We start from the raw sequence: 54,973 nt of genomic DNA on the forward strand, positions 1-54,973 counted from the left end.
CACCAGCTCGGCGATCAGGCCCGAGATCTCGTGGACGTCGAAGATCGACCGGACCTCCCCGGTCTTCGCCTCGGTGATCACCCGCTCGTCCCGCGCCAGCTCGCTGTCGGAGGACAGCCGCACCAGCTCCTGCCAGTACGTCTGCACCTCCCCGACCGAGAGCAGGTCCTCGACCACGGTGTAGCCGCGTGCCTCGTGGTTGGCCAGGGTGGCGGCGTCGATCGGGCCATCGGCTCCGGTGCCCCACACCGTCGGGTGCACGCGCGGCAGGTGCTCCGGCGTACCGGTGATCCGGGTCGGGTAACTGTCGTCGACCCGGGTGTCCATCAGCGTCACGGGCTTCGCCTCCTGTTCCTCTCCGGTTTACGAGTCCTCGGTGATCAGCGGGTACACGCCGTTCTCGTCGTGCACCTCGCGGCCGGTCACCGGCGGGTTGAACACGCACACGCACTTGATCTCGGTCTTCGGCCGGACCTGGTGCTTGTCGTGGTCGTTGAGCAGGTAGAGCGTGCCGGGCTTGAGCTCGTAGACCTTGCCGGTGGCCAGGTCCTCGATCTCGCCTTCACCGGAGGTGATGAACACCGCCTCGATGTGGTTGGCGTACCAGAAGTCGTTGACCGTCCCCGCGTACAACGTGGTCTCGTGCACCGAGAAGCCGACGCCTTCCTTGGCCAGGATGATCCTCTTGCTGCGCCAGTTCTCGGTCTTGATGTCGGCGTCGGTGTCGGTGATCTCGTCGAGTGTGCGGACGAGCACGGGCAATCTCCCTTACTTGTTCAGGACGGCCTTCACGGACTCGTCGATGATCGACAGGCCCTGCGTCAGCTCGTCGTCGGTCAGCGTCAGCGGCGGCAGCAGCTTCATGACTTCGCCGTCCGGGCCGGAGGTTTCCATCAGCAGGCCGCGCGCAAACGCTTCCGCGCAGACCCGGCCGGCCAGGTCGCCGCTGGCGAACTCGAGACCACGCGCCAGGCCGCGGCCCTTGGCGGTCAGGTTCGCCTCGGGGTAGGCCTCGATGATGCCGGAGAACGCGGTGGCGATGCGCTCGCCCTTCGCCTTCGTCGACTTCTCGAGCGCGTCGTCGCTCCAGTAGACGTCGATCGCTTCCTTGGCGGTGACGAACGCCGGGCTGATGCCGCGGAAGGTGCCGTTGTGCTCGCCCGGCTCCCAGACGTCGAGCTCCGGCTTGATCAGCGTCAGCGCCATCGGGATGCCGTAGCCGCCGATGGACTTCGACAGGCAGACGATGTCCGGCGTGATCCCGGCGTCCTCGAAGGAGAAGAACGGCCCGGTGCGGCCGCAGCCCATCTGGACGTCGTCGAGGATCAGCAGGATGTTGTGGCGCTTGCAGAGGTCGTCGAGCCCCTTCAGCCACTCCAGGCGCGCGGCGTTGATGCCGCCCTCGCCCTGCACGCCTTCGACGATCACCGCGGCCGGCTCGTTGAGCCCGCTGCCGGAGTCCTCGAGGAGCTTCTCGAAGTACAGGAAGTCCGGCATGGCGCCGTCGAAGTACTTGTCGTACGGCATCGGGGTGGCGTGCACCAGCGGGACGCCGGCGCCGCCGCGCTTCATCGAATTGCCCGTGACCGACAGCGCGCCGAGCGTCATGCCGTGGAAGGCGTTGGTGAAGTTGATGACCGACTCGCGGCCGGTCACCTTGCGCGCCAGCTTCAGCGCAGCCTCGACGGCGTTCGCGCCACCCGGACCGGGGAACACGACCTTGTAGTTCAGGCCGCGCGGGTCGAGGATCTTGTCGCGGAAGGTCTGCAGGAAGTCGCGCTTGGCCACGGTGAACATGTCCAGGGCGTGGGTGACGCCGTCGCGCTGGATGTAGTCGATCAGGGCCTGCTTCAGCTGCGGGTTGTTGTGCCCGTAGTTCAGCGCGCCGGCCCCGGCGAAGAAGTCCAGATAGGGCTTCCCGCTTTCGTCGTAGAGGTGGCTGCCCTGCGCGCGGTCGAAGACGACCGGCCAGCCTCGGCTGTAGCTGCGTACTTCGGATTCGAGCTCTTCGAAGATGCTCATGTGTTTCTTTCGCTCCTAATCGCCCGGATTCGTCGGTGTCGTCAGCGGACCGATGCGGTAAAGCTCTTCCGGCAGGTGCCCGGCTTCGGGGAAATCCTCGCCGCTGAACAGCACACTGGTTTCCACACTGGCGTTCCACCGCTTCGCGAAGGAAGTGAACAGCCGGATGGACGCCTCGTTGTCCGGGGTGATGGTGGTCTCGAGGTAACGCACCCCGTCGCCGACCAGACGCGTGTACAGCGCGTCGAGCAGGGCCCCGGCCAGGCCCTTTCCGCGCTGGGACGAGTCGACCGCGACCTGCCAGACGAGCGCCGCCTCCGGCTCGTCCGGCCTGCGGTAGGCGATGACGAAACCGACCGCCCTGCCATCCTCACGCGCGACGACCGAAGACTCGGCGAAATCGCGGCACCACAGCATGTATGCGTACGGCGAGTTGAGATCGAGCTTGGCGGAATCACGCGCGATTCGCCACAGCTCCGCGCCGTCCGCCTTGGTCGGGGTTTCGATCAAGTGCGTTACGGACATACTCAGGAAACGTAACAGAGAATTTTCGACCTGCCAGCGACCCAGCTCACGGCCCCCGCGATGACCTGCGGGGACGCGATGTACCCGGTGAGCAGTCACACAAACATGTTTGAAGTGGACGAAGCCGGGGCACACGCGCGCCTGGGACGCGGACTCGCGGTCCGTGCCCTCACCGCACGATGACCCCAAACCGGCGTGATCGCAAGGCGACGGGCCGGAAACGCCGCTCAGCGCACGGGTTCGGCGACGGCCTCCGGGGTTTCCGGGACAGCGCTGGTGCTGCCGACTCGGAGCGTCACGGTCCTCACCGTCCGGGCCCGCGCCCGGCGGTGGCCGAAGCGGCGCCGGATCGCGCTCACCGGCATCACGACCGCGGGCAGGATGAGCAGCCCGGACACCGCCAGCCACCACACCGCGCCCTCGCCGCGGCGCCAGCCGGCCACGACGTCACCCAGCCAGCCGAAGAACGGCCGGGCGAGCGGCGGCACGAACGCGGCCAGCAGCAACGCCGCCACGACCAGCGCACCCAGCGCCGTGAACAGCCAGCGCACCTTGTGGCCGGTCGTCAGCAACGCCGTCGCCAGGTAGACGGCCGCGCCCGCGAGCACCGGCAGGCCGATCCACTGCAGGACCGCGCCGCCGTTGTTGCCGATGACCAGCCCGGCCAGCAGCGCCAGCGCGCCGGCCACCAGCGACCCCGCCGTGCCGAGCCGGGACGCGCCCTGCGAGACCCGCGCCGTGCTCCTGGCGACCGTCCGCAGGGTGTTCGCGACGGTCCGCGGCCAGCCGCCGGGCAGCCGGAAGGCGACCGTCCCGGCGTTGACCGTGGCGGCCCCGAGCGCGACCAGGGTCCGGGTCAGCCGGGCGGTGCCCTGCTCACCGGCGAGCTTCTCGGCCGAGACGTGGCAGGCCTGGAACTGGGCCTGCGCGGCGGCGACGTCGAGCGGGGGCAGCTCCTTCTCCAGCGCCTTGCCGATGCCCGGCCGGTCGTCGGCGTCGAACCGCGCGGCGAGGTTCACCACCGGGAGCTCCTCCGCGGCGATCTCCGCCTGCCGGGCCCTGGCCAGCACCATGGCCGTGACCGGCATGCTGAGCGGCCGGCCGGTGCCGTACGCCGGCAGCGGCTTGAGGTCCGCGTCCAGGCCGAGGAACGCGAGCTCGGCGGTCAGCTGCGTCCGCAGCTCGGCCGCTTCCTCCGGGCCGCACCGGTCCTGCCCGTCCGGCAGGCGCCACGGACCGAACGCCTTGACGAGCTCGTCGCGCAGCTCGTCCCGCCCGATGATCGTCTGCAACGTCTGCAGCCGCTTCGGGTCGAGCAGGCACTGGACCAGCCAGCCGGCGCCGTCGATCCGGCCCCACATCCAGTCGCTGGCCCGCCACGACGCCTTGTAGAAGGCGCCGAAGTAGCTGGCCTGCATGCCGGTCAGCTTGTTCCACGACCGGCGTCGCGTCATGTCCAGCAGCGTCCGCGAATCGGCGCTGACCTGCACGAGGTCGACCCGCTGGTCGACCGACGGCGCCTGCGCGAGCAGCCCGCGGGTCGCCACGTGCAGGGTGAGCAGCCGCGACTGGACGACGTCGTCGCCGCCCGCGCCGTCCGGGCCCAGCGCCAGCCAGTCCAGCAGCGTCGTCACGGATTCCGACTTCGACGGCGCGGCCTCGGCCAGCGCCCGCAGGGCCGGCGCCGCCGACCGCAACCCCTCGACCAGCATCGGCCACGCCTCGGCGACCCCGGCCGTCTTCTCCGGGGCAACCCAGTCCGCGGCCAGGTCGGCGATCCACGTCTCCAGCGACCGGGCTCCGGGGCCGGCGTGCTCGGTGACCCACTTCCCCAGCCGCACCCCGCGGCCTGCGGTCCGGCGTGCCTCGTGCAGCTTTTCGCGCGCGGCGTTGAGTTCCGCGGCCGGCGTGGCGTCCGTCAGCAGCCGGAACCCGGCGTTGACCAGCTGCAGGCCGATCGCGACGGCGTCGTCGAGCGCGGTCGTCCGGTAGGCGAGCAGGTCGTCCACCGCCACGCTCGCGGCCGGCGGCGTGGCCGGGATCCGGCCCTCCAGCCCGGCCACCGCGATGTCCCGCAGCTGCTGCGACATCCCGGACGCCCACTGCGTGCCGGGTTCGGCCAGCGCGTACCGCCGCGCGGCGGTACGCACCAGCTCGGCGGCGTCCTCGGCGGTCCGCCGCTCCCGGTACGCGGCGGCGATCCGCGCGTCGACCAGGCAGCCGGGGCCGCCGCGCAGCCCCATCGCGGCCAGCGACACCCGGGTGTCCCGCGCGCGGACCACGGCGTCGTTGTGCCGGGTCAGGTCGTCCAGCTCGGCGCTGATGGACTGGCTCATCACGGTGTTGACGACCTTCGCCATCGCGTTCGACAGCAGCGGCGGGTTCGCCGCATCACACGCTATAGCGTCGCTCTCGCCCTCGCCGGTCGGCACGACGTAGAGCAGCAGCCGCCGGACGTCCACATTGGACCGTCGTTCGAAGATCTCCCGCAGTGCCGGCCGCAGTGGCTTGTTGAGCAGCACCCCGCCGTCGGTCAGCCAGTGCGAGCGGGTCAGTTCGGTGTACGGCGTCATGTCGGGGTGCAGCCGGTCGGCGCCGTCGGTGCCGATCGGCATCCGCGACAGCTCGAACGCGCCGGGGAAGGACGCGGTGGAGCGGGCCGCCAGCGCGAGCGGCCCCTCCACCCCGTTCGTCCACTGTGTACCGCAGAACCGGAAGAGCATCCGGTGTTCGGTGTCCCGCACCAGGTTCCCGAGGGCATCGTCGAACCGCGTCGTCTCACCGTCGATCATGGTCCCGGTGAGCAGCACGGTGATGTCGGGATCCCCACCGGCGGGCGCCGCCCCGGCCGCGGTGATCTCCCGCAGCGCCCGTTCGACCCCTTCGAGCAGCACGCGGTCCCCGTCGAGCACCGACCGCGGCTGCGCCTCCTTGGCGTCCCGCACGAGGTTTTCCAGCGAGCCGGTGGTGATCCAGGTGTTCCGCAGCACCTGCGGCGTCGACCGGAAGGCCTCGGCCAGCCCCAGACAGGCGGCGTTGATCCCCCCGGCGCTCGTCCCGGTCAGCACGTCGATCGAGACGCTCGCCCGCAGCACGTCGAGCAGCCGCCGGTAGAGCCCCGGAGAACTCTCCCGCCGCGACTCCCGGAGCAGCTGCGATGTCTCGGTGGCGACCCCGCCCATCCAGATGGCCAGGCTGGCCCCGCCGACCATGGTCATCGCCAGCCGGATCTCCTGTTGCCACGGTTCCACGGTCACGGCCATGGGAGTCTCCCGTCTTCCCGACGCAGAGTAGAGGCGAAGGGTGACCCCGGGGATACGTCCGCGGGTACGGCCGTTCGGGTGGATTTGTTCACCCGCTCAGCCGCCGGTGGTGACCACCACCTTGCCGAACTGGCCGTTGGCCTCCAGGTAGCGGTGTGCGCCCGCGATGTCGGTGAGGTCGAACGTGCGGTCCACGCGGGGCCGGAACGTTCCCGCCCGGACTCCGGCTCGGACGAAGTGTTCCGCTCGAGCCAGCCGGGATGGGTCCAGGGTGAGGTCGAAAGCGTTGAACAACCTCATCGTCGGCACGAACCACAGCGGGAAGGGGGTCTCCTTCGTGTCGAGTGCGCCGTAGACCACGAGCGTTCCGCCCTTGGCCGTGGCCGCCGCCAGCTTGCGGACGCCCTCTCCGGCCACGGCGTCGAAGACGAACTCCGCGCCGCTGCCTCCGGTTACCTCGAGGGTGCGCTCGGCGATGTCCTCGTCGTCGGTGACGATCACGTGTGCGGCTCCGGCGTCGAGGAGTCGCTGCTTCTTCGCGGCCGTCCGGGTGGCGGCGATCGGGATGGCTCCGACGTGGTTGGCGACGTCGATCGTCGCCAGGCCGACGCTGCTGGAGGCCGCCGTGATCAGCACGAAGTCGCCGGGGCGCACCTTTCCTTCGTCGACCAACGCCCCGTACGCGGTCAGGAACGGCCCCCACAGCGCGACCGTTTCGACCGCGTCGAGGCCGTCCGGGCGCCGGAGGACGGCCGACGCCGGCACGATCGCCGCCTCGCCGTAGACGCCGTAGTCCCGCATCGAGAAGCCCGCCACCGTGCTCACCTGGTCGCCGGTTTCGAATCCCGTCACGCCCTCGCCGAGTGCTTCGACGACTCCGGACGCGGAGTAGCCGAGCTTGGCCGGAAACGCGTCGGGGCGTTCGAAGTAACTGCCGGAGCGGAACATCGCCTCGGCCCGGTTGAGCCCGATCGCCTCGACCCGCAGCCGCAGCTCCCCGGGGCCCGGCTCGCCGAGGTCGACGTCCACGAGCTCCAGCACATCCGGTCCGCCTTCGGCTGCGAACCGCACTGTCTTCGTCATTGCTGGTTCCTTTCCGGTGCTTGCCGGAATCGATCGTGGACCGGTGGCGTTCCCGCTGGAAGACGGCACTTTCCTGGTACGGCGGCACACGCGTGTTACGAAAGAGGTCACGACGGTGGACAACGGCGAAATCCCTTCCGCGGAGATGTGCTCCCTGCGCGAAGTCCTGGACCTGGTGGGCGACAAGTGGGCGATCCGCGTGCTGGTCCAGCTGGGTTCGGGACCCCGCCGGTTCAGCGAGCTGGAGCGGGCACTGACCGGCGTCTCACGGCGGATGCTGTCGCTGACCCTGCGCGGGCTGGAGCGGAACGGCCTGGTGACGCGGAAGGTGTACCCGGAGGTCCCGCCGCGCGTCGAGTACACGATGACCGCGCACGCGGCGGAACTGGACGAGCCACTGCACGCGCTGTCGGCGTGGGCGGCGAAGCACCGGGCGAAGGTCGCCGAAGCACGGCGGGCGTTCGACTTCGCCTAGGCCGCCAGGTGCTCCAGGATCAGCACCTGCGCCTCACCGACCGCGAAGCCCAGCACCGCCCCCGTCGCGATCAGGATCCACTCGTCCTGCTCGAAAGCCGGCCGCAGGAGTCTTTCGAACTCCCTCGGAGACAGCTGCTTCATCTTGGACACCAGCACGTTGCGGATGTCCATCGCGTCCGCGGCGTAGTCCTCGATGTAGCGCATCGTGTCCGGGAGGCGGGACATGATCTGGGACGAGATCGTCAGCTTCATCTCCTGGTACTTGCGGCTGCCCACCGCGAACACCAGCAGCGGCTTGGCCACGCTGCCCAGCTCGCGGTCGAGCTGGTGCTGGATCAGCGCCAGCACGCGGTCCGACAGCGGCCCGTGGAGGATCGCCTCGATCACGTTGTGCGGGGTGATGATCTCCTTCGCGATCAAGGACCCGTACGCCTCCGCGACCTCCGCGCGCCGCTTGAGGAACAGGCCCTGCCACTGCACCCCGAAGTACCTCCGGGGCTCGATCGGGTAGAAGATCATGCGCAGCGCCAGCCAGTCCGTGAACCAGCCGGTGAACAGGCCGAACACCGGCATGATCGGCGGGAACTTGAACAGCACCCACGCCACCATCTGGACCACGCCGATCGCGCCGCCGAACACCAGGCCGGAGCGGGCGATGAACTTGAACTCCTTCGCGCCCGCTTCCTGGAAGATCCGGTTGAGCAGGCGCTTGTCCTTGACCAGGCTGGTGACCACCATGCCCTTGAGGTCGAACACACTGTCCACATCGGACTTGATCAGGTCGAGCACCGCGGCGACCATGCGCGGCGACTCGTGCTGGACGCGCTCGATCACCAGGCGCTGCACCCGGACCGGCAGGGACTCCCACAGCCCCGGCTGGTAGTGCGCGGCCACCTCGCGGACGATGTCCTCGACCCCCGCCAGCAGCGGTTTCTCGATCTCCTTGGCGATCCGGCCGGCGTCCAGCCTTGCCACCACCTCGGCCGGCTTGATCAGCTGCTCGGTCATCGTGTCGCAGGCGATGCTCGCCATCCGGGCCGCGCGCTTCGGGACGATGCCCTGCCAGCCGAGGAACGGCTTGACGCCGATGAACTCCACCGGCTGGAACATCATCCGGATGGCCACCAGCTTGGTGCCGTACCCGATCAGCGCCGCGACGACCGGGATCGAGACGTAGAGGGGCCAGTGCTGGGCGAAGTCGGCGACGATGCCGGCGAAGAAGGCCCCCATCCGGTCAACCCAAGCTCGGGTCGCAGGCCTGCCAGAACTGCGCGCCGAGGCGCGAGACGTGGATCGTGCGCCGGACGAACTTCGCGCGCCGGACGTGCTTCTCCGCCTCGCGCACCGTCTCGTCGGTCAGCAGGATCTCGTACTGCGTCTCCAGCGACGGCACCTCTTCGTCGAGGTCGACCAGGCCGAGCCCGATCAGCCGGGTGACGTAGCCGGGCACCTGGTCCGGCAGCGACACCCCGGCCGCCTTGCCGACCGTCGAGGCGTTGCGCAGCACGACCCGGCCGTTGCCGCCGAGGCCGGTCCGCTCGACGACGTCGACGGCGGGGAACGGCGAGCCGTCGGACAGCGCGGAGAGGATCCGCGCCTCGTCCGGCGTCAGCTGGCGCAGGATGATCGCGTAGAAGTACTCGCGGGCGCGCTCGCGGCCGAAGCCGATCGAGTGGTTGAGCAGCTCGGCCATCGCCGCGCGCAGCGGCTCGGCGTGGTTGTCGCGCACCGGCACCAGCGTCACGGTGGCTTCGACCTTCCCGGGGACCGCCGCGCGGTTCATCGCCGACGCCGCGGTGAGCGCCGCGTGGTACGGGTCGTCCACCTCGTCGAGCCGGCGGCGCAGCTCGGTCAGCAGCTGCCGCTCCACCTGCCGGACGCCGCGTTCGGCGGTTTCGACACCGGGCAGCTTGCGGCCGAGCGCGAAACCGGTCCGCGCGGCCCAGCCCGCCAGCTGACCGGCGCGGCGGGCCAGATCGGCCACGTCGTCGGCGGCACCCCGGCCGTTCGGTCGCTCTGCGTTCACCCGCGGACTCCCCTCTGCTTACGCGGGTGATGCTACCTGCGGGTAGGCCGAATGGAGGTGTGATGTGCGTGTTGGATACGGGTATGAGTCCGACGCGCTGGGGCCCGCCGATCGACGTCCTCCCGTACTTCTCCAAAGAAGAGCAAGCGCTGATGACGCTGCTCGGCGCGCTCACCGACGAAGACTGGACGCGGCCGACGATGTGCGCCGGCTGGACGGTCAAGGACGTCGCCGCCCACCTGCTGGGGGACAAGGTCGGCCGGCTGTCCCGCGGCCGGGACGGCCACGCCGCTGATGCCCCCCGCCCGGGGGAGCCGTTCCCCCGGTTCATCGACCGGATCAACGCCGAATGGGTCGTCGCGTGCCGGCGGCTCTCGACGGACGTCCTGCTGACCATGCTCTACGAGTTCATGGGCCAGACGACCGAGTACTGGGCGCAGCTGGACCTCGACGTCCCCGGCCCGCCGGTGAGCTGGGCCGGCGACGAGCCCGCGCCGCGCTGGCTGGACGCGGCCCGGGACTACTCCGAGTTCTGGGTGCACCACGTGCAGATCCGCGAGGCCCTGGAGCACACGCCGCTGGAGGCGGAGTACGCCGAGCCGATCGCCGACACGTTCGTCCGGGCGCTGCCGCACACCCTGCGCGACGTCGACGCCCGCGTCGGCAAGCAGGTCGGCTACACGGTGACCGGCCAGGGCAAGTGGTACGCGCGCCGCGAGCGCGACGGCTGGGTCCTGGACCGCGGCGCCCCGCCGTCCCGCACGCCGCTGGCCACGGTGACGACGGACCTGGACACGTTCTGGCGGCTCTGCACCCGCAACGCGGCGGACCTGAGCCGGGTGCGGACGACCGGGGACGAAAACGTTTGCGCGACCGTGCTCGGGATGACGTCGATCATCGTCTAGCGGCGGCGCGCCTGCTTCCGCAGCTGCAGGATCCGGGCCCCGCCGATCAGCGCGACCAGCGCCGCCCCGCCGATCGCCGAGAACAGCATGGCGATGGCCAGCGGCAGGCTGCCCTCGCCGCCGAAGAAGTGCACGGTCACCGAGTCCAGGTTCTGCAGGATGAAGATCAGCAGCAGGACCAGCACGACCAGGCCGGCGATCACCGCGACCCAGGTGCCGCTGATCCGGGTGCGCTTGATCTTCGCGGGTGCGGGCCGGGACGGCGCCGGCCGCACCGGCGTCACCTCCTCCGGGCCCGGGCGGACGTCGCCGGCCCGCAGCTCGGCGGGTTCCAGTGCGCCTTCGGGCACCTCGGTGCCCGGCAGGTCGTGGTGGGTGGGACCGGTGGGGCGGTCGGCCGCGCCCCCGCGCGCGTGCGTCATGTGCCCAGTGTCCGTCCGGCACGCGGGGTGCGCTGCTTCAAACCCCCTAACGGGCGAAGCCGTCGACCTCCCGGAGGACGCGGAGCGTGTTCCGGCCGGCCAGTTTCGCGCAGTCGTCCTCACTCCACCCCCGCTCGAGCAGGGCCGCGAACAACACCGGGTACTTGGAGGTGTCCTCCAGCCCCTCCGGCAGCGCGCCGACGCCGTCGTAGTCGCCGCCGAGGCCGATGTGGTCGATACCGGCGACCTCGCGGGCGTGCTCGACGTGCGCGACGACGTCCTCCACGGTCGCCGTCGGCTTCGGCGGGCCGTCCCACTCCTGCACGAACTTCCCGCGCAGGCTCAGGTTCCGGTACTCCAGGCCGGCTTCGGCCATCGCGGCCTCGAGCCGTTCGTTCCAGGCCGCGACCTCCGGCGAGACGAACGCGGGCACGAAGGTGATCATCGCGACGCCGCCGTTGCCGGGCAGCATGGCCAGGACGTCGTCCGGGATGTTGCGGGGGTGGTCGTTCACGGCGATGCAGGAGGAGTGGCTGAAGATCACCGGCACCGAGCTGACCTCGATCGCCGCCCGCATCGTCGAGGGCGCGACGTGCGAGAGGTCGACCATCATGCCGATCTTGTTCATCTCGCGCACGATGTCGCGGCCGAACTCGGTGAGCCCGCCGTGAGCGGGCTCGTCGGTGCCCGAGTCGGCCCAGGTGGTGTTGAAGTTGTGCGTCAGCGTCATGTACCGGACGCCGAGCCGGCGCAGGATCCGCAGCACGCCGATCGACTCGGCGATGCTGTGCCCGCCCTCGGCGCCGAGCAGCGACGCGATCCGGCCGTCGGCGAACGCGGCTTCGGCCTCGTCCGCGGTGGTGACCAGCCGCAGCCGGTCGGGGTAGCGCTCGACCAGCTGGTGGACGACCTCCACCTGCTCCAGGACGGCGGTCACGGCACTGTGGCCCTCGAACTCACAGGGCACGTACACCGACCAGAACTGCATGCCGAGCTTGCCGTCGGCGAGCTTCGGGAAGTCGGTGTGCAGGGCGGGCTGCCGCACGGTCAGGTCGAGCGACGCGGCCGCCTCGACCGGGTTCGGGCCACCGTGCTGCCGCAGCTCCCACGGCAGGTCGTTGTGCCCGTCGGCGAGGATGACGGCGTCCAGCAGTTTGGTAGCACGCTGTAGTGCCTCGTTAGTCATCGGCCGATCGTAGGGACGTCCGGTATACGGTTCGTACAAACGGGCTGACATCTTCCGTGGAAGAAGTAATCCGGCGAGGTGTTGCGGTAGAGTACGCCCCGTGGACACCGACGACGACGAAATCGTCACCTGGTGGGGCCTGGTCATCGAGGGCTACCTGGCCACCCAGGACAGGCTGATGGGCGAGATCGCCGAGCGCTTCGGGCTCGCGCCCGCGTCGTTCGACATCCTGCTGCGGCTCGTGCGCTCGCCCGAGCACCGGATGCCGATGACCCGCCTGGCCACCGAGGCCGCGCTGTCCAGCGGCGGGTTCACCAAGGTGGCGGACCGCCTGGTGGCGGCCGACCTGATCTGCCGGATCCCGAGCCCCGACGACCGCCGCGTCACGTTCGCGTCGCTGACCGAGCACGGCCTCGACGTGGCGAACAAGGCCCGCGCGGCGGCGGCGGACATCCTGCGCCGGATCGTGCTGACCCCGCTCGGCGAGGACGCCCCGGCACTCGCCGAAGCGATGCGGACACTGCGCGCGTTCAACGCCGACCGTTGAAAAAGTAGAGGTCACGCCCGGTGCGTCCGGCGGCGCACCATGAGAACCATGCTGACCGAATCGACCATCACGACCATGCTTCCGGTGACCGACAGTGAACGCGCCGGCCACTTCTACGCGGACTCGCTCGGCCTGAAGCAGACCGGCCGTGGCGAGGACGGCACCCTGTACTTCGCGGCGGCGGGCGGCGCGATCGGCCTCCGCCCGATGCCGGAGGGCGCCCAGAGTGAAAACACGGCACTGAGCTTCGAAGTCGGCGACTTGCCCGCCGAGGTCAGGGCCCTCGAAGACCGCGGCGTCCGGTTCCAGGACTTCGAGCTGGAGGGCCTGAAGACGGTCGACCACATCGCCCAGCTGGGCAACGAGCGGGCGGCCTGGTTCACCGATTCCGAAGGCAACGTCCTCTGCCTGCACGAGGTCATGGGCTGAGCCTCTGGGGGCGCGGGGGTGCCGGCCCGGTTTTACCGGCACCCCCGCGTGCGACCCCTACGCCAGCGACGGCATCAGCTTGATCGCGTTGCCCGACAGCACCCCGCTCAGCACGTCCTCCGGCAGGCCCAGCCCGATGAGCGTGCGGACGTTCGCGGCCACCGAAGGCACGCCCGGCCAGTCCGTCCCGAACACGAACTTCCCCGCCAGCCGCCGCAGGTCGAAGCGCTGGTAGTACTCCGGCAGCTTCTTCGGCGGCAGCCCGGCGAGGTCGAGCCAGACGTTGTCGCGCGCCAGGGCCAGGAACGCGGCGACGTCGTACCACCAGCCGCGGCCGCCGTGGGCGAAGACGAACTGCAGGGCCGGGAAGTCTTCGACCACATCGGACAGCAGCTCCGGGTTGCCGAAACTGGTGCGGGAGCCGGGGAAGCTCGACGTTCCCGAGTGGAGGATCACCGGCACCCCGCGGTCGAGGCACAGCTGGTAGACCGGGTACAGCTCCTTGTCCGCCGGGGAGAACGCGCCGTGCACCGGGTGGATCTTCAGAGCCACCGCCCCCAGGTCCAGCTGCCGCTCGACCTCCGCCGCCGCCGGGTGGTGCACGTACGGGTTCACGTTCGCCACCAGCCGGAACCGCTCCGGGTTGAACGCAACCAGCGGCAGGTTGTCCTCGATCGGCTGGATCCCGGTCGCGCGCGGGCTGTACTCGCAGAACAACAACACCCGGTCAACACCTTCGGACGCCATCAGCTCGTCCATTGCGGACGGGATCACCGTGCCGTCAGGCGAATACACCGAACGCCACGGGTACGCCCCGGCGAAGTCGTGCGCCCACTGCAGCCACGCGGGTTTCAGCGTCGGCAGCCGCGGTGCGTGGACGTGGGCGTCGACCACGAAGTGCCCGTCGATCACGGGCTGGGTACCGTCCGCAGCGAGTCGCGGACCAGCTCGCGGATCACGTTGCGACGGATCTTGCCGGTCGCCGTCTTCGGCAGTTCGGCCAGCTCGACCACCCCGCGCGGGCGCTTGAACGCGGCCAGGCCCTCGCGGCAGAACTCGATCAGCTCGGCCGGGTCCACCGCGAACCCGGGCGCGGGCACCACGCAGGCCACCGGCTTGTCGAGGCCGTCGGCGTCCGGCGCGGCGACCACCGCGACCTCGGCCACCGCCGGGTGCTGCCGCAGCCGTTCCTCCACTTCGGACGGTGACACCCAGATCCCGCCCGCCTTCAGCATGTCGCCGAACCGGCCCAGACACGAAAACGTCCCGTCCTCGTTCCGGACGTAGCTGTCGCCGGTCCGCAGCCACTCGCCCTGGAAGACGAGCTTCGTGGCGTCGTAGCGGGCCCAGTACCCCGTCGCCGTCGACGGCCCGGCCACGAACAGCTCGCCCGGCTTCCCGGCGGCGTCGATCACCGCCCCGGCTTCGTCGCGCAGCTGCACGGAATACCCGGGCACCGGGACGCCGGTGCTGCCCGGACGCACCGATCCGGGCTGGTTCGACAGGAAGATGTGCAGTGCCTCGGTCGACCCGATGCCGTCGAGGATCTCCAGCCCGAAGCGGGCGCGGAACCGTTCGAACAGCGACGCGGGCAGCGGCTCGCCCGCCGAAACCGCGTACCGCACCGAAGAAAACGAGTCGTCCGGGACGTCGCTGGCGAGCAAGGCCGCGTAGAACGTCGGAACGGCGAAGAACAGCGACGGCTTCTCTTCGCGGGCGCGTGAAGCGAACAACGCGGGCGTCGGCCGCGAAGGCTCGAGCAGCGTCGTGCCGCCCGCGCCGAGCGGGAAGAAGCACGAGTTCCCCAGCCCGTAGGCGAAGAACAGCTTCGGCACGGACAGGAACCGGTCGGCCGACGTCGTCCCCAGCACCCCGCGCGCGTACGTCTCGCAGACCGCGCGGATGCTCGCGTGCCGGTGCATCGCGCCCTTCGGCTGCCCGGTCGTCCCGGACGTGTACAGCCACAGCGCGGGCGAGTCTTCCCACGTCCGTCCACTCGGGACCGGGCCGGCCAGCGACGGCCAGTCGTGCGTCCGGACGGCGAACCCGGCCGCGTCGCAGCGGTCGAGCACGACGTCGGTGACCTCGGGGGCCAGTGCCAGCGCCGTCAGCGCCTGGTCGGCGAACTCCCCCGACACGCACAGCACGCGCGCCCGCGAGTCGGCGAGCACCTGGCCCAGCTCGGGACCGGTGACCATGGTCGAGACCGGGACGGCGACCGCGCCGGCCAGCATCGCGCCGAGGATGCCGGTGAGCAGCTCGACGTCGTCGACCATGCAGAACATGACCCGCTCTTCGGGCCGCACGCCGAGCTCCGCGAGCCCACCGGCCACGCGGCGGGACTCCGCCGCGAGCTCGGCGTAGGTCAGTGACCGGCGGGGCGACACGACCGCGGTCGCGTCCGGGCGCCCGGCCGAGAGCAGGTACTCCGCCGCGTTGAACCCTGTCGCCACCAGGCCTCCTACGTCAGGTACACGTACTCGTAGTCGATGGGCTTGCCGTTGATGCCCTGCCGGGGCGGGGCGACCCAGCTCGCGATCTTCCCCCGCTCGTACACCGGGTGCATCAGCGAACGCACGAACGTGAGGTCCTCGGTCGTGGGCAGCCACTTGCGCTTGCCCGCCTCCCAGGTCGCCTCGTCGACGATGGTGCCGTCGGGAGTGACGTGGTGGCCGGAGTTTATGCCGACTTCGCGGTTGAAGCCAGGGTGCGGCAGGCGGAACGCGTGGTCGATCCCGGCGTCGGCGAGGATCTTGTTCCAGCGTTTCACGCCGGTCTGGCAGTCGGCGACGTACTCGCTGCGCAGGTCGAGGTTCAGCAGCAGGATGGCCTGCAGTTCCTCGGTGGTCCAGGTGCCGTCGGCGTTCGGCCGCTCCAGCGTGCGGGCGTCCTCGGTGAGCTTGTGGTCGTCCTTGCGGCGGGTCTCCTGCCAGCGGCCCTTGAGCCCGGCGGTGTAGTAGTTCGCCGCGTTCGTCGACGTCTCGCTGCCGAACAGGTCCAGGGACACCGTGTAGTGGAAGTTGATGTACTTCTGGATGACGTCCAGCGGGATGCCGCCGTGCGGGCCGATGTCGTAGGTGTCGTGCTCGCGGATCAGCTCGGCGCTGCGGGTCACCACGCGGTCGACGCCGGTGGTGCCGACCATCATGTGGTGCGCTTCTTCCTTCAGCATGAACTCGCAGGTGCGCGAGAGCGGGTCGAAGGAGGACTCCTTGAGCGTGCCGAGCTGGTACTTCCCGTCGCGGTCGGTGAAGTAGGTGAACATGTAGAACGCCAGCCAGTCGGCGGTTTCCTCGTTGAACGCGCCGAGGATGCGAGGCGCGTCGGGACTCCCCGAGTTGCGCAGCAGCAGCCCTTCGGCCTCGTCACGGCCTTCGCGGCCGAAGTAGGCGTGCAGCAGGTACACCATCGCCCACAGGTGACGGCCTTCTTCGACGTTGACCTGGAAGAGGTTGCGCAGGTCGTAGAGGCTCGGCGCGGTCAGGCCGAGCAGTTTCTGCTGCTCGACCGACGCCGGCTCGGTGTCGCCCTGGATGACGATCAGCCGCTGCAGGTCGGCGCGGTACTCCCCGGGCACCTGCTGCCACACCGGCTCGCCCTTGTGCTCGCCGAAGGCGATCCGGCGGTCGGGGTCGCGCTCGGCGAGGAAGATGCCCCAGCGGTAGTCGGGGACGTTGACGTGGTCGAAGTGCGCCCAGCCTTCGCGGCCGACGCTGACCGCGGTGCGCAGGTAGACGCCCTGGGTCTGCAGCGTCGGCCCCATCTCGCCCCACCAGTGCAGGAACTTCGGCTGCCAGCCCTCCAAGGCCCGCTGCAGCCTGCGGTCCTCGGAGAGGTTGACGTTGTTGGGGATCTTGGCGTCGTAGTCGATCTTCTCGGGCATCTGGGCTAGACCCGCTTCCTGTCGAAGACGGCCTTCTGTCCCGTACCGTAGCGGCGCAGCGCGCCTTCCGGCCCGGATGCGTTCGGCCGGGTGAAAATCCAGTTCTGCCAAGCCGCCAGCCGGCCGAAGATCTTGGTCTCGATGGTCTCGGGACCGACGAACCGGTGGTTGGCCTCCATGCCGGTGAGCGCGTCCGGCGAAAGCGACGCGCGGCCTTCGAGGGCGAGCCGGATCTCGTCCTCCCAGTCGAGGTCGTCCGGGGCGTCGGTGACCAGGCCCAGTTCGAGGGCTTCGGCCGGGGTGAGCTCGCGGTTCTTCTCGCGGGCGAGCCAGGCGAGGTGGTCGTCGTCGCCGTAGAAGCGGGCCTGGAGGCGGGTCAGGCCGTTGCCCATCGGGAACGCCCCGAAGTTGGCGTCGGTGAGCTGGATGGACGCGCGTTCTTCGGAATCCTCATCGTCGATCGGCGGGCCGTCCAGGATGTACTGGCGGTCCGCGGCCAGTGCAATCTCCAGCAGCGCGCCGGTGAAGCAGCTGCCGGGTTCGATGAGCGCGATCAGGCTGCGGCTGGTGACGTCGAGGCGCTTGAGCGTGCGCTTGAAGTAGAGGGTGATCTCGTTGGCGAGCCAGTCCTTCTGGCCCAGTACGGCCTCTTCGTGCGCCCGGACCTTCGCGGGGTCGCCCTGGGTGCGCAGGATCCACGTGCCGGCTTCGACCTCGTTGGTGCGCAGCCGCAGGATGGCGTCGTCGAGTTCACGGGTCATCGCGAGGAACCAGCCGCTCGCGCCCTCTTCGTGCAGGTCACCGGGGTCGTTCTCCGGGCCCCTGATGGTGATCGTGGCCTGGTCCCCGGCCACGTCGATGTCGACATGGCGATGTTCGAGCGGGGTCAGCTCGATGCCGCGATCCGCCGGTTTGCCGGATTCACGGGCGAGTTCGCGGGCCTTTTCGAGCACCTTCTCGCGGAAGTCCTGGCGGGGCACCAGTTCGTCGACCAGGCGCCAGTCGACCGCCGTCTTGCCCTTCACGCCGTCGGGACGCGTCGCGAAGACGTCGGCGAGGTCCCGGCGCACCCGCCGCTTGTCGACGACCCTGGTGAGGCCGCCGGTACCGGGCAGCACGCCGAGCAGCGGCACCTCCGGCAGCGCGACCGTCGAGGAGTTGTCGTCGATCAGGAAGATCTTTTCGCAGGCCAGCGCGATTTCGTAGCCGCCGCCGGCGCAGGTGCCGTTCACCGCGGCCACGTAGACCTGGCCGGAGTGCTCGGTGGCGTCCTCCATGCCGTTGCGGGTCTCGTTGGTGAACTTGCAGAAGTTCACCTTCCAGTGGTGCTCCGACGCGGCCAGCATCCGGATGTTCGCACCGGCGCAGAACACCTTGTCCTTGGCGCTGGTCACGATGACCACGCGGACTTCGGGGTGCTCGAACCGCAGCCGCTGCGTGGCGTCGTAGAGCTCGATGTCGACGCCGAGGTCGTAGGAGTTGAGCTTGAGCTCGTAACCCGGGACGAGCCCGCCCTGCTCGTCGACGTCCAGCTCCAGCCAGGCCACCTCCCCGTCGACCCGCAGCCGCCAGTGGCGGTACTCGTCCGGACGGCGGTCGAAGGCAACCGGTGTGGTGGTGGTCACTCCTCGATTGTCTACATGAGTCAGACGGACGTCAATGAAGTGTAGAAACTTGATCTCGGGTGGTCACCCGGTTGAGCACGGCCCAGGCCCAGGTGAGGAACGCCCACAGCGCGAGGCCGGCGGCCGCGTCGGTGAAGATCGTCGCGAACCAGAAGGCGGGGATCTGCGGAACGCCGGTCAGGAAGTGGCCGAGCGTGATCATCCCGGCCAGGGAGTAGACCAAGAGGAACGCCAGCGCCCGGTGGTACCGGCCGCGCGTGTACGCGCGGTAGCCGAGCCAGCCGAACGCCGTCAGGACCACCCAGGCAACGGCGACGGTGATGCCCCCGACGAGCGGGCTGATACCCGGGAGCTGCGGGTAGTCCGCGTACCGGATGGCGTTGTGCCCGTAGTGGATCGACGTGCTGAGCAGCGAGAAGCCGAGAATCACCCGAAGTGTCGTCAACCCCATCGCGGCCCCCGATTTGATAGATCGCTCTAGCGACGGTACCGCGGGACGGCCGCGCCGGACAAGACGCGGCCGCCCCCTGGTTTCACACGAAGTCGATGCGGTGCTGCGCCACCGGGTAACCGGCCCTCGCGAAGGTCCGGGCCATCGGGACGTTGCCGACGTCGGTGCCCGCGACGATCCGGTCCGCGCCGTACCCGACGAGGTCGTGCGTCGCCTCGACCAGCAGGTCGTAGGCGTAGCCGTGGCCGCGGTGCTCCGGCACCACGGCGATGTAGCCGACCACCGGGTCGTAGACGTTGCGGCTCGGCAGGGTGAGACCGACGAGCTCGCCTTCGGGCGTGTACGCCAGCCGCCACCACTCCCGCGGCCCCGGCATCCACTTCATGATGTCGAGGTCCTCCTGCGCGGCCGCGTCGATGCCGTGCTCCTCGACGGTCTTCCGCACGTGCGCGTCGAGGCTGCCGACGTGCACCCGCTTGAAGACGTCGAGGATGACGTCGTCGTCCGGCTCGGGCCGGAACTCGAGCCGCCCAGGCTTCTCCGGCAGGCCGTTCTCCGGCGTCCAGCGGAAGCGGTAGCGCTCGACGAGCTTGCGGTAGCCCGCCTTCTCGGCCGCTTCGACCCGGCCGTTCACTTCGCGTGCGACGTCCGGATCGTCCTGCCACGCCGGGGGCGTGTGGAGTGCGTACTCCGCGTGCAGGGGCGCGGTCTTGAGCAGGTGGACGGCGGCGTCGAAGTCGGTGAAGTCGAACCAGTCCAGGGCGACCGGGTCTTCGTCGGCGGTCTTGGCCCACCAGGCGGCCCGGGCCACGACGACGCCGTCGCGCAGCGCAACCCAGACCCGCTCGGGCGGGTATTCGCCCCGCTTCGCCATCTCGGCGAAGTCGTCGCCGAGCAGCTTGCGGCCGACGAGACCGCGGTCGGGCAGGGAGGTGAACAGTGCTTCTTCGCCCGCTTCGAGCGGGCGGATGACCAGATCGGTCACGGTAATCCTTCCGGGAGTACGCGCTCCCGGTCAGACAGCCGGCACCCTCGCTGCGGGGTGGGAGCGCGTGATCGGTTGCGTGATCATCGGTCCCACCTCCTTTCGCCTGGTCGAGGGTGCTCCCGTGAGCTTAGGGGTGCCCGCCCGCCGTGATCAACGGATTTTCTGCAGCACGACCCGCGTGCTCAGCCGCGGTTCGGCGTAGGAGTGCGACGCCTCGACGACGTACTCGCCCGCGATGTGCCGCCAGCCGTCGTTCCAGACCTCGGCCGCCCGCGCGGGGACGGCGATGTCGGCCTCCACGGCCTCGCCGGCTCCGGCTTCGACGCTCGCGAACCCGGCCAGCCAGCGGTGCGGCCGGTCGCCGCGCTCGGTCGGGACGAGGTAGAGCTGGACGACTTCGCGGCCTTTGCGCGTTCCCGTGTTGCGTACGCGGACCCGGACGCGCGCGCCACCTTCTTCGTCCGGGTACGCGTCGAGCTCTTCGTACTTCCAGGTCGTGTAGCCCTGGCCCTGCCCGAACCAGTACGCGGGTTGCCGGTCGGTGCGAGCCCAGGCGCCGTAGCCGATGTACACGCCTTCGCTGTACTCGAGCACGCCGCCTTCGGGCGTCACGTCGGTGACGGGCGCGTCTTCGAGCTTCGCCGGCCAGGTCGTCGGCAGGCGGCCGCCTGGCTCTTCGCGGCCGAAGAGGACGTCAGCGAGCGCGTCGCCGCCGGCCTGGCCGGGGAACCAGGTGAGCAGCACCGCGGCGACGTCCTCGCGCCACGGCAGCTCCACCGGGGAGCCGGCGTTGACCACCACGACGGTGTTGCGGTTCGCTTCGGCGACCCTCGCGACGAGTTCGTCCTGGCGCCCGGGCAGGGCGAGGGAGGTCCGGTCGAAGCCTTCGCTTTCGACCTCGGCGGTCGTGCCGACGACGACCACGGCGACCTCGGACTTCGCGGCGAGGGCCACTGCTTCGGCGATGCTGGCGTCCGGGTCGAGGACCGGGCCGCGGTGGCCGAGCGCGAAGGTGACCCACGCGAACGTGCCCCTGGCGAACTCCGCCATCTCCGAGGGGATCCAGTAGGTCAGGCTGACGTCGACCGGTTCGCCCGCGGTCAGCTCGACCTCCCGCCGCTGCTCGTGGACCTGCATGATCGACGTGAAGATGTCCCCGCCCTCGGGCAGGTTGACGCCGTCGAACAGGGTCTGGCCGGCGACGGTGAGGCGGAGGTCGCCGGGGCCGGTGACGCCGAAGGTGTGCGTGCCGCCGCGCTCGGGCAGGAACGTGCCGGCGATCTCCACCGAGGCGAGGGTGCCGATGTCGAGCCCGGACGGCAGTTCGCCGATCCAGTCGATCCTGGCCTGGCGCAAGGGGAATTCGGCGAGTTCGGTGCCGTCGGCGGCGCGGGCGGTCGCGCGGAGCCGGAAATTGTCGGTGGCCGCCGGCAACGTCGTGCGCGGATCGGCACCGGGGGCGTAGCGGAGCTCGGTGCCTGCGGGAACGGCGGCCTTCAGGCCGTCGAGAGGGGAGACGATGTGGTCGGGGAACACGGTGGCGCTGCCACCGCCGAGGATCTTCGGGTCGGCGGCGAGCGCGCCGATGAGCGCGATGCTCTGCGGTTCGCGCAGGGGCAGCAGGCCGGTTTCGTTGCGGAGCAGCACGAACGACCGGTGCGCGAGCTCGCGCGCGATCGCGTCGCCGTCCACATCGGACTCCGCGGGTGCGGGGCTGCCGCCGAGCGCGCCGGTCCGGTGCGCGAGCAGGAGCACGCGGCGGACCATGGCGTCGACGACAGCTTCGTCGACTTCGCCGCCGCGAACGGCTTCGGCGAGCCGTTCGCCGAACACCGTGCGGGGTCCCGGCATGGCCACGTCGAGGCCGCCGTTGGCGGAGGCGACGGTGTCGCGCGCGGCCAGCCAGTCGGAGACGACGAAGCCGTCGAAGCCCCATTCGTCGCGCAGCACGCCGTTGAGCAGTTCGGCGTGCTGGGTCATCGTCGTGCCGTTGACGCTGTTGTAGGCGGCCATGATCCCCCACGGCTTCGCGCGCCGGACGATGAGCTCGAACGGCGCGAGGTAGAGCTCGCGCAGGGCGCGCTCGCTGACGCGCACATCGGCGGTGAAGCGTTCGGTCTCGAAGTCGTTGGCGACGAAGTGCTTGACCGTGACGGCGACCCCGCCGTCCTGCACGCCGGTGACGTAGCCGGCGCCGATCATCCCGGTGAGGAGGGGGTCTTCGGAGTAGCACTCGAAGTGCCTGCCGCCCAGCGGCGAGCGGTGGAGGTTGACCGTCGGGGCGAGCAGCACGTGCACGCCCTTGCGCCGGGCTTCCCGCGCGAGCAGGCGGCCGGCCTCGACCGCCAGCCGCGGGTCCCAGCTCGCGGCGAGCGCGGTCGGGCTGGGCAGGGTGACGGAGGGGTCGTCCGGGCTCCAGCGCGTCCCGCGGACGCCGACCGGGCCGTCGGAGAGCACCAGCGAGGCGAGGCCGATCCGCGGCAGCGCGGGCAGGGACCAGACGTCCTGGCCGGCGAGCAGGCTCGCCTTCGCGTCCAGGTCGAGTTCGGCCAGCAGCGCTTCGACGTCGAAGCTCATGGGCATCCTCCGCGATCGGTCCTGCCGTCACCTTACCTGGCGGTGAGTAGTGAACGTTACGCTTCCGTGACGCTCCGTCCCGTAGGCTCGGGATCATGACCCGGGCCAGGGGCGCCGACCGCCGAGCCAGCATCGTCCGAGCGGCGTTCGAGGTGATCGCCGAGCGCGGCTACCGAGGCACGTCGCTGGCCGCGGTCGCCGAGCGCGTGGGGCTGACGCAGCAGGGGCTGATGCACTACTTCCCCACCAAGGAAGACCTGCTGACGGCGGTGCTGGAGACCCGCGACGAGTGGGACCTGCTGCACTTCGGCCACACCCCGGCGGGCGACCCGTCGTCGATCACGGTGAACCAGCTGGCGGACCTGGTCGACTACAACGCCACCCGCCCCGGCATCGTCCAGACGTACACGGTGCTGTCGGCGGACAGCGTCACGGAGGACCACCCGGCGAGGAAGTACTTCCAGGACAGGTACGCCCGGGTACGGGCGGGCATGACGCAGATGCTGGAGCGCCACCGCGACGAGCTCCCACCGGGAACGACACCGGAGCAGCTGGCCCCACTGGCCATCGCCATCCTGGACGGCCTGCAGCTGCAGTGGCTCCTGGACCCGGAGGAAGTCGACATGTCGGCCGGGTTCCGCACGTTCCTGACCCTGCTGGGCATCAAGCCCGGCTAGCGGGTCGCGCCCGGGCCGGCCAGCACGTCGACGTCGCCTGCGTGCATCGGCTCGCCGCAGTGCGCGCAGCGCAGGTCGACACTGCTGATCTCGCCGCACGCGTGGTGGCGGTACAGCACCGGCGGGCCCGCCTCGCCCGCCAGCCACTTGTCGCCCCAGCGGGTCATCACCATCAGCATGTCGACGAGCTCGGTGCCCTTCTCGGTCAGCACGTACTCGTGGCGCGGACGGCGGTCGTACGGGCGGCGCTCGAGGATGCCCTGGTCGGCCAGGTGGTTGAGCCGCTCGGTGAGCACCTTGCGGGAGATGCCGAGGTCCGACTGGAGCTGCTCGAACCGGTTCAGCCCGGCCCACACGTCCCGCAGGATCAGCGGTGACCACGGTTCGCCGATCACGTCGAGCGTGCGCGCGATCGAACACGCGGCCAGTTCGCTGAAGTTCGTGCGCTGCATGGCACGAGTTTACCACTCAGGGTTCCCTCAAGGAACTTAAACTGCTACGGTTCCGGAGTCTCCTGAAGGAACCCAGAAGGGAATGCCCCGATGAGCAAGGTTTTCAGCGCCCACGCCGTGTCGGTCGACGGCTACATCACCGGCCGCGGCGCCCGCCCCGGCCAGGGCCTCGGCGACGGCGGCACGCTCTTCGACTGGTACTCCGGCGGGGACACCCCGAGCCAGGTCTTCGGCTTCTTCCAGCTCAGCGCGCCGAGCGCCCGCGTCTTCGACTCGCTCGCCAGCCGGGTCGGCGCGGTCGTGGCCGGCCGCAACACCTACGAGGACTCGGAGCACTTCGGCGGCGGCAGCCCGCACCCGGACGCCCCGTTGTTCCTGGTCAGCCACCGGCCCGCGCCGGAGCTGACCGAGCGGCAGACGCTCGTCGGCAACGTCGAAGACGCCATCGCGGCGGCCCGCGAGGCCGCCGGCGGCAAGGACGTGGGCCTGATGGGCGGCGGCGTGCTGGCCTCGGCCCTGCAGGCCGGCCTGGTCGACGAGGTCGTGCTGCACCAGGTCCCGGTCCTGCTCGGCGGCGGCCGGTCGTTCTTCCGGGAGCTGCCGTCGCACGTGCGGCTGAACCTCGTCGAGGCCGTGGCCGCGCCCGGCGTCACCCACCTCCACTACACCGTCGCCTGATCCCCCGACCCAGCAAGGAGCCCACCATGCTCGACGCCGACGTCCGCCGCATCCTCGCCACCACCGCGATCGGTCACCTCGCCACCGTCCTGCCCGACGGCGCGCCGCACTCGGTGCCGGTCTGGGTCGACCCGGAAGGCGACCGCGTCGCCATCCTGACCGGCCCGGACTCGCGCAAGGCCCGCAACCTGCGGCGCGATCCGCGGGTCGCGCTCTCGCTGACCCCGGTGGACAACCCGTTCGAGCCGGTGATCATCCGCGGCCGGGTGGCCGAGTGGGTCGAGGGCGACGCCGCCTGGGAGATCGTGGACCGGATCGCCACCAAGTACATCGGCGGGCCGTACTCACGGGAGCAGCAGCGGGTCGTGGCGCTGATCGAGGTCGACCGGCAGAGCGTGGGGATGCGCTGATTCAACGCAGCCGGGGCTGGGCTACCGCACCGCGCAAGCGCTGGAGCGTGCGCAACGTCGTCTCCAGGTCGGCCAGCGGCACCTCGGCGGCCAGCTCCTCCGCCCACGCGACCTGGGCCGCGCCCAGTTCCCGCATCGCCGTGCGCGCCCGGCGCGTCAGCGACAACAGTGGTGCCCGCGCGTCGGCCGGGTTGGGCAGGCGGTCGAGCATTCCGTTGCGCAGCAAGCGGTTGACCGTCTCCTGCACGCTCTGGCGGCGCAGCCCGCGGCGGCGCGCCACCTCCGCCGCGGTCGCCGGGCCGTCCTCGAGGAAGCCGAGCACCTGCCACTGCGCCGCGGTCAGCCCGACCGGCTCGGTGAGCGCGTCACCGGCGGCGAGGAACCCGCCGTTGCACGCGAAGACGGCGTCGATCACGCGGGTGAACGTTTCGGCTCGATGCGACCGCATGCGTGCTAGTCTCGCACATCGACAGGTACCTGTCGAAATGGAGACGACCATGGACATGCCCCGCCTCGGCCCCGCGCACGACGCGCTGAAGGCGTTCGTCGGCGACTGGGCCGGCACCGAGGAGCTCGCCGCGTCGCCGTGGGCGCCGGCCTCGACCGCGCACGCGGAGTGCGGCTACCGGTTGGCGCTCAACGGTTTCGCGGTGATCCAGCACTACCGGCAGCGCCGTGAGGACGGGTCGGAGTTCCTCGGCCACAACGTCTTCACCGCCGATCCGGCCACCGGCGAAACGCTCTGGTACGGCTTCGACAGCTACGGTTTCCCGCCCGAGTCGCCCGCCCGCGGCAGCTGGACCGGCGCGACGCTGACCCTGGAGAAGCGGACCGCGCGCGGGATCGCCCGGCACCGGCTCACGCCGGACGGCGGGACGCTGACGCACGAGATCGACGTCCGGATGGGTGAAAACCCGGAGTACCGCCCGTTTTTGCGGGCGCGGTACACCCGGACGGGCCAGTAACCGGCCAGAAACTGTCGGACCCCCGGAGTACAGATGGGGGCGTGACCGGAACCGCCGAGCCGCCCCCGCTGATCGGGGTCGAGAACATGAAGATGCCCGAGTGGGCGCGCGTCGACGAACGCGTGGCCGCCGCGGGCTTCGGCCAGGCCGTGCGCACCCTGCCCACGGCGATCTCGGTCGTGCTGCGGCTGGCGTGGCGGACGTCGCCGCGGCTGACGCTGCTGGCCGCCGTGGTGCACGTCGTCTCCGGCTGCGTCACCGCCTTCGGGCTGCTCGCGACCGCGAACGTCTTCACCGCGCTGCTCGAGCAGGGCCCGACGCCGGAGCGCGTGGTGCAGTCGCTGCCGGCGATCGCCGTCGTCACCGGGTCGTACGCGGCGCGCGCGTTGCTGGATGCGGCCGTCGCCGCCGTCGAAGGTGCGCTGCGGCCGCGGGTGACGGCGGAGGCGGACGACGCGGTGACGGCCGCGGTCGTGCGCGTCCGGCTGATCGCGTTCGAGGACGCGGACTTCCGGGAGCTGGCCCGGCAGGGCGCGCGGTACGGGGTGCGCGCCATCGAGACGAGCCTGCGGCGGCTGGCCGACCTGACGTCGTCGGTGATCTCGCTGGTGGCGGCGATGATCACGGCCGGGCTGCTCAACCCGTGGCTGGCCCCGGTGCTGCTGCTCGCCGCGGCGGCCGACGGCTGGGCCGCTGCGCGCGTCGCGAAGCTGAACTACCGGCACTTCCTGGACACCGTCGGGCGCAACATCCGCAAGTCCGTCGTCGAGGAGGTCGCCACCTGGCGTTCGATGGCGCTCGAGCGGCACGCGCTGACGCTGCAGGAGCCGCTGCTCGGCGAGTACCGGCGGATCTCGCGCAGCCTCACGCGCGAAGAGATCCGGCTGGCGCACCGCAGCAACCTGGTGCGCACCAGCGGGCGCGCGGCAGCCGGCTTCGGCACGGCGGTCGCGTACCTGGTGCTCGGCTGGCTGCTCTACACGGGCGCGATGGAGCTGGCCCTGGCCGGCACGGCGGTGCTGGCGATGCGCACGGCGTCGACGGCGCTGTCCAACACCATGCGCGCGGTCAACTCACTGTACGAAGACTCCTTCTACATCGGGTTCTACAACCAGCTGCTCGCGGAGTCCCGGCAGCGGCAACCCCCGCCGACGTCGGTGGCGGCGCCCGCGGACCCGGGCGAGATCCGGCTGGAGGGCGTCACGTTCCGCTATCCGGGGCGGGACAACCCGGCGCTGCGCGACATCTCGCTGACGATCCGGCGAGGCGAAGTGGTCGCCCTCGTCGGGGAAAACGGCTCGGGCAAGACGACGCTCGGCAAGCTGCTGACCGGGCTGTACCCACCGGACGAGGGCACGGTCCACTGGGACGACGTCGACCTCGCCTGGGCAGACCCGGCCTCGGTGCACGCGAACATCGCGGTGATCGCCCAGGAGGCGGCGGAGTGGCCGATGACGGCGGCGAACAACATCACGGTCGGCCGCCTCGGCCGCCCGGACCCGGAGCGGCAGGCCTGGCGCGAAGCGGTCGACTACTCGGGCGCGGACGAGGTGATCAGTTCCCTGCCGTCGGGCGAAAACACGGTCCTGTCGAAGAAGTTCGACGAGGGCCACGACCTCTCCGGCGGCCAGTGGCAACGCATGGGCATCGCCCGCGGCATCTACCGCAACGCCTCGGTCCTGGTGGCCGACGAACCCACGGCAGCCCTCGACGCCCGAGCGGAGGCCCGCGTGTTCGCGGGGCTCCAGCACGCGAGCAGATCAGGCCGCGGCCGCCGCACGACGGTCCTGGTGACCCACCGCCTGGCCAACATCCGCTCGGCCGACCGCATCCTGGTACTGGAGAAGGGAAGACTGGTAGAGCAAGGAACCCACGACGACCTCATCCGCGCGGGCGGCGTCTACCACGAGCTCTACGAAATCCAAGCCCGCGCCTACCGCCCCTGACCACGAGATCCCCCTCCAATCACGCAAGTCACGCACCCAATCACGCGAGATCCGCCCCCAATCACGCGAGATACCCCTCCAATCACGCGAGATGCCCCTTCAATCACGTGAAATGCGCACCCAATCACGCGAGATGCTTCCGGGTACGCGAACCGACCCTCCAGGTACACCGGCCGACCTCCCAGGTACGCCGGTCGACCCTCCAGGTACGCGAACCGACCTCCCCGGTACGCCGGTCGGCCCGCCGGGCCAGCTCGCCGGGCCGGTTCACGGCGCTCGCGTGATTGGGCCCGGAACTCGCGTGATCCGGGGCGGAACTCGCGTGATTGGGAGGGGATCTCGCGTGATTGAGGGGGAAACTCGCGTGACTGGAGGGGCATCACACGTGACTGGAGGGGTATCTCGCGGTTAGGGGGTGAGGGTCAGGGAGCCGAGGTGGGAGAAGTGGGCTGCGACGCGGGCGGCGGAAGCGAGCGGCACCGCGTCCGTCATGCCGCCGGTCAGGACGAGCCAGCCCGGTTCCAAAGCCAGGCCGCGGGCAGCAAGGGCGTTCGCCGCCAGGGCGAGGGCCTCCGCCGGGTGGCCTTGGACCGCCGCTCCCGTGGCCGTGTCGACTATCTGGCCGTCGACCTCCAGGAGTGCCGCCTCCAGGGTCAGGTCCAACGACGTCGGCGGGACCCCGACCGGGCCGACGCTGAAGTACGCCGACGAGCCGTTGTCCGCGATCGCGTCCGGGAGCGTGAACCGGTAGTCCGCGTAGCGGCTGTCGATCACCTCGATCCCGCCGTACACGCGGTCGACCGCCGCCAGGGCCGTTGCCGCCGTCACGCCCGGGCCCGCCAGCCGGCGGCCCAGCACGAACACCAGCTCCGGTTCGGCCCGCGGGTGGATCAGGGGCGGCACCGGCACGCCCGCCGGCAGCACCATCGCGTCCGTCAGCCAGGCCAGCAGCGGCTGGTCGATGCCCATCCGCTGCTGCTTGGCCCGGGACGTCAGCCCCAGCTTCACCCCGATCAGCGTCTCGCCGCGGGCCCGGCGCCGGCGCAAAGCCTCGTCCTGGATCGCATACGCCGTGTCGACGTCGAGGTCCGGCCACTCCGCCGAGAGCGGTGCGCGCTCCGAACCCGTCTCCAACAAAGAAGCAGCAGCTTCACGCACGTTCACGATTCCTCCGAAAACACCGCGGTGACGCTGCCGATGCCGGCGATCGTCGCGACGATCGTGTCGCCGGGGGACACCGGGATCGCCCGGGTCATCGACCCCGGCAGCACCACGTGCCCTGGCTCCAGCGTGACGCCCAGCGGCCCCACCGTGTTCGCCAGCCACACCAGCGAGTTCAACGGCGAGCCCAGCACCGCGCCGCCCGCGCCGGTCGCCGCCACCGAGCCGTTCTGGTACAGCACACACCCCGCCAGCCGCAGATCCACCGACCCCAGAGCCGTCGGGCTACTGCCCAGGACCACGCCACCCGAGGAAGCGTTGTCCGCGATCGTGTCGAACAGCGAGATCTTCCAGTCCTGGATGCGGGAGTCGACGATCTCCAGCGACGGCAGCACGAACTCGACCGCCCGCACCGCGTCGGCGACCGTCACCCCCGGGCCGCGCAGGGCGGAGCCGAGCACGAACGCGATCTCCGGCTCGATCCGCGGCTGCAGGAACGCCGACGTCGGGATCGGCTGGTGCTCGAGGTGGAACATGCTGCCGGTGAGGTGCCCGTAGTCGGGCTGGTCGACGCCCATCTGCCGCTGCATCGCCGCCGACGCGAGGCCGACCTTGTGCCCGCGGACGGCGTCGCCGCCCTCGACCCAGTGCCGCACCTGCTCCTGCTGGATCCGGTACGCGTCCTCGACGCCCGCGTCGGGATACGTCTTGATCAGCGGCTCGATCGGCTCGCGCGTGGCGTAAGCCCGCGCCAACGCCGAAGCGGCCTCCTGCACCTCGCTGGCATCCACCCCCGGAACTCTGCCGTGCGCGGCGGCCGGACACAAGCAGCCCTGTTCCGCCCAGCGGAACTCTCACCAGACAACCTCTTGCGCGCGAGATAAATCGAGCGTACCGTCAAGGGCACCACCAGGAAGGGACGTGAGGGACATGGCACCGACCCCCGCCGAGGTCACCAAGCTCGCCGAAGCCCGTGACGCACTGCGCGAGCGCCACCTGCGCCCGGCCGCGGAACGCCCGGCGACGAACGGCCGCGGCATCCACCACACCGCGCTGATCTCCAGTGATGTCGAGCGGACCATCGAGTTCTACCAGGACATCCTCGGCTTCCCGCTCACCGAGCTGATCGAGAACCGCGACTACCCCGGCTCCAGCCACTTCTTCTTCGACGTCGGCAACGGCAACGCGGTCGCCTTCTTCGACCTGCCCGGCCTCGACCTCGGCCCGTACGCGGAAGTCCTCGGTGGACTGCACCACCTGGCCCTCTCCGTCACGCCCGAACGGTGGGACGCCATCAAGGACAAGCTCGACGAAGCCGGCGTGCAGTACCTGCTGGAGAGCAAGACGTCCATCTACCTGTCCGATCCGGACGGTGCCCGCGTCGAGCTGATCTCCGACCCGCTCGGCGAGATGTACGGCGAGAAGATCGGCTGAAAGCGTGGTCCAGGCGTCGCGCGCCAACTAGCCTGTGCCGACCGTGACTAATCCGATCACAGTCACGGCCGGATGGCCTCGGAGCAACAGTCACGTGCCGTTGGCGGGTCCGGCCTACTTTTGACCGGATTAGTCACCAGTGCGCGACGTCTGGAGGTCCGATGTCCGATTGGTCGCTCTCGCGCGCGAAGGCGCGGCTCGATCACCGCGAGCTGCTCGACGAACTCACCGCGCGCACCCGGTTCGAGGTCCGGCTGCACCTGAACGAACCGGCCACGAACGGTGCCTACGACGAGCTCACGAGCATCTTCGCGATCGGGCACGGCGAGTGCGCCGCGCTCCTGCGGCACCACCGGCTGCTGCCGTGGTGGGAGCGGGTGCTGCTGTTCCGGTACGCGCGGCGCATGCACGGCAAGGCGATCACCCGCAGCGTCGGGGTCGTGCCCGCCGAGATCGCGCCGCAGGCGGCCCGCGCGTTCGGCGCCGAGATCGCCGAGCTCGCACCCGGGTCCGGGGACACCGGCGCGAAGTACGACCTGCAGGGCCGCGGCCTGCTGACCGTGTTCCGGATCGCCGTCGGCGCCAAGGGCGCGATCTGGCCGGACCGCCACGAGGTCACGACGACCTCCGCCCGCAACATCCTGACCTGCGCGGCGACCTTCGCCCGGCGGAAGCCGTGGCACGTGCTCTGGCCCGTCTACCGCGTGCGCGGCCTGCGGCTCTGGAAGCTTTGACCCGCGCCGGACGTTCACCCGGTATGACTCCAGAAGAGATCCTCGCCGGCGCGAAGACCATCGCCGTCGTCGGCCTGAGCCGCGATCCGGCCAAGGCCGCGCACGGCGTCCCGGCGGTCCTGCAGGCCCACGGCTTCCGGATCATCCCGGTGCACCCGACCGCGACCGAGCTGCTCGGCGAGAAGGTGTACCGGTCCCTGACGGACATCCCCGAGCCGGTGGACCTGGTCGACGTCTTTCGGCCGTCCCCCGAGGCGCCGGGCATCGCCCGCGAAGCCGTCGAAATCGGCGCCAAGGCGCTGTGGCTGCAGCAGGGCATCGTCTCCGCCGAAGCGCGCCGCATCGCCGAAGAGGGCGGGCTCGCCTACGTCGAGAACCGCTGCACCGCCGTCGTCCGCGCGACCGCCTCGATCTCGAAGCGCTAGCCGGACGCTCCGAAGTGGACGATGCGGTGGTTGCCCGGCTCGGCGACCCAGACCCCGCCGGTCCCGTCGTCGGCCACGTCCCGCGGTGAGCTGATCGGCTCGGCCGTGTCGGGCAGCGCCGCGCCCGTGCGGGTGTCGAACCGGGCGACGCGCCCGGTGTCGTCGACCAGCAGCCGCCCGGCGCACTCCAGCGCGACGGCGCGGGGCCGGGTGAGGCCGCCGAACTCGCGCACGAACCCGCCCTGCCACGAGAACTGCACCACGCGGCGGTTGCCGGTGTCGGCGACGTAGACGTTGCCCGCCGCGTCGACCGCCACCGCTTCGGGCGCCTTGAGCCGGCCGGCCAGCACCCGCACGAGCGTGCCGTCGCGGGTGAACGCCTGCACCCGGTCGTTGCCGGTGTCGGCCACCCAGACGCGGCCGCGCGCGTCGACGGCGATCCCGGACGGCGCGCGGAACTGCCCGGGCCCCGCGCCGGGCCCGCCGAACGCGCGCGGGAGCGCGGCGACTTCACTGCTGGTCACGGCATCAGGATCACCGGCCGCGAGCCACGGCGGCCAGCGCCTGGACGAGTATTCAGCGACTGTTCCGCCTCCGCTCACCAGCTCCAGCGGGAGCACGTCCGCCGGTCGAGGAAGCTGTAGGCGGGCAACGGCCCGACCCAGTCGGCGTGGACGCCGTCGTCACGCGCGAGCCCGGCGACGGTGTCCCGGACGACGAGCAGGTCGCCCAGCCCGACCAGGAACGCCCACCGCTCGTCGGCGCTCTCGCCCGCCGGCAGCGCCACGGAGTCGCGGGCCCGTTCGGCGACCCGGGAGAGCAGGACGTCCGAGCGGGCCGCCCGCCACGCCGAGCCCGGTTCGGAGAACCGGAGGCAGACGTGCACCTCGGCCAGGCCGTCGAGCCGGTCGAGGTCGGCGCGGTAGGTGTCGGCGGCCGGGGCGAGCACTTCGGCGCGGACGGCCTCTTCGTCCTCGGCCACGGTGCCGAACCGGACCGGCAGCACCGGGCCGCCCTCGACCAGCGCGGACACCACCGCGAGGTGCGCGGCCGGGTCGGGCTCGGGGTCGCCGACGACCATCGCGAGGTCTTCCCAGCACACCGTCCGCGGCGCTCGCGGGTGCCCGGCCCGCACGACGCCGTAGAGCTGCAGCGTCACTTCTGTTCGACGGGGATGGCGGGCTCCACCGGAACGGCGACGGCCGGGGTGGGTGGCGGGGGCGGGATCAGCCCGACGGTCTGGTCGAGCCCGATGGAGACCTGCCCGGGGTTGGGCAGCTGCGCCTGCGCGTTCACCCGCTGCATCGCTTCGAGGTAGCGGATGTAGGTGTCGACGCTGGCGATCACGACCCTCGCCTCGATCGACAGCAGCTCGATCCCGATCAGGGACACCTTCACCGTGGCGTCGATGACGAGTCCCTTGTCCAGCAGGACGTTGAGGGTGTCGGTGAGGGTGCCACCGGTCTGTCCCGGTCTGGTCACTTCGCTCCTTCGGTCGCGGGGATTTCGGCTGGGATGTCGTCGAGGGCGGCGCGGATCTCGGCGAACCGGAGTTCCAGCGCGATGAGGGCCTGGCCGAGCGCTTCGACCTGGTCCGGGGTCAAGGTGCCGGCGTCGAGCCGCCGCAGCGCCTGCCGTTCGAGGACTTCCTTGAGGACGTCCAGCACGGTGACGACGAGGTGCCCGAGCCCGCGGCCGGCGTCGGCGGCGATCCGCTGGGTCATTCGCCCGTCCCGTCCAGCCCGAGCAGCAGCAGCCGCAGGTCGAGCCGCACGAGGTCGATGCCGGCGAGGGAGATGATCACGTCCCCGGTGACGACGGCGCCGCGGTGCACGACCCGGTCGAGCAGGTCGACGATGGCTTCGGCGGCGTTGGTGCCGGACGGGGTGAAGACCTCGGCGAGCCGGCCGGGCTCAGCCATGCGCCTTCGCTCCGAGTTCGAGGTCGGTGAACGAGTACGGCGGCCACGGCCCCGACGTCTCCACCGTGGCCCCGGCCGCGCTCAGCTCGCGGGCGAACCACTCGACCTCCGCGTGGAACGCCGCCTCGCGGCCCGTCTCCACCAGGTACGCCGAGTTCACCAGCACCCCGTGCGGCCGCGCGCGCCCGACGGTGTCCGCCGCGTGCCGGCGCAGCGCCCCTTCGAGCCGGGCCGCCGAACCGGCCACGTCCTCGCGCGCCTGCTGGATCGCCTTCAGCCGCTCGCGCCGGCGCACCAGGTACTGCGTTCCCGTCAGGCCCGCCGCGTCCGGCTTGGTGGTCGCCGCCGGCTCCGCGTGCCGCACCCGGACACCCCACTCGCGGTGGCCAGCCACCTCGTCGAGGCAGTCGCGCGCCTGGTCGTAGCCCGCCTCCAGCAGCCGGCGGGCGGCGTCTTCGCCGTCGAGGACGGTGCCGAACCGCAGCGGCAGCACCGGTTCGCTGTGGAACACCGCGCGCACCACGGCGTCGTGCTCGCGGGCCAGCTCGGCGAGCGTGCCGTCGACCGGGTCGAGCGTGTCGATGCGGTCGAACCGCGTCGGCGCCACCTCGGAGACGACCACGCCGAGGTCGCGGTAGCCGATCAGCCGCGGTGCGGGCCCGACGTCCCAGGTGGCAGGCCGGTTGCGGGTGATCGCGTACGCGCACAGCCAGTTTCCGGTGCTCACCGCAGTTTCTCCCTCCCGCCCGGCACGGGCAGCCGGGCTTCCAATTCGGCGACGCGCGCCGCCAGGTCGGTCGCCCCCACTTCCGCGCGCGCGGCGTTCGGGGCGAAGAACGGATCGTTCGTCCACCAGTCCATGCCCATTTCCCGGGCAGTCTGCGCGGACGCGATGAACAGCCGGATCCGCAGGGTCAGCAATTCGACGTCGACGACGCTGACGCCGATGTCACCGGCGATGACGACACCCTTGTCGAGCACGCGTTCCAGAATGTCCGCCAACGAATCGGACGAAGCGGCCAATCTGTCGACCTTCCTTTCAGGAATCGGTGGCGCCCCGGGTGAACCGGCGCAGCCGTTCGCACGCGCCGAGCTCGCCGTCGGCGTCGACGTCCACCCGGTAGGTAGCCATCACACTGGTGGAATCCGGGATCCGGGCCAGCTCGACGACGTCGACGAGCACGGACCAGCCGCCGTCGCCCCGGGCGCGGACACCGGTCACGGCGTGCGGGGTCAGCCCGGTCACCATGCCGAACTGGTCCTTCGCAACCCGGATTGCGTCAGCGGCACGCAGCCGGGAAACGGATTTCCCGGAGGGGTTCGGAGCAATTTCGTTTTGAGCGGGTTCGCTCGGAGCAGGGAACGGCAGCGGTGATTCCGGCATTGCTTCCCTTCGCGGGTGGACGGCCCACGGTAGCAACACCCGGCGCCACGCGCAGCGCCGTCGCGGGACGGTATTTTTCACCGGTTCGCGGCAATGATTGGGCGATCCGCGGCAACCGGCGGGAGCAAATGGCGCAACACGCGGACACCCGGCGGCACCAATTTCCGGAAAACACCCGGTTGATTACGATCGGGTAACGTCTACCAGCCGGTAGCCCACCCCGCGGACCGTCTCGATGGTGTGCGTGCCGAACGGCGCGTCGATCTTGCGCCGCAGGTACCCGATGTACACCTCGACGACGTTCTCGTCGCCGTCGTAGTGGGCGTCCCAGACGTGGCTGAGGATTTCGTTCTTCGACAGCGCGGCCCCCGCCCGCCGCAGCAGGAACTCCAACAACCCGAACTCGCGCGCGGTGAGCTCGATCCGCTTCTGTCCCCTGTGGACGGTACGGGCCGAGGGGTCGAGCCGCAGGTCCCCGGCCTCCAGCACGGCAGGCCGGGCCGGCGCGCCGCGCCGCAGCAACGCGCGCAGCCGGGCGATCAGCACGACGAAGGAGAACGGCTTGGACAGGTAGTCGTCGGCGCCGAGGTCGAACGCGTCGGCCTCGTCGTACTCGCCGTCCTTGGCCGTCAGCATCAGCACCGGCGTCCAGTTCTCCGCCGCCCGCAGGCGCTTGAGCACCTCGTAGCCGGACAGCTCGGGCAGCATGATGTCGAGCACCACGACGTCGTAGGCGTGCTCGGTCGCCCGCCAGAGACCCTCCCGGCCGGTGTGCGCGACGTCGGCGGTGAAGCCCTCGGCGACCAGGCCCCGCCGCAGCGTCTCCGCGAACTCGCGCTCGTCCTCCACGATCAGCAGCCGCACTACTCCTCCTTCGGCAGGTCGATCACCGGCAGCTCGATCACGAACCGCGCGCCCGGCTCCTCCGAGGCGGCGTAGCGCGCCCGGCCGCCGTGGCGGGCCGCGATGCCGGCCACGATCGGCAGGCCCAGCCCGGTTCCGCCGTGCCCGCGCTGCCGCGACGCGTCGAGCCGGACGAACCGCTCGAAGATCCGTTCCCGGTCGGCCGCCTCGACGCCGGGGCCGTCGTCGCTCACCTCGACCACGGCCAGGTCGCCGCGCACCGCGCTGCTGACGCGGATGCGCGAGCGCGCGTGCCCGCGCGCGTTGTCGACCAGGTTGCGCACCGCCCGCCGCAACTGGGCCTCGCTGCCGTGCACCTTCGCCGGCCCGGCGCGGACCTCGACGTCCACCGTGCTCTCGCCGCGGACCCGCTCGGCTTCGGCGCGGACGATGTCGTCGAGGTCGACCTCGGTGCGCTGCGGCCGGTCGGTGGCGTCGTCGGTGCGGGCCAGCATCAGCAGGTCGTCGACCAGCTCGCGCAGCCGGGCGGTCTCCCGGTCGATCACCGGCACCAGGTCGCCGGTGCTCTCCGGGTGCCGGCCGGCGACGTCGAGCGCGGTGCTGATCGTCGACAGCGGTGAGCGCAGCTCGTGGCTGGCGTCCGCGACGAACCGGCGTTGCGCGGCCTGCGCAGAGGCCAGCCGGGACAGCATTTCGTTGAGCGTCACGGCCAGGCGGTGCACCTCGTCGCCGCCCGGCGGCAGCGGCACGCGCGAGGCGAGGTCGCGTGTCGAGATCTCCGCGACGGTCCGGCGCATCCGCTCGACCGGCCGCAGCGCCGAGCCGACCGCCCGGTACACCGCGAGCCCGGCGATCGCCAGCAGCGGCACGGCGATCAGGCCGAGCAGCAGCGTCAGCCGCGTCGAGGCCTCCGTGACCGGTTCCAGCGAGCGCGCGGAGATCACGGTGAACGGCCCGCCGGGCCCGGTCACCTCCTGCGACACGACGCGGTAGTCGTCGTTGTCGCCGTTCAGCCCGAGCGGCAGCGTTTCGACGATCTCGTGCCCGACGACCGGACGCGACGCGGTCAGCGGCGGGTGCCCGACGATGGCGGGGTCGCTCGCGATCGGCGTCCCCCGCGCGTCCAGGACCTGCGTGACGGCCTCGGTGTCGCCGGTGCTGGCGACGTCGCTCGCGCTCAGGTCGCGCGCGCCTTCGCGGATGAGCTGGATGGCGACCTGCCGCCCGGTGCTGCGGGCACTCTCGGTGACGCTGCGGTCGAGCGACTCCTCCAGCAGCAGGACGACGACCACGCCGCCGACGGCGATGGCCAGCGCGAGCGCGAAGACGGCCACCGCGGTGGCGCGCATCCGGACGCCGGTCGCGGCGATCACCCTGCCCAGTTTCACCAACGCAGCGTAGCCACGAACGAGGCTCGCGCGCGGGCCGGCCAGCGCCGGGACGCTCGCCGCCACCGGGTCACGCGCCCCGGCGCCGTCGCGGGACGGCGAGCCGTTCCGCGCGCAGCCGTTCGACCTCGGTCAGCTCCAGCGGGCCGAGCGGGTGGCCGACCGTCCAGGCCAGCAGCAGGTCGGCCAGCGCGGGGTTGCGGGCCAGCGCCGGGCCGTGCAGGTAGGTGCCGACCACCCGGTCGGTCACCGCGCCCTCGGTGCCGTCGCCGTTGCCGGTGCCGCGCACCACCCGCCCGAGCGGCTCGCTGTCGGCGCCGAGCTTGCTGACGCCGAGGTGGTTCTCGAACCCGGTCAGCGCGGCCCCGTCCAGCAGCCGGGACGGCGTCGCGACCAGTTCGGCGACCGCGCGCTGCTCGCCGGGCTCGGTGGTGAGGTCGAGCAGGCCGAGCCCGTCGTGGTCGACGCCGTCCAGGCCGCGGAAGCGGGTGCCGAGCACCTGCAGGCCGGCGCACACGCCGAAGACGACCGCGCCGGCCGCGACCGCCCGCCGCAGGCCCGGGTACCGGCGCAGGTGCGCGGCGGCCAGCGCCTGTGCGCCGTCCTCGCCGCCGCCGAGCAGGTACAGGTCCAAAGTGGACGGTACCGGGTCACCGAGCCCGACCGGGACGACCTCGGCGTCGAGCCCGCGCCACTGCAGCCGCTTCCCGAGCACCTGGGCGTTGCCGGTGTCGCCGTAGGTGCCGAGCACCTCCGGCAGCAGGAGTCCGATTTGGACGATCGAGTCAGCCATCGGGCAGCTTGCCGACCAGATCGCGGAACGCGGTGTAGTTGGCGACCAGCTCGACGGCGCCGGGCGGCAGCGTGTCGATCGCGGTGACCGGGTCCGGCTCGGCCCAGTGCGCGACTTCCGCGTAGCAGAGCCGGACCGACAGGTCGGCGCCGCGCTCGCCGGTGACGACCACCTGGCGCCCGCGGAGCCGTTCGAAGTGGACGTCCCACAGCCAGGACAGGTCCCGGCCGTCGGCTTCCTGTGCGTTGACCGCGACGACGACCGGGGTGTCCTCGTCGAGCACGCGCAGCGTTTCCACCCAGCCGGCCGGGTTCTTGGCCAGCATCAGCCGCACGGAGTGCCGCGACCGGCGGATCGTCCGGTAGCGGCCGCCGATGTCGGTGATGGTCCGCAGCCGGGCCGCGGCGGTGTGCGGCGGGACGCCGAGCCGGTGCGCCGCGGCGAGCGCGAGCGCGGCGTTCGCGCGGTTGACCTCGCCCGGCAGCCGCAGGTCGAGGTCGACTTCGCGGCCACCGGGCGTCCGGACGAGCTCGCCGTCGAGCGTCCACGCGGGCTCCGGCCGGGCCAGCCCGCAGGCGCAGCCCCAGTGCCGTTCGTGGGTTTCGACGCGGCCTTCGCAGCGCGGGCACGCCGTGGAGTCACCGGTCCAGCGGCGGCCCGTGCTCACCCACACGCGCTTGGCGGCCGCGCTCGCCGCCGACGTCACCAGGACGTCGTCGCAGTTCGCGACGACGACCGTGCCGGGCAGGCCGGCGATGGCGGCCCGCAGGTCGCGTTCCATGGCACGGACCTCGCCGACCCGGTCCAGCTGGTCGCGGCTCAGGTTGAGCAGCACCAGCACGGCCGGCTGGACCTGGTCGGCGACCCACGGCACGTACGTCTCGTCGACCTCCAGCACCGCGTAGGGCGCGTCGGGGCGGGCGGTCAACGCGGCAAGGACGCCGTCGGGCATGTTCGCGCCGTCGCTGTTGGCGGCGACCTCGGCCAGCGTCTCCAGCGCGCGGGTGAGCATCAGCGACGTCGTGGTCTTGCCGTTGGTGCCGGTGACGAGCACGACGGTGCGTTCGCGGCCGAGGCGGCGCAGGGCGAGCGGATCGAGGGCCAGCGTGACGCGGCCGCCGATCATCCCGCCGCGGCCGAGGCCCGAGCTGCGCGACAGCCAGGCGGTCAGCCGCCCGGCGGCCACGGACGCGCGGGTGCGGAGTGGGCTTCGGAGGGACATCGCCCGGATGGTGCCTCCGGGCCGCTGTGATTTTCCTGAGTCCGTGGCGCGGGTCTCTAGAGCGTGACGACGACCTTGCCGTGGACGTGCCGCTCGGCCTGCAGCGCGACGGCGTCCCGGATCTTTTCGACGGGGAAGACGGCGGCGATCGGCACGGTGAGCCGCCCGGCGGCGATTTCGGCGGCCACCTTTTCGAGCGCGCCCGGCTCGGCGTCGACGCCGCCGGTGGCGCGCACACCGCCCGGCGGAGTGGGACCGGCGGCGATCGTGGCGATCCGCTCGGGCGGGACGCCGAGTTCCAGGGCGGCCTCGGCGGTTTCCGTGCCGAAGAGGTCGATGGCCGCGGTGATCTCCGGGACCCGGCCGGCCAGGCCGGGGCCGTAGGCGACGGGTTCGGCACCGAGCTCGCGCAGGAACGGGAAGGTGCTCTCGGAGGCCGTGCCGAGCACGGTGGCCCCGGCGAGCTTGGCGAGCTGGACGGCGAAGATGCCGACCCCACCGGCGGCCCCGCCGACGAGGACGGTGTCACCCGCCTGCAAGCCGACGGCGGCGAGGGCGGCGGCTGCCGAGGACGCGGCGACCGGGAGGGTGCTCGCGACCTCGTCGGACAGGCCGTCCGGGGTGCGGAAGAGCCGGTCTTCGGCGCCGACGACGACGAAGTCGGCGACAGCGCGCCCGAGCGCGCCACCGTAGACGCGCTCGCCGACAGCGTGTTCCGCGCCCGGACCGGCTTCGTCGACCACGCCGGCGTAGTCGTACCCGAACCCGGCGGGAAGGCTGATCCCGAACCGCGCGGCGGCCTCGGGGTGCCGCGCGATGCCCCAGTCCATCGGGTTCAGCCCGGCCGCGGTGACCCGCACCCGCACCTCACCGGGGCCGGCGTGCGGTTCGGGGACTTCTCGCAGCTCGAGGACTTCGGGACCACCGAACTTCTCGTAGATGACGGCTCGGCTCATCGGGGACCTCCCGTTGTGATGGGACTTGGTCTCATCACCGTACACCTTCCGACGGGACCAAGTACCGTGTCGTCATGGGCCGCTGGGAACCGAACGCACCGGAGAGGTTGAGCCGCGCCGCGCTGGAGCTGTTCGCGGAGCGCGGGTACGAGAACACGACGGTGATCGACATCGCCGCACGGGCGGGGCTGACGAAGAGCACGTTCTTCCGCCACTTCCAGGACAAGCGAGAGGTGCTCTTCGGCGACGGCAGGCTGGCCGAGCTGCTGCGCGCGGCGGTGGCGGGGGCGCCGCCGTCGGCCGGGCCGCTGGAGGCGGTGGGCTGGGGACTGGAGGCGGTGGGGCGCGAGGCGTTCACGGCCGCCCGGCGGGAGTTCGCCGCGTTGCGGCGGTCGGTGATCGCGGCACATCCGGAGTTGCAGGAGCGGGAGGCGTTGAAGGGGATCGCGCTGACGGCGGCGATGGCGGAGGCGTTGAAGGGGCGCGGGGTGGGGGCGCTGGCTGCTCGTGTTGCCGCGGCGTTGGGGGCGTTGGCGATGAACATCGCTTATGAGCGGTGGAGTGGCGGGGAGGCGGACTTCGGGGAGGCGGCGAGGGAGGCGATCGCCGAGGTGCGGGCGGCTGTGGGGACGTCGGCCTTCTCTGGCTCCGATCCGGTCTGACCGAGCCGCGGTCCGCGGCGGGCTTCGGCCGGGCTTGGGCCGGATAGCGCTTCCGGTATCTGTGAGGGAGCTTTCTTCAGGGCGCCGGGGGAACGCTCCCATCCGGCTCGCCCGGGGCTCGGCAGGCGTGGCGACCGGTCGGCTTACGGCCGGGGATCGGCAGGGCGTGGCGACCGGTCGGCTCTCGATCGGGTCGGTCAGCTGTGGACCGCCGAACTCCGGTCCGCCCGCGGGGCGCCCCCCGGGTCCAGCGTATCGGCGCACCCCGACAACAACCAGGAAAGAACGCCACTCCAAGCCGTTTTGTCCACATTGCTCCACCCCCGTGGACAACTCCCCCAAACATTCACGGATATGAACGATCCACCCACCCGAACCCCCGGACTCCGCCGCCCACACCAGCGCAACCGCCATAGGTAGGAAACTTAACCATCGGATGTTGAACCAATTAGCATCCACAACTACTCGCATTGTTCCGAGTTATTCCAAGATCTACCGCAGATACATCGGAGGTGTTACCGTCCAACCCCAGCCAGCGGAAAGGCGTACCGCTGAGCGGGAAACGTCCAACGGAGGGCAACGTGGGACCGGAGCGCGGGCTCGAACAAAGCGGAACTCTCGAACGCGGACTTGCCGTGCTGGAGCACGTCGGGCGGCACCAGGAGATTTCCACCAATGCGATCGCGCGGCAACTGGGGCTTTCCCGCAGCGCCGCCTACCGGATCGTCGGCACCCTCAAGAACCTCGAGTACCTCGAGGCCGACCAGGTCACCGGCCGCGTGCGGCTCGGCACGCGGCTCGTCGAGCTCGGGGCGCGGGCGATGGCCGCCACCGATCTGCACCGGTGTGCTCCGCGGTACCTCGCCTCGCTCGCCGAACGGTCCGGGGAGACCACCTACCTCGCCGTTCCGGACAACGACACCATGGTCTACGTCGCCACCGAACGCAGTGCCAGTGCCGTCACCCTCGCCTGCCGGCTCGGGACGCGGCGGCCGCAGCACGCGACGTCGCTCGGGAAAGCCTGGCTCGCCGCGCTGCCCGAAGCCGACCGGTTCGAGCGGGTGCGGCGGATGAAGCTCGACTCGCTCACCCTCAAGACCATCATCGACCCGCACCGGCTGCTCGACGAGCTCGCCAAGACCAGCCGCCGCGGGTGGGCGATCGACGACGTCGAAAACGAGCCGGACGTCGGGTGCGTCGCCGCCGCCGTGCGGGACCACTCCGGACGGCCGATCGCCGCCATCAGCATCGCCGGGCCCGCGCCGCGCGTGCTGCGCCGGCTCGACGAACTCGGCGCCTCCGTCGCCGGCACCGCCGCCGCCCTGTCCCTGCGGCTCGGGTACGTCCGGAGCCGGCCCGCCTGAGCACCGACCCACCCGGCAAAGGAGCCGACGTGACCTGGATCCAGGACTACCAGCCGGCGGGCGGGTTGTGGGTTTCCGCGCTGCTCGCCGCGCTCCCGATCATCGTGCTGCTGGTTTCGCTCGGGGTGATCCGCTTCTCCGCGCACCTCTCCGCCGCGCTGGCGCTGGTCACCGCGCTCGCCGTCGCCCTGCTGCTCTACCGGATGCCTGCCGCGCTGGCGTTCGACTCTGCCGCGATGGGCCTCGTGTTCGGCGTGTGGTCGGTGGCCTGGATCGCCTTCCACGCCGTCTACTTCCACAACGTCACCGTCGCCACCGGCCGGTTCGACGCCATCAAGCGCGTGCTCGCCGGGTTCAGCGAAGACCGGCGGCTGCAGGCGCTGCTCATCGCGTTCAGCTTCGGCGCGCTGCTCGAAGGCGTCGCCGGCGGCGGGTCGCCGATCGCGATCACCGCCGCGATGATGGCCGCGCTCGGGTTCCCGCCGGTGAAGGCGGTCGTGCTGGCGCTGCTGGCGAACACCGCGCCGGTCGCGTTCGGCGGCCTCGGCAACCCGCTGATCGTGCTCGGGCGGCTGACCGCGCCGATCATGCACCTCAAGCAGGACCAGGCCACCGAGCTCTTCTCGGCGATGGTCGGCCGCCAGGTTCCGGTGCTGGCCCTGATCATCCCGGCGTTCCTGGTCGTGGTGCTGGCCGGCTGGAAGCGCATGCTCGAGGTCTGGCCGGCGGTGCTGACCGCCGGGCTCGCGTTCGCGGCCATGCAGTTCGTCGCGTCCAACTACATCAGCGCCAGCCTGGTCGACGTCCTCGCGGCCCTCACCGCGATGGCCGCGCTGTGGATCCTGACCCGGTTCTGGCAGCCCGCGACGGTGTGGCGCTTCGAGGGCGAGGAAGCCGTCCCGGCGGCCAAGAGCCTCGGCGCCGCACAGGCCGAGCGCGGTGCGCTGTACGCGTGGACGCCCTACATCATCCTGATCCTGGCGATCTTCCTGTCGCGGATCGGCACGATCTTCAAGAACCTCCCCGTCTGGCTCGACCTGACGAAGCTGTTGCACAAGGCAGACTGGATCTTCGCGTGGCCGGGGCTGCACAACCACGTAGTCCAGCACCCGCCGATCACCGCGAAGAACGCGCCGTACGCGGCCACGCTGACCGTCGACTTCCTGTTCTCGCCCGGCACGATCGCCCTGATCGCGGCCGTGCTCGCCGGGTTCGCGATGGGCGGGCGGCCGAAGCTGCTGCTGGCGACGTACCGCAAGACGCTGCACCAGATGCGCTGGGCGCTGGCGACGATCTTCATGATCCTGGCGATCGCGTTCGTGATGAACTACTCGGGCGCGACGCAGACGCTGGGCCTGGCCCTGGCGACGACCGGCGCGGTCTTCCCGCTGTTCTCGGCCTACATCGGCTGGCTGGGCGTCTTCCTGACCGGCTCGGACGCGTCGACGAACAGCCTGTTCGGCCCGATGCAGGTGATCTCGGCGCAGCAGCTGAACCTCAACCCGATCCTGGCCGGCGCCACGAACACCTCGGGCGGCGTGATGGGCAAGATGATCTCGCCGCAGAACCTCTCGATCGGCGCGACGGCGATCGGGCAGAGCGGCAAGGAGGGCTCGCTGCTGCGGCAGACGTTCCTGTGGTCGCTGCTGCTCACCGCGGTGGTCGGGGTGATCTCCCTGCTCCAGGCGACGATCCTGACGGCGATGATCCCGTCGCCCTAGGCTGGGCGGCATGAGCGCATCCTTGGCCGCTTTCGGGTACGAACTGGGTCTGCTGAAGCGGGTCCGCCGCTCGGGCTGGTGGCACGCGGGCGTCCGCGACCCGGAGTCGGTCGGCGAGCACAGCCTGCGCGCCGCCCAGCTCGCGGCGCTGATCGCGGCCGAGGAGGGCGCGTCGCCCGAGCGGGCGGCGTTCCTCGCGCTGTGGCACGACACGCAGGAGACCCGCACGGGCGACCTCCCGCTGACGGCGGCCGAGTACCTGCGCAAGCCGGAGCCGCGGGACATCACCGCCGACCAGACGGCCGCGCTGCCCCCGCGGTCCCGTGACCTGGTGCGGTCGGCGGTGGACGAGTACGAGACCCGCGAGTCGGTGGAAGCGTTGTGCGCCAAGGACGCCGACAAGCTCGAGATGCTGCTGCAGGCGCTGGAGTACCGCGACATCGGCGTCCGGCCGGTCGACGAGTGGATCGAGTCCGCGCGGAAGGGCCTCAAGACGGAGACGGCGCGGAAGATCGCGGAAGCGGCGCTGACGCTGTCGCCGCTCGCTTGGCGAGGCCGCTAGCCCGCGACCCCCTTCGCGCGGTTCAACAGCAGCTCGCGCTCGCGCGAGTTCTCCGTCATCTCCGCCGCCCGGCGGAACTCGCGCTCGGCTTCCTCGCGCCGGCCCAGCTTCTCCAGCAGGTCGCCGCGGACGCTGGGCAGCAGGTGGTAGTCCTTCAGGGCCGGCTCGTCCGCGACCGCGTCGACGACCGCCAGGCCCGCCTCCGGGCCGTACGCCATCGCGACCGCGACGCCGCGGTTCAGCTCGATCACCGGGGACGGCTGCAGCTTGCCCAGTCCTTCGTACAGCGCCGCGATCCGCACCCAGTCCGTCTCCTCGGCCGTGCGCGCCCGTGCGTGGCAGGCCGCGATCGCCGCTTGGGCGGAGTACGGCCCGTACGCGCCCTCCGCGATCTGCTCGGACAGGGCCAGCGCCGCGAGGCCGTGCTGGATCAGGAAGCGGTCCCAGCGGGCGCGGTCCTGGTCGAGCAGCAGCACCGGCTCGCCGTTCGGGCCGGTGCGCGCCTTCGAGCGGGACGCCTGCAGCTCCATCAGCGCAACCAGGCCGTGGACCTCCGACTCGCCCGGCATCAGCCCGGCGAGCACGCGGCCGAGCCGCATCGCCTCTTCGCAGAGCGCCGGGCGCATCCAGTCGTCCCCGCGGGTGGCCGAATAGCCCTCGTTGAACACCAGGTAGATGACTTCGAGCACGGACGACAGCCGCGCGACGCGTTCGTCGCCCTCCGGCACCTCGAACGGCACCTTCGCCGCGGCGAGGGCCTTCTTCGCCCGGACGATCCGCTGGGCGATCGTCGATTCGCGGACCAGGAAGGCCCGCGCGATCTCGTCGGTGGTCAGGCCGCCGAGCATGCGCAGCGTCAGCGCGACCCTGGCCTGCGTGTTCAGCACCGGGTGGCAGGCGACGAACAGCAGGCGCAGGACGTCGTCCTCGATGTGGTCGTCGAGGGCCGCGTCGAAGTCGGGCAGCACGCCTTCGCCGAGCTGCTGGTCGCGGCCGACCTCCTCGAGCTTCTCCGCGTACCGCTCGTTGCGGCGGAACTGGTCGATCGCGCGGCGCTTGGCGATGGTCATCAGCCATGCGCCGGGGTTGCGCGGCACGCCGGCATCCGGCCACTGCTCCAGCGCCGCGACCAGCGCGTCCTGCGCCAGTTCCTCGGCGAGACCGACGTCGCCGCGAGCCATCCGGGCCAGGCCCGCGATGAGCCGCGGCGACTCGATCCGCCAGACCGTCTCGACCGTCCTCCGGGTGTCCGCAACCGTCACCCGGCCATCAGACAGGGTGATCTTCCGCGGTGCAACCCACTACCCGTCGATCGGGCGGATCTCCAGCACCCCCTCACCGGGACCGAGGTTCGGGACCTGCTTCATCAGCGCGACGGCCTCTTCGAGCGACTCACCCTTGAGCACCCAGAACCCGGCGATCAGCTCCTTCGTCTCGGCGAACGGGCCGTCGATGACCTTGGGCTCCGCGTCGCCTTCGAAGATCACGCGCACGCCTTCCGAGCTGGGCGTGAGCCCCTCGGCCAGCTCGAACCGGCCCTCGGCGAACAGCCGCTCGTTGAACTTCGTCATCTCGGTCAGCTCTTCGGCGCTGGGCTGGAACCCGGCCGCCTCCGATTCGGGGCCGGCCTTCACGATCACCAGGAACCGCATGTCACGCCTGTCCGGCGGACTGCGCCCGCAGCCGGCCTTCCAGTTCCACGACCTCCGGCGTCATGTTCTCGAAGTCCGACGCCTCGGCCACGCGCCGGATCTCGACCTCACCGGCGTGGCCGTCGGGGTTGGGCATCCGCTTGATCCACTCGATGCACTCTTCGCGGTCGCGGCACTGCAGGATCCAGAAGCCGCCGACGAGCTCCTTGGTCTCGGCGAACGGGCCGTCGACGACCTTGGGCTCTTCGGTGCCGGAGAAGACGACCCGCGCACCCTGCGAGCTCGGCGTGAGGCCCTCGCCCGCCAGCAGCACGCCGGCCTTGACGAGCTCTTCGTTGAACTTCCCCATCTCCTCGAGCAGCTCGGCGCTGGGGCCCTGGCCGGCCTCGGAGTCTTCGTTGCTCTTGACGATCACCATGAACCGCATCGCGGTCTCCTCTCGGTCGGTCCTGCCTACGCGTCGAACAGCCGCGGCCCGGATCGACAGCCACGGGCGAAAAACTTTCCGGGCCGGAAAGTAGCAGCTCAGCGCCGGGCCGGGGGACGATTCAGGCCGGGCGGGCGGGCCGCGGCGGTAAGCTGCCGAGCTGCAGTGGACCGGGGAGGGCGATGTGGCGAAGCGCGCACAGCAGGGGAAGCGCCGGTACATCGTCCGGCTGCCGGCGAACGGGAGCGGCCAGGCTCGCCTGCGCGGCTTCCCGGTTTGGGACACGTCGCTGCGGCGAGTGCGGAAGCGCTACCCCCGCGCCGCCGAGATCTGGCGGGCCACCGAAGACCGGCCGCGGCTCCCGCTCCGGTTGGCGCAGGCCGGCCGGTTGCTGCGGCAAGGCGCGGCGGCCGCGTGGCGCTGGGCCCGGAACCGCGACGCCAAGCCCTGGTGACGGCCGGGCCCCGGCTAATCTGCCCGTCGTGGCGGTACTCCCCGATGATCTCTCCTCCGCGCTCGACGACGAGCTGGCCCGGCACCCCCTGGCCCGGCTGACCCAGTCCGTCGACCGGCTCAGCGCGCGCTACCGCCAAGGCGACGCGGCCACGTCGCCCATCCTCGGCTCCGAAGTCGACGTCGCCGCGTACGCGGGCTATCGCATGCCCGCCACCTACGCCGCCGTACACGCCGTGCTCGCCGAAGCCGCGTTGCGTACTCCCGGCTTCGCACCTCGTACCCACGTCGACGTCGGCGGCGGGACCGGCGCCGCCGTCTGGGCGGCCGCCGACGTCTGGCCGTCGCTCGACCGCTGCACCGTGCTCGAACAGGTCGCCGGGGCCATCGGGCTCGGCAAGCGGCTCGCCGCCGGCTCCGGGCGGGCCGCCGTCCGGGACGCCGAGTGGCGGCGCGGGCTCGTCGATCCCTCCTCGCCCGCGCCCGACGCCGATCTCGTCACGCTGTCCTACGTGCTCGGCGAACTGCCCGACGCCACCCGGGCCGACGTCGTGCGGTGGCTGGCCGCGAAGGCCGGGGCCGTCGCGCTGATCGAACCCGGCACGCCCGCCGGTTTCGAACGGATCCGGGCCGCCCGCGCGCAGCTGGTCGAGCTCGGCCTGCACGTCGTCGCGCCGTGTCCGCACGATGCCGCCTGCCCGATCGTGGCCGGGCAGGACTGGTGCCACTTCGCCGCCCGGCTGCCGCGCTCGGGGCTGCACCGGAAGCTCAAGGCGGGCACCCTCGGCTTCGAGGACGAGAAGTTCGCCTACGTCGTCGCGTCGCGGACCGTGCCCGAGCGGCCGGACGCGCGGATCATCCGGCACCCGAAGAAGCACAAGGGCTGGGTCGCGCTCGACCTGTGCACGACCGAGGGCCTGGCACCGGCCGTCGCCGTCTCGAAGAAGCAGGGCCCCCGGTACCGAGCGGCCCGGGACGCCGAGTGGGGCGACGGCTGGCCTTCCGCCTGACCGGCTGGCAGGGTGGCGGCCCATGGGGAACGTCATCGCGGAGATCAGCATGTCGGCGGACGGCATCGTGGCGGGCCCGGACACCAGCACCGACCACCGGCTCGGCCGGGACGGCAACCTGCTGCACGACTGGATGTTCGAGGGCACCGAAGCCGACGCCGCGGTCGCGGCCAAGCTCTTCGACGGCACTGGCGCGTTCGTCGTCGGCCGCTCGATGTTCGACGTCGGGGTCGAGCCGTGGGGTGACGACGGCACCTTCAAGAAGCCGGTCTTCGTCGTCACGAACCGGCCGCACGAACCCGTCGTCAAGGGCCCGACGACGTTCACGTTCGTCACTGACGGCCTCGAAAGCACGCTGCGTCAAGCGAAAGCCGCGGCGGGTGAGGAGAACGTCCTCCTGATGGGCGGCGGCACGACGCTGCGGCAGTTCCTGCTGGCCGGCCTGGTCGACGAGCTGCGCCTGCACGTCGTCCCGCTGCTGTTCGGCACCGGTGTCCGGCTGTTCGACGCCGAAACCGGACGGCACGTGCGACTGGAACGCACGGCGGTGCAGGAGACACCGAACGCGACGCACCTGACGTACCGCGTGCTGAACTAAGGCATCCGGACCGTCCGCAGGAACTCCGGCAGCAGCCACGGCCGCGGGCCGCCGATGCGGACGCCTCCAGTCAGCACCGCGCGCACGCGGGACACGCGGCCGAACATCATCGGCACCAGCATCGACGGGTCGAACCGAAGGCGGACGTCGGCCGTGCCGTCCGGCTCTTCGCAGCGCAGCCTTCCGTCCTGGAGCGCCAGTACCGCCGGGGTCGTGTACCGCGACCGGAACTCCACCGCGATCCGGCGCGGTGACGGCGTCGCGTCGGCCAGCAGGCGGCCCATGTCGTTGCGCGCCACGCCGAACAGGAACAGCTCCAGGAACAGGGCCTCCAGCCGGGCCGGGACGCGCCACGGCCTGCCGAGGACGCGGGCGATGTCGAGGCCGTGCAGCAGCATCTCGTTGACCAGGTGCGCGAGCACGCCGGCGACCGGCACGCGGGAGCCGCCCAGCCACCACACCGGCTTCTCCGAGTCGAGGTCCGCGCTGACCAGCAGCACCTCGGCGATGTCCGCGCGCAGCCGCGCGGCCAGGCGGACCGGGTCGCGCTCCGGGTAGAGCTCCAGGGCCATCGCGTTCAGCCGGGAGATCGTGTCGACGCTCGCCGCGTCGATCGGCTCGGCCAGGCCCGGTAGCGGGAGCGGGCCGCCGTCGCCGCGGATCATCGCCGTGTACATCAGCGCGATCATGCCCACGTGGGACGCCGTTTCGCCGATCGTCCACGCGCCGAGCGCCCGCCGGTGCGGGTCCGGGACGCCGGTCAGCAGGTCCGCGAACCGGCCGCCGACCTCGGGCAGGGCCGCGCGCACCCGGTGCCACCGTTCGACTGTCACGGCATTCGACGCTAGCCCGCGGGCGGGCCGGCCCGGGTCTTCCAAGGTGCGGTTATCTTCGGGGACGTGGTCCGGATCCTGCCCCGGTCGACCCGGTGGCGGGTCGCCCTCTTCGCCGCCCTCGCGTCGGCGCTCGTGCTCGGCCTCGGGTCGTACTGGTTCGTGAGCACGCTGCAGAGCGGTCTCGTGAACAACGCCAGGGCGCGGGCGAGCGACAAGGTCGACGCGCTCGTCGCGCTGCTGGACTCGGGGGTCGCCCCCGAAGACATCCCGAAGCGGTACGAAAAAGGCGGCGGCTACATGATCAACACCGAGGTCATGAACCGCTGCTCGACCGGCAGGCCCGACCGGCTCCCCGATGACCAGGTGGTCCAGATCTACGGCCCCGACTGCGTCATCGTCATGCCGTACGGCCTCGAGGAAGGGCAGGAGTACGCCGGCCGGGCGACGAACGACGGCCGCCACCAGGTCGCGGCCGGCGAGCGGCTGGACCCGGTCGGCCTCGAGACCGTGGCCACCGCCCGGCGGATCCTCTGGGGCGGGGTGCCGGCGGCCGCGCTGCTCGTCGGCGCCGTCGCCTGGTTCGCCGTGCGGCGGTCGCTGCGCGCGGTCGGGGCCATCCGGGCCGAGGTCGACGGCATCCGCGCGCGGGACCTCGGCCGCCGCGTGCCGGTGCCCGACTCCGGTGACGAGATCACCGAACTCGCCGTCACGATGAACGCGATGCTCGCCCGGCTCGACGAGTCCGTGCGGCGGCAGAGCCGGTTCACCGCGGACGCGTCGCACGAGCTGCGCACGCCGCTGGCGTCGATGCGCACCCAGCTCGAGGTCCAGCTCGCCCACCCCGACCGGCTCGACTGGCGCCACAGCATCGAAAACGCCGTCCTGGACGTCTCGCGGATGGAGACGCTCACCGGGGACCTCCTGCTGCTCAGCAAGCTCGACGCCGACCAGCCGGCCGGGGCCGCGCGGATCACGCTCGGGGACCTCGTCACCCGGCACCTGGCCGCGCGGCTGCCCCGCGACGGCGTCGAAGTGCGCACGGAACTCCAGGCGAACCCGGTGGTCCGGGGGCACGCGGGACGGCTGGAACGCCTGCTGCGCAACCTCGCCGACAACGCCGAGCGGCACGCCGGGAGCAGCGTGACGATCACCCTCGACGAGGCAGGCGGCGACGCCGTGCTGACCGTCCGGGACGACGGCCCGGGCATCCCGGCCGAGCACCGCGAGCGCGTCTTCGACCGGTTCGTCCGCCTCGACGCCGACCGCGCCCGCGAGGACGACGGCGGTTCCGGGCTGGGGCTGGCGATCGCCGCGGAGATCGCCCGGACGCACGGCGGCAGCTTGCGCGTCGCCGAAAGCACGTCCGGCGGGTGCCTGGAGCTGCGCCTGCCGCTTGCCTGAAGACCTCTTCAGCTCGCTTAAGCTCCGGTTCAGCGTGGCCCCAAGAACATCCCGCCATGCTGATCGACTTCGCGCCGGCTCCGGCGCGCACGCGCGAAAGCCGCGCGGTCCCCTACGTCGTCGCCGCGGTCGCCTTCGCCGGGTACGCCACCTGGTCGCTGCAGCGGCTGCGGACATTCGACGCGAGCGGGTTCGACCTGGGGATCTTCGAGCAGGCGGTGCGGTCATACGCGCACGGGCGCTGGCCGGTGTCGGACCTGCTGGGCGCGGACTTCCCGACGCTCGGCGACCACTTCCACCCGATCCTGGCGCTGCTGGCGCCGTTCTACCTGCTCTGGCCGTCGCCGGGCTGCCTGCTGGTCGCGCAGGCGCTGCTGTTCGCGCTCTCCGCGGTGCCGGTGACGCGCTGCGCGATCGAGCTCCTCGGCGCGCGCCGGGGTGCGCTCGTGGGCGCCGGGTACGTGCTGTCGTGGGGACTGCTGTCCGCGGTGAACTTCGACTTCCACGAGGTCTGCTTCGCCGTCCCGATGCTGGCGTTCACCGCCGAACACCTGCTGCACGAGCGGTGGCGGGCGGCGGTCTGGTGCGCGCTGCCGCTGGTGCTGGTCAAGGAGGACCTGCCGCTGACGCTCGCCGCGGTCGGTGTCGTGCTGGTGCTCAACCGGCAGAAGCGGCTCGGCTGGGCGGTGGCCGGCTTCGGCGTCACGACGTCGGCGTTGCTGTTCCTGGTCGTGTTGCCGGCCTTGAACCCCGCCGGGGCCTACGCGCACGGCAGCGGCTTCACCCCGTTCGGCGGGGCGATCGTCAAGGTCTCGATGCTGCTGGCCCTCCTGGCACCGACGGCGTTCGCGGCCGTGCGGTCGCCGCTGCTGGTCCTGGCGGTGCCGACGCTGGTGTGGCGGCTGGTCTCGGCGAACGACCGCTACTGGGGCATGGGCTACCACTACAGCGCGGTGCTGATGCCGGTCGTGTTCCTCGCCGGCGTGCACGGCGCCCGGCGGATCGGTGGCTTCAGGCGGTTTCTGCCGGTGTGCGCGGTGGTCGCCGGGCTGGCTTCGCTCGGCCTGCAGGCGGCGCACCTGACCGACGGCGTCTGGACACCGGCGCAGCGGGCCGGGATCGACACGGTCCTGGCGCGGATCCCGGACGGCGCGACCGTGCTGGCGTCCAACCGGCTGGCCCCGCGGCTGACGTCCCGCTGCACGGTGCGGTTCTTCGACGGGGTGACGGACCAGCGGCCGGAGTGGGTGGTGGTGGCTCAGCCGGAACAGTCCTGGCCGACGACCCTCGCGACGAAGGAGGCGGCGCTGGCGGAGCTGGAGAGCACGGGGTACGAGCGCGTGGCCGGGACGGACGCCGTCGTGCTGCTCCACCGTGAGTAGGGAACTCGCAGCGGTAACCGGCCAGTCGGGGGGCGTGCCGGCCGGTTACCGCCGCACCGAGGAAGAGGGGGTGCCACGCCAGGAATGACGCGCGGCCCCACGCTTCACTCGATCGAGTGATGTCAGGCCGGATCGGCCAGGATGCCATTGACATACGACCCCGGGTGGGTGGTCGCGTCCTGGCGGAGGACCGGCAGGTCGGCGGGCCATTTCACGCTCAGCGGCTGCGTCTGGCCGGGCGGGATCGTGGTCAGCTCGGCCGGGGTCCAGGACGCCCCGCCCTCCGCCGGGGTCAGCACGGTGACGGTCGCCGACGCCGTGGTCCCGGGCGTCACCTCGTTGTCCTTGACGCCGTTGTCGACGCGCGGCAGGTGGTACACCGGGCCGAACGTCGGCTCGTCCGGGCCGACGAGGTCGACGCCGGGGACGCCGTGCAGGGCGCACGGGTGGTCCGAGGTGTTCCGGTAGGTCAGCGGAAGGTCGTACTGGCCAGGACTCTTCTCCTCCGGTTTGCCGAGGGAGACCGAGAGGTCGGCCGTCGTGCACCGGGGCGTGCCGGACGTCTTCGCCGCGGCGGGCGCGGCCTGCCCGGCGGGAGCGGGGGCCGCGGCGGCACCGGCGCCCGTGCTGCCGTTCGCGGCGGGTGCCGGCGCGGAGCCGGTTGACCCGCAGGCCGTGAGGGCGAACGCTCCCGCGACCGCCGCGACCCCGACCGAAATGCGCTTGCCGAGCATGACGTTCCTCCCTGCGTCGAATGACCTCACCGGGAGAGATGTCCGGCGCCCCCTCGGGGATGCGCCGGGATGCCATCGATCACCGCAGCGCAACCCGCGGGACCGCCGGGCGTCGGAAAGGGAGTCAGCTGCGGCCGAAGCACACGAACGGCATCAGCGGTTCCGCGCGCGCCGCGTCCGCCAGGGCGCGCGCCGGGGGTGTGCCCGCCGAGAGGGCCTTGTGGAAGGCCAGCATCACGCCGCCCGCCGTGCGGTCGTCGACGCGGGCCACGCTCGACACCACCGTTCGGCTGCCGCCGTAGAGCAGCGCCGCGGTGAACCCCAGCACCTCGTCGCCCGCGCGGACCACCGTCTGGCCGACGTCGCACGAGGACAGCACCACCTGCTCGGGAGCCGTCGCCAGCTGCTGGACGTCGTAGGCCATCAGGGGCCCGTCGGCCAGGTTGAGCCGCGAAAACAGCACGTTCTCCCGCTCGTGGTGGCCGTGCGCGGCGAAGTGGGCCAGCCGGCAGCCGTCGAACGCCTTGAGCGTGGCCGCGACCGTCGCGTCCGGGCCGGTCAGCACCTCGGCGTCCGGGTACAGCGGCGCCAGCCGGGCGATCTCGGCTTCGGCGTGCCTGAGGTCGGACCCCGCGACGAGCAGCGGCGCGCCGGCCGCCCCGCCGGAGCGGCGGCCCGCGTCGAACCAGGCCGACGACGACGGCGTGACCGTCACCGGGCGGCCGTGCAACGTCGGCAGCAGCCCCCACGGGATCGCCGAAAGCGCGCCGGTCGGCACCACGACGACGTCGAGGTCGCCGAGCCGGGAGGCCAGCGGGGCCAGCAGGATCGCGTCCAGCGCGGTGACCTGCGTGCGCACCGAACGGCGGATGACCTGGTCCAGCTGCGGCGGCAGCTGGCGCCCGCACAACGCGTCGAGGTCGCTGTGCAGCCGCGCGACCGGCTCCGCCACGGCCGTCGCCGTCCCGAGCTCGACCAGCGCCACCCGGTGGTTCGCGATCACCTGCGCGCACAACGCGCCGCGGTCGGCGAGGAAGCAGACCATCGCCGAACCGGTCTCCGCGAGCTCGTCGCCGATCTCACGCAGCTTCGCCTCGGCGTGGTCGGCGGCCACGCCTTCGGCCTGCCAGCCCTTCGCGCGGATCTCCCGTTCCAGCGCGGCGCACCGCTTCACGGCCTGGCTGTCCGGCTTCCCGGCCAGCTCGCCCGCGCGGACCTGCATCGAGAGGAACCGCAGCTCGGCGACGGCGTCGACGGTCTCCGGGTGGGCCGGCGGGCGCACCGGCCGGAACCGGAACGCCTGCGCGCGCGAACGGTCGAGCCAGCGGAACACCACCCCCGGCGAGCGCTGGGCGAGCGCGGCGGCGAGTCCCGCGTCGGCGAGTTCCTTGCCCAGCGACGTCGTCCCGGTCTGCAGGTCGACGCTGCCGAACCGGCTGCGGTGCCGCTGCAGCTGCGTGAGCCCGGCCCGCGCGTTGGCGAACGTCATGCGCCGGTGGCCGCTCGCGGCGCCCAGCTCGGCCAGCGCGAGCCGCCGCACGAGGCGGTTCTCCAGCGGCGCGGTCCGGCGGTCGCGCGGGGCGATCCCGGCGCGGGCCCCGTCGAGGTCGCCGAGCGCGATCCGGGCCCGCGCGGCCAGCAGGCCCGCGATCTCGGCGTCGTTGCGCAGGCCGAGCGCGGTGAGCCGGCCGGCCAGCGCGGTCGCCTCCGTGCCGACGCGGGAGATCCGCCGCCCGGCCGCGAAGTCCGCGCGCAGCACGGTCAGCTGCGCCACCGCCGCCCAGGTTTCGTTGCCGCGACGGCGAAAGCGGCGTTCGGCCCGGCCGGCCCAGCTCCGCGCGGCCGCCGGGTCGCCGCTCGCCAGCGCGGCCAGCGCCCTGGTCAGCTCGGCCTCGGCGTGTTCTTGGTTCATCCGCAGCCGCGGGAACTGTTCGAGCGCGGCGTCCAGCTCGGCGGCGGCTTCGTGCGGCAGCCCGGCGGCCAGCAGCGCCCGCGCCTTGTCGACGGCCAGCACCGGCAGCATCCCGACGCTCTGCTCGGCGTAGAACCCGCTCGCGGCGTCGAAGTCCCGCAGGGCGCCCGGGATGTCGCCGGTGAGCACGCGCGCCTGGCCGCGGCCGTGCGCGGCCTTGGCGAAGATCCTGGCCAGGCCCTCTTCGTCGGGGTGGCTCGCCCCGATCTGCTCGCACTGGTCGAGGTCGGCGAGCGCGAGCCGGACGCGCCCGGCGTACTGGTGCAGCATCGCGCGGTTGAGCAGGGTCCTGGCGAGCACGACGAACTCGCCGGCCTGCCGCAGCAGCGGGATGGCTTCGTCGAAGCAGGTCAGGGCTTCGTCCATCCGGCCGATCAGGA

61 protein-coding genes (2 of these 61 only partly in view) are annotated in these 54,973 nt (G+C 71.6%); 21 read left to right on the forward strand and 40 right to left on the reverse strand.

Going from position 1 to position 54,973, the window contains the following annotated elements:
• The 6 genes from thpD to ABZX11_RS09215 all read right to left on the reverse strand — a co-directional run.
• Nucleotides 1-336: the start of an ectoine hydroxylase gene (thpD, locus tag ABZX11_RS09190; RefSeq protein WP_354911303.1), read on the reverse strand. 567 nt of this gene lie to the left of the window's left edge; only the first 336 of its 903 coding nucleotides appear in the window; the start codon lies at nt 334-336; its stop codon lies beyond the left edge, outside the window.
• Between the two features lie 27 nt (nt 337-363).
• Entirely contained in the window at nt 364-756 is a 393-nt protein-coding gene (locus ABZX11_RS09195) for an ectoine synthase (protein WP_176174489.1), read from the reverse strand.
• A 12-nt stretch (nt 757-768) separates the two neighbouring features.
• Nucleotides 769-2,022, reverse strand: a complete 1,254-nt coding sequence (ectB, locus tag ABZX11_RS09200) for a diaminobutyrate--2-oxoglutarate transaminase (RefSeq protein ID WP_354911306.1) — start codon at nt 2,020-2,022, stop codon at nt 769-771.
• A gap of 15 nt (nt 2,023-2,037) precedes the next feature.
• Nucleotides 2,038-2,547: a diaminobutyrate acetyltransferase gene (gene ectA, locus ABZX11_RS09205; RefSeq protein ID WP_176174487.1), complete on the reverse strand. Its 510-nt coding sequence runs from the start codon at nt 2,545-2,547 to the stop codon at nt 2,038-2,040.
• A 227-nt stretch (nt 2,548-2,774) separates the two neighbouring features.
• On the reverse strand, nt 2,775-5,810 hold the full coding sequence (locus ABZX11_RS09210) for a patatin-like protein (RefSeq protein ID WP_354911309.1): 3,036 nt from the start codon (nt 5,808-5,810) through the stop codon (nt 2,775-2,777).
• 96 nt (nt 5,811-5,906) lie between these two features.
• Nucleotides 5,907-6,893 carry a zinc-dependent alcohol dehydrogenase family protein gene (locus tag ABZX11_RS09215; RefSeq protein ID WP_354911312.1) on the reverse strand — a complete coding sequence of 329 codons (987 nt, stop codon included), beginning with the start codon at nt 6,891-6,893 and terminating at the stop codon, nt 5,907-5,909.
• Nucleotides 6,894-7,008: 115 nt separating this feature from the next.
• On the opposite strand from ABZX11_RS09215, the gene ABZX11_RS09220 reads away from it, so the two are divergent.
• On the forward strand, nt 7,009-7,368 hold the full coding sequence (locus tag ABZX11_RS09220) for a helix-turn-helix domain-containing protein (RefSeq protein WP_354911315.1): 360 nt from the start codon (nt 7,009-7,011) through the stop codon (nt 7,366-7,368).
• Here ABZX11_RS09220 and ABZX11_RS09225 read toward each other — a convergent pair.
• Both ABZX11_RS09225 and ABZX11_RS09230 read right to left on the reverse strand, forming a co-directional pair.
• Nucleotides 7,365-8,600 (reverse strand): DUF445 domain-containing protein, encoded by a 1,236-nt coding sequence (locus ABZX11_RS09225; RefSeq protein ID WP_176174483.1) that lies wholly within the window; start codon nt 8,598-8,600, stop codon nt 7,365-7,367. The genes ABZX11_RS09220 and ABZX11_RS09225 overlap by 4 nt on opposite strands.
• 4 nt (nt 8,601-8,604) lie before the next feature.
• Nucleotides 8,605-9,396, reverse strand: a complete 792-nt coding sequence (locus ABZX11_RS09230) for an Abi-alpha family protein (protein ID WP_176174482.1) — start codon at nt 9,394-9,396, stop codon at nt 8,605-8,607.
• An 83-nt stretch (nt 9,397-9,479) separates the two neighbouring features.
• On the opposite strand from ABZX11_RS09230, the gene ABZX11_RS09235 reads away from it, so the two are divergent.
• The gene (locus ABZX11_RS09235) at nt 9,480-10,301 is read left to right on the forward strand and encodes a maleylpyruvate isomerase family mycothiol-dependent enzyme (protein ID WP_354911318.1); all 822 of its coding nucleotides are present in this window, start codon (nt 9,480-9,482) and stop codon (nt 10,299-10,301) included.
• Here ABZX11_RS09235 and ABZX11_RS09240 read toward each other — a convergent pair.
• On the reverse strand, nt 10,298-10,723 hold the full coding sequence (locus ABZX11_RS09240; protein WP_176174480.1) for a lipopolysaccharide assembly protein LapA domain-containing protein: 426 nt from the start codon (nt 10,721-10,723) through the stop codon (nt 10,298-10,300). The two genes, ABZX11_RS09235 and ABZX11_RS09240, sit on opposite strands and share 4 nt — an antisense overlap.
• Before the next feature lie 46 nt (nt 10,724-10,769).
• The gene (locus ABZX11_RS09245; RefSeq protein WP_176174479.1) at nt 10,770-11,909 is read right to left on the reverse strand and encodes a dipeptidase; all 1,140 of its coding nucleotides are present in this window, start codon (nt 11,907-11,909) and stop codon (nt 10,770-10,772) included.
• Nucleotides 11,910-12,009: 100 nt separating this feature from the next.
• Here ABZX11_RS09245 and ABZX11_RS09250 point away from each other — a divergent pair, with 100 nt between their 5' ends.
• The gene (locus ABZX11_RS09250) at nt 12,010-12,456 is read left to right on the forward strand and encodes a MarR family transcriptional regulator (protein ID WP_176174478.1); all 447 of its coding nucleotides are present in this window, start codon (nt 12,010-12,012) and stop codon (nt 12,454-12,456) included.
• Nucleotides 12,457-12,504: 48 nt separating this feature from the next.
• A complete protein-coding gene (locus ABZX11_RS09255; protein ID WP_176174477.1) occupies nt 12,505-12,885 on the forward strand; it encodes a VOC family protein in 381 nt (126 codons plus the stop codon).
• Between the two features lie 57 nt (nt 12,886-12,942).
• Here ABZX11_RS09255 and ABZX11_RS09260 read toward each other — a convergent pair whose 3' ends face one another.
• The 7 genes from ABZX11_RS09260 to ABZX11_RS09290 form a co-directional block, all read right to left on the reverse strand.
• On the reverse strand, nt 12,943-13,797 hold the full coding sequence (locus ABZX11_RS09260; RefSeq protein WP_354911323.1) for an amidohydrolase family protein: 855 nt from the start codon (nt 13,795-13,797) through the stop codon (nt 12,943-12,945).
• A complete protein-coding gene (locus ABZX11_RS09265) occupies nt 13,794-15,338 on the reverse strand; it encodes a benzoate-CoA ligase family protein (protein ID WP_354911326.1) in 1,545 nt (514 codons plus the stop codon). The genes ABZX11_RS09260 and ABZX11_RS09265 overlap by 4 nt, the downstream gene beginning before the upstream one ends.
• An 8-nt stretch (nt 15,339-15,346) precedes the next feature.
• On the reverse strand, nt 15,347-16,768 hold the full coding sequence (gene boxB / locus ABZX11_RS09270) for a benzoyl-CoA 2,3-epoxidase subunit BoxB (protein ID WP_354911328.1): 1,422 nt from the start codon (nt 16,766-16,768) through the stop codon (nt 15,347-15,349).
• Between the two features lie 5 nt (nt 16,769-16,773).
• Nucleotides 16,774-18,393 (reverse strand): 2,3-epoxybenzoyl-CoA dihydrolase, encoded by a 1,620-nt coding sequence (gene boxC, locus ABZX11_RS09275; protein WP_354911331.1) that lies wholly within the window; start codon nt 18,391-18,393, stop codon nt 16,774-16,776.
• 31 nt (nt 18,394-18,424) lie between these two features.
• Entirely contained in the window at nt 18,425-18,823 is a 399-nt protein-coding gene (locus ABZX11_RS09280) for a hypothetical protein (protein WP_254897101.1), read from the reverse strand.
• Nucleotides 18,824-18,926: 103 nt separating this feature from the next.
• Nucleotides 18,927-19,829 (reverse strand): GNAT family N-acetyltransferase, encoded by a 903-nt coding sequence (locus tag ABZX11_RS09285; protein ID WP_354911335.1) that lies wholly within the window; start codon nt 19,827-19,829, stop codon nt 18,927-18,929.
• 153 nt (nt 19,830-19,982) lie between these two features.
• Complete coding sequence (locus ABZX11_RS09290; RefSeq protein WP_176174470.1) at nt 19,983-22,409, reverse strand: glycoside hydrolase family 3 C-terminal domain-containing protein; 2,427 nt, start codon at nt 22,407-22,409, stop codon at nt 19,983-19,985.
• A gap of 95 nt (nt 22,410-22,504) precedes the next feature.
• Between ABZX11_RS09290 and ABZX11_RS09295 the strand changes: the two genes are divergently transcribed.
• Nucleotides 22,505-23,086: a TetR/AcrR family transcriptional regulator gene (locus ABZX11_RS09295; protein WP_176174469.1), complete on the forward strand. Its 582-nt coding sequence runs from the start codon at nt 22,505-22,507 to the stop codon at nt 23,084-23,086.
• Here ABZX11_RS09295 and ABZX11_RS09300 read toward each other — a convergent pair.
• Nucleotides 23,083-23,538 (reverse strand): helix-turn-helix domain-containing protein, encoded by a 456-nt coding sequence (locus ABZX11_RS09300; protein WP_176174468.1) that lies wholly within the window; start codon nt 23,536-23,538, stop codon nt 23,083-23,085. The genes ABZX11_RS09295 and ABZX11_RS09300 overlap by 4 nt on opposite strands.
• A gap of 90 nt (nt 23,539-23,628) precedes the next feature.
• On the opposite strand from ABZX11_RS09300, the gene ABZX11_RS09305 reads away from it, so the two are divergent.
• Both ABZX11_RS09305 and ABZX11_RS09310 read left to right on the forward strand, forming a co-directional pair.
• Nucleotides 23,629-24,216, forward strand: coding sequence for a dihydrofolate reductase family protein (locus ABZX11_RS09305; protein WP_176174467.1), 588 nt, complete (start codon nt 23,629-23,631; stop codon nt 24,214-24,216).
• Between the two features lie 26 nt (nt 24,217-24,242).
• A complete protein-coding gene (locus ABZX11_RS09310) occupies nt 24,243-24,626 on the forward strand; it encodes a TIGR03618 family F420-dependent PPOX class oxidoreductase (protein ID WP_354911340.1) in 384 nt (127 codons plus the stop codon).
• 1 nt (nt 24,627) lies between these two features.
• Here the strand turns inward: ABZX11_RS09310 and ABZX11_RS09315 are convergent, their stop codons facing one another.
• Nucleotides 24,628-25,074 (reverse strand): MarR family winged helix-turn-helix transcriptional regulator, encoded by a 447-nt coding sequence (locus ABZX11_RS09315; RefSeq protein WP_176174465.1) that lies wholly within the window; start codon nt 25,072-25,074, stop codon nt 24,628-24,630.
• A 49-nt stretch (nt 25,075-25,123) separates the two neighbouring features.
• On the opposite strand from ABZX11_RS09315, the gene ABZX11_RS09320 reads away from it, so the two are divergent.
• Nucleotides 25,124-25,591 carry a DUF1579 family protein gene (locus tag ABZX11_RS09320; protein WP_254897100.1) on the forward strand — a complete coding sequence of 156 codons (468 nt, stop codon included), beginning with the start codon at nt 25,124-25,126 and terminating at the stop codon, nt 25,589-25,591.
• Nucleotides 25,592-25,632: 41 nt separating this feature from the next.
• On the forward strand, nt 25,633-27,537 hold the full coding sequence (locus ABZX11_RS09325) for an ABC transporter ATP-binding protein (RefSeq protein WP_354911344.1): 1,905 nt from the start codon (nt 25,633-25,635) through the stop codon (nt 27,535-27,537).
• 408 nt (nt 27,538-27,945) lie between these two features.
• Here the strand turns inward: ABZX11_RS09325 and ABZX11_RS09330 are convergent, their stop codons facing one another.
• Both ABZX11_RS09330 and ABZX11_RS09335 read right to left on the reverse strand, forming a co-directional pair.
• Entirely contained in the window at nt 27,946-28,674 is a 729-nt protein-coding gene (locus ABZX11_RS09330; RefSeq protein WP_354911493.1) for a fumarylacetoacetate hydrolase family protein, read from the reverse strand.
• A 23-nt stretch (nt 28,675-28,697) separates the two neighbouring features.
• Nucleotides 28,698-29,489: a fumarylacetoacetate hydrolase family protein gene (locus tag ABZX11_RS09335; protein WP_176174463.1), complete on the reverse strand. Its 792-nt coding sequence runs from the start codon at nt 29,487-29,489 to the stop codon at nt 28,698-28,700.
• Between the two features lie 139 nt (nt 29,490-29,628).
• Between ABZX11_RS09335 and ABZX11_RS09340 the strand changes: the two genes are divergently transcribed.
• The 3 genes from ABZX11_RS09340 (at nt 29,629) to ABZX11_RS09350 (ending at nt 31,291) form a co-directional block, all read left to right on the forward strand.
• The gene (locus ABZX11_RS09340) at nt 29,629-30,132 is read left to right on the forward strand and encodes a VOC family protein (protein WP_354911347.1); all 504 of its coding nucleotides are present in this window, start codon (nt 29,629-29,631) and stop codon (nt 30,130-30,132) included.
• 161 nt (nt 30,133-30,293) lie between these two features.
• The gene (locus tag ABZX11_RS09345; protein WP_354911349.1) at nt 30,294-30,866 is read left to right on the forward strand and encodes a hypothetical protein; all 573 of its coding nucleotides are present in this window, start codon (nt 30,294-30,296) and stop codon (nt 30,864-30,866) included.
• A gap of 23 nt (nt 30,867-30,889) precedes the next feature.
• Nucleotides 30,890-31,291: a CoA-binding protein gene (locus tag ABZX11_RS09350; protein ID WP_354911352.1), complete on the forward strand. Its 402-nt coding sequence runs from the start codon at nt 30,890-30,892 to the stop codon at nt 31,289-31,291.
• Here ABZX11_RS09350 and ABZX11_RS09355 read toward each other — a convergent pair.
• The 13 genes from ABZX11_RS09355 to ABZX11_RS09415 form a co-directional block, all read right to left on the reverse strand.
• The gene (locus tag ABZX11_RS09355) at nt 31,288-31,815 is read right to left on the reverse strand and encodes an NHL repeat-containing protein (protein WP_176174459.1); all 528 of its coding nucleotides are present in this window, start codon (nt 31,813-31,815) and stop codon (nt 31,288-31,290) included. The two genes, ABZX11_RS09350 and ABZX11_RS09355, sit on opposite strands and share 4 nt — an antisense overlap.
• Nucleotides 31,816-31,889: 74 nt before the next feature.
• Nucleotides 31,890-32,450 carry a GvpL/GvpF family gas vesicle protein gene (locus ABZX11_RS09360; RefSeq protein ID WP_176174458.1) on the reverse strand — a complete coding sequence of 187 codons (561 nt, stop codon included), beginning with the start codon at nt 32,448-32,450 and terminating at the stop codon, nt 31,890-31,892.
• Nucleotides 32,447-32,773 (reverse strand): gas vesicle protein GvpJ, encoded by a 327-nt coding sequence (gene gvpJ / locus ABZX11_RS09365; protein WP_176174457.1) that lies wholly within the window; start codon nt 32,771-32,773, stop codon nt 32,447-32,449. The genes ABZX11_RS09360 and gvpJ (ABZX11_RS09365) overlap by 4 nt, the downstream gene beginning before the upstream one ends.
• Nucleotides 32,770-33,015, reverse strand: a complete 246-nt coding sequence (locus ABZX11_RS09370; RefSeq protein WP_176174456.1) for a gas vesicle protein K — start codon at nt 33,013-33,015, stop codon at nt 32,770-32,772. The genes gvpJ (ABZX11_RS09365) and ABZX11_RS09370 overlap by 4 nt, the downstream gene beginning before the upstream one ends.
• Complete coding sequence (gene gvpJ / locus ABZX11_RS09375) at nt 33,012-33,212, reverse strand: gas vesicle protein GvpJ (protein WP_176174455.1); 201 nt, start codon at nt 33,210-33,212, stop codon at nt 33,012-33,014. The genes ABZX11_RS09370 and gvpJ (ABZX11_RS09375) overlap by 4 nt, the downstream gene beginning before the upstream one ends.
• Entirely contained in the window at nt 33,205-33,939 is a 735-nt protein-coding gene (locus ABZX11_RS09380; RefSeq protein WP_354911358.1) for a GvpL/GvpF family gas vesicle protein, read from the reverse strand. Before ABZX11_RS09380 ends, gvpJ (ABZX11_RS09375) begins: the two co-directional genes overlap by 8 nt.
• The gene (locus ABZX11_RS09385) at nt 33,936-34,235 is read right to left on the reverse strand and encodes a gas vesicle protein (protein ID WP_354911361.1); all 300 of its coding nucleotides are present in this window, start codon (nt 34,233-34,235) and stop codon (nt 33,936-33,938) included. The genes ABZX11_RS09380 and ABZX11_RS09385 overlap by 4 nt, the downstream gene beginning before the upstream one ends.
• Nucleotides 34,236-34,251: 16 nt before the next feature.
• Nucleotides 34,252-34,596, reverse strand: a complete 345-nt coding sequence (locus ABZX11_RS09390) for a gas vesicle protein (protein WP_254897098.1) — start codon at nt 34,594-34,596, stop codon at nt 34,252-34,254.
• Nucleotides 34,597-34,779: 183 nt separating this feature from the next.
• Complete coding sequence (locus ABZX11_RS09395) at nt 34,780-35,460, reverse strand: response regulator transcription factor (RefSeq protein WP_176174452.1); 681 nt, start codon at nt 35,458-35,460, stop codon at nt 34,780-34,782.
• Entirely contained in the window at nt 35,460-36,848 is a 1,389-nt protein-coding gene (locus tag ABZX11_RS09400) for an ATP-binding protein (protein ID WP_254897097.1), read from the reverse strand. Before ABZX11_RS09400 ends, ABZX11_RS09395 begins: the two co-directional genes overlap by 1 nt.
• 70 nt (nt 36,849-36,918) lie before the next feature.
• Entirely contained in the window at nt 36,919-37,641 is a 723-nt protein-coding gene (locus tag ABZX11_RS09405; RefSeq protein WP_176174451.1) for a glutamine amidotransferase, read from the reverse strand.
• The gene (locus ABZX11_RS09410) at nt 37,634-38,863 is read right to left on the reverse strand and encodes a MurT ligase domain-containing protein (RefSeq protein WP_354911366.1); all 1,230 of its coding nucleotides are present in this window, start codon (nt 38,861-38,863) and stop codon (nt 37,634-37,636) included. The genes ABZX11_RS09405 and ABZX11_RS09410 overlap by 8 nt, the downstream gene beginning before the upstream one ends.
• A gap of 56 nt (nt 38,864-38,919) precedes the next feature.
• On the reverse strand, nt 38,920-39,819 hold the full coding sequence (locus ABZX11_RS09415; RefSeq protein ID WP_354911369.1) for an NADP-dependent oxidoreductase: 900 nt from the start codon (nt 39,817-39,819) through the stop codon (nt 38,920-38,922).
• A gap of 74 nt (nt 39,820-39,893) precedes the next feature.
• Between ABZX11_RS09415 and ABZX11_RS09420 the strand changes: the two genes are divergently transcribed.
• From ABZX11_RS09420 to ABZX11_RS09435, 4 genes are all read left to right on the forward strand, one after another.
• The gene (locus ABZX11_RS09420) at nt 39,894-40,481 is read left to right on the forward strand and encodes a helix-turn-helix domain-containing protein (protein ID WP_354911372.1); all 588 of its coding nucleotides are present in this window, start codon (nt 39,894-39,896) and stop codon (nt 40,479-40,481) included.
• A gap of 581 nt (nt 40,482-41,062) precedes the next feature.
• Nucleotides 41,063-41,845: an IclR family transcriptional regulator gene (locus tag ABZX11_RS09425; protein ID WP_176174447.1), complete on the forward strand. Its 783-nt coding sequence runs from the start codon at nt 41,063-41,065 to the stop codon at nt 41,843-41,845.
• Nucleotides 41,846-41,874: 29 nt separating this feature from the next.
• Nucleotides 41,875-43,566: an L-lactate permease gene (locus tag ABZX11_RS09430; RefSeq protein ID WP_354911374.1), complete on the forward strand. Its 1,692-nt coding sequence runs from the start codon at nt 41,875-41,877 to the stop codon at nt 43,564-43,566.
• 10 nt (nt 43,567-43,576) lie between these two features.
• Nucleotides 43,577-44,128, forward strand: a complete 552-nt coding sequence (locus tag ABZX11_RS09435; RefSeq protein ID WP_176174445.1) for an HD domain-containing protein — start codon at nt 43,577-43,579, stop codon at nt 44,126-44,128.
• On the opposite strand, the gene ABZX11_RS09440 is transcribed toward ABZX11_RS09435, so the two are convergent.
• From ABZX11_RS09440 to ABZX11_RS09450, 3 genes are read right to left on the reverse strand one after another with little or no spacing between them, the layout of a single operon-like run.
• A complete protein-coding gene (locus ABZX11_RS09440) occupies nt 44,125-45,390 on the reverse strand; it encodes an RNA polymerase sigma factor (protein WP_354911377.1) in 1,266 nt (421 codons plus the stop codon). The genes ABZX11_RS09435 and ABZX11_RS09440 overlap by 4 nt on opposite strands.
• A 39-nt stretch (nt 45,391-45,429) precedes the next feature.
• Entirely contained in the window at nt 45,430-45,780 is a 351-nt protein-coding gene (locus ABZX11_RS09445) for a YciI family protein (RefSeq protein ID WP_354911380.1), read from the reverse strand.
• Nucleotide 45,781: 1 nt separating this feature from the next.
• A complete protein-coding gene (locus tag ABZX11_RS09450) occupies nt 45,782-46,207 on the reverse strand; it encodes a YciI family protein (protein WP_354911383.1) in 426 nt (141 codons plus the stop codon).
• A gap of 184 nt (nt 46,208-46,391) precedes the next feature.
• Between ABZX11_RS09450 and ABZX11_RS09455 the strand changes: the two genes are divergently transcribed.
• Genes ABZX11_RS09455 through ABZX11_RS09465 form a run of 3 tightly spaced genes read left to right on the forward strand, consistent with a single transcriptional unit; the run spans nt 46,392 to nt 48,268 of the window.
• Nucleotides 46,392-46,661: a hypothetical protein gene (locus ABZX11_RS09455; protein WP_176174441.1), complete on the forward strand. Its 270-nt coding sequence runs from the start codon at nt 46,392-46,394 to the stop codon at nt 46,659-46,661.
• A 28-nt stretch (nt 46,662-46,689) separates the two neighbouring features.
• On the forward strand, nt 46,690-47,670 hold the full coding sequence (locus tag ABZX11_RS09460) for a small ribosomal subunit Rsm22 family protein (protein ID WP_176174440.1): 981 nt from the start codon (nt 46,690-46,692) through the stop codon (nt 47,668-47,670).
• A 22-nt stretch (nt 47,671-47,692) separates the two neighbouring features.
• Nucleotides 47,693-48,268: a dihydrofolate reductase family protein gene (locus ABZX11_RS09465; RefSeq protein ID WP_354911387.1), complete on the forward strand. Its 576-nt coding sequence runs from the start codon at nt 47,693-47,695 to the stop codon at nt 48,266-48,268.
• Here ABZX11_RS09465 and ABZX11_RS09470 read toward each other — a convergent pair.
• The gene (locus tag ABZX11_RS09470) at nt 48,265-49,101 is read right to left on the reverse strand and encodes a maleylpyruvate isomerase N-terminal domain-containing protein (RefSeq protein WP_354911390.1); all 837 of its coding nucleotides are present in this window, start codon (nt 49,099-49,101) and stop codon (nt 48,265-48,267) included. The two genes, ABZX11_RS09465 and ABZX11_RS09470, sit on opposite strands and share 4 nt — an antisense overlap.
• Before the next feature lie 66 nt (nt 49,102-49,167).
• On the opposite strand from ABZX11_RS09470, the gene ABZX11_RS09475 reads away from it, so the two are divergent.
• Together ABZX11_RS09475 and ABZX11_RS09480 are read left to right on the forward strand one after the other, a co-directional pair.
• Complete coding sequence (locus ABZX11_RS09475; protein WP_354911392.1) at nt 49,168-50,505, forward strand: HAMP domain-containing sensor histidine kinase; 1,338 nt, start codon at nt 49,168-49,170, stop codon at nt 50,503-50,505.
• A gap of 56 nt (nt 50,506-50,561) precedes the next feature.
• Entirely contained in the window at nt 50,562-51,887 is a 1,326-nt protein-coding gene (locus tag ABZX11_RS09480) for a DUF2079 domain-containing protein (RefSeq protein WP_354911395.1), read from the forward strand.
• A 122-nt stretch (nt 51,888-52,009) separates the two neighbouring features.
• Here the strand turns inward: ABZX11_RS09480 and ABZX11_RS09485 are convergent, their stop codons facing one another.
• Nucleotides 52,010-52,621 carry a DUF4232 domain-containing protein gene (locus tag ABZX11_RS09485; RefSeq protein WP_354911398.1) on the reverse strand — a complete coding sequence of 204 codons (612 nt, stop codon included), beginning with the start codon at nt 52,619-52,621 and terminating at the stop codon, nt 52,010-52,012.
• 124 nt (nt 52,622-52,745) lie between these two features.
• Nucleotides 52,746-54,973, reverse strand: partial view of a CHAT domain-containing tetratricopeptide repeat protein gene (locus tag ABZX11_RS09490; protein ID WP_354911400.1) — the 3' portion only. Its footprint extends 319 nt past the window's final position; 2,228 of the gene's 2,547 nt are visible here — the last part of the coding sequence; the start codon falls outside the window, past its right edge — the gene reads right to left on this strand; its stop codon occupies nt 52,746-52,748.

Source organism: Amycolatopsis sp. NPDC004169 (assembly GCF_040610315.1).
Classification (GTDB): Bacteria; Actinomycetota; Actinomycetes; order Mycobacteriales; family Pseudonocardiaceae; genus Amycolatopsis.

Coding starts and splice junctions, on each gene's coding strand:
- ABZX11_RS09235 (WP_354911318.1), top strand. CDS start 9,480: ATGAGTCCGACGCGCTGGGGCCCGCCGATCGACGTCCTCCCGTACTTC.
- ABZX11_RS09420 (WP_354911372.1), top strand. CDS start 39,894: ATGGGCCGCTGGGAACCGAACGCACCGGAGAGGTTGAGCCGCGCCGCG.
- ABZX11_RS09445 (WP_354911380.1), bottom strand. CDS start 45,780: ATGCGGTTCCTGGTGATCGTGAAGGCCGGCCCCGAATCGGAGGCGGCC.
- ectB (WP_354911306.1), bottom strand. CDS start 2,022: ATGAGCATCTTCGAAGAGCTCGAATCCGAAGTACGCAGCTACAGCCGA.
- ABZX11_RS09485 (WP_354911398.1), bottom strand. CDS start 52,621: ATGCTCGGCAAGCGCATTTCGGTCGGGGTCGCGGCGGTCGCGGGAGCG.
- ABZX11_RS09450 (WP_354911383.1), bottom strand. CDS start 46,207: ATGCGGTTCATGGTGATCGTCAAGAGCAACGAAGACTCCGAGGCCGGC.
- ABZX11_RS09370 (WP_176174456.1), bottom strand. CDS start 33,015: ATGACCCAGCGGATCGCCGCCGACGCCGGCCGCGGGCTCGGGCACCTC.
- ABZX11_RS09225 (WP_176174483.1), bottom strand. CDS start 8,600: ATGGGGGCCTTCTTCGCCGGCATCGTCGCCGACTTCGCCCAGCACTGG.
- ectA (WP_176174487.1), bottom strand. CDS start 2,547: ATGTCCGTAACGCACTTGATCGAAACCCCGACCAAGGCGGACGGCGCG.
- ABZX11_RS09255 (WP_176174477.1), top strand. CDS start 12,505: ATGCTGACCGAATCGACCATCACGACCATGCTTCCGGTGACCGACAGT.
- ABZX11_RS09315 (WP_176174465.1), bottom strand. CDS start 25,074: ATGCGGTCGCATCGAGCCGAAACGTTCACCCGCGTGATCGACGCCGTC.
- ABZX11_RS09310 (WP_354911340.1), top strand. CDS start 24,243: ATGCTCGACGCCGACGTCCGCCGCATCCTCGCCACCACCGCGATCGGT.
- ABZX11_RS09465 (WP_354911387.1), top strand. CDS start 47,693: ATGGGGAACGTCATCGCGGAGATCAGCATGTCGGCGGACGGCATCGTG.
- gvpJ (WP_176174455.1), bottom strand. CDS start 33,212: ATGGCTGAGCCCGGCCGGCTCGCCGAGGTCTTCACCCCGTCCGGCACC.
- ABZX11_RS09320 (WP_254897100.1), top strand. CDS start 25,124: ATGGACATGCCCCGCCTCGGCCCCGCGCACGACGCGCTGAAGGCGTTC.
- ABZX11_RS09410 (WP_354911366.1), bottom strand. CDS start 38,863: ATGTCCCTCCGAAGCCCACTCCGCACCCGCGCGTCCGTGGCCGCCGGG.
- ABZX11_RS09300 (WP_176174468.1), bottom strand. CDS start 23,538: ATGCAGCGCACGAACTTCAGCGAACTGGCCGCGTGTTCGATCGCGCGC.
- ABZX11_RS09390 (WP_254897098.1), bottom strand. CDS start 34,596: ATGCCGGAATCACCGCTGCCGTTCCCTGCTCCGAGCGAACCCGCTCAA.
- ABZX11_RS09290 (WP_176174470.1), bottom strand. CDS start 22,409: ATGAGCTTCGACGTCGAAGCGCTGCTGGCCGAACTCGACCTGGACGCG.
- ABZX11_RS09215 (WP_354911312.1), bottom strand. CDS start 6,893: ATGACGAAGACAGTGCGGTTCGCAGCCGAAGGCGGACCGGATGTGCTG.
- ABZX11_RS09340 (WP_354911347.1), top strand. CDS start 29,629: ATGGCACCGACCCCCGCCGAGGTCACCAAGCTCGCCGAAGCCCGTGAC.
- boxB (WP_354911328.1), bottom strand. CDS start 16,768: ATGCCCGAGAAGATCGACTACGACGCCAAGATCCCCAACAACGTCAAC.
- ABZX11_RS09210 (WP_354911309.1), bottom strand. CDS start 5,810: ATGGCCGTGACCGTGGAACCGTGGCAACAGGAGATCCGGCTGGCGATG.
- ABZX11_RS09435 (WP_176174445.1), top strand. CDS start 43,577: ATGAGCGCATCCTTGGCCGCTTTCGGGTACGAACTGGGTCTGCTGAAG.
- ABZX11_RS09405 (WP_176174451.1), bottom strand. CDS start 37,641: ATGGCTGACTCGATCGTCCAAATCGGACTCCTGCTGCCGGAGGTGCTC.
- ABZX11_RS09345 (WP_354911349.1), top strand. CDS start 30,294: ATGTCCGATTGGTCGCTCTCGCGCGCGAAGGCGCGGCTCGATCACCGC.
- ABZX11_RS09350 (WP_354911352.1), top strand. CDS start 30,890: ATGACTCCAGAAGAGATCCTCGCCGGCGCGAAGACCATCGCCGTCGTC.
- ABZX11_RS09415 (WP_354911369.1), bottom strand. CDS start 39,819: ATGAGCCGAGCCGTCATCTACGAGAAGTTCGGTGGTCCCGAAGTCCTC.
- ABZX11_RS09305 (WP_176174467.1), top strand. CDS start 23,629: ATGAGCAAGGTTTTCAGCGCCCACGCCGTGTCGGTCGACGGCTACATC.
- ABZX11_RS09295 (WP_176174469.1), top strand. CDS start 22,505: ATGACCCGGGCCAGGGGCGCCGACCGCCGAGCCAGCATCGTCCGAGCG.
- ABZX11_RS09245 (WP_176174479.1), bottom strand. CDS start 11,909: ATGACTAACGAGGCACTACAGCGTGCTACCAAACTGCTGGACGCCGTC.
- ABZX11_RS09480 (WP_354911395.1), top strand. CDS start 50,562: ATGCTGATCGACTTCGCGCCGGCTCCGGCGCGCACGCGCGAAAGCCGC.
- ABZX11_RS09240 (WP_176174480.1), bottom strand. CDS start 10,723: ATGACGCACGCGCGCGGGGGCGCGGCCGACCGCCCCACCGGTCCCACC.